This is a genomic window from Sagittula salina (genome assembly GCF_017813235.1).
In the GTDB taxonomy this organism is placed as follows: domain Bacteria; phylum Pseudomonadota; class Alphaproteobacteria; order Rhodobacterales; family Rhodobacteraceae; genus Sagittula; species Sagittula salina.
Genome location: NZ_JAGISH010000006.1, coordinates 112851 through 169984 on the forward strand (window position 1 = coordinate 112851; position 57134 = coordinate 169984).

Here is a 57134-nt window from a genome sequence, read left to right on the forward strand (position 1 = left end):
TATCAGGCCCGCAGTGTTTCGGTCGATGAGAAGAACATCGCCTGGCTGACGGCAGAGCGTACCTGCTCCTCTGTGTAGGGCTTCGCGATGAGGAACGCAGGCTCCGGGCTTTCGCCGGTCAGCAGGCGTTCGGGGAAGGCGGTGATGAAGATCACCGGGATGTCCGCGCTCTCGCCGAGGATCTTGTTCACCGCGTCAATGCCCGATGACAGATCTGCCAACTGGATATCCGACAGAATAAGATCCGGGGTTTCCGTCTTGTAGAGCGAGAGTGCCTCACCCTCGGTCTTGGCGATGCCGGTGACCTGGTGGCCCATCTCGCCGACAATGCTTTCGAGGTCCATGGCGATGATCGCCTCGTCCTCGATGATCATGACCTTGCCGGAAACCGACTTGGCCATTTCGGCGTAAGCGATGTCGACCAGCGCCCGGGCCTCGTCTTCGGTGGTGTCGAGCACGGCCCCCACTTCCGCGAAAGACATCTCCTCGATCGTGTGCAGCAGCAGTGCCTCGCGCGTGTCCCGGGTTAGCCGGGCGAGGTGCTTCTGCGCCTTCGCCGCAAGCCCGTCGCCGTCTCCGGCAAGCGCGCCGCCGGTGGAACTCCAGATCATCTGGAATACCTTGAACAGCGCGACTTTGGGCGAAAGGGACCGATCGAAGCTACTGATATCGCTCAGAATCGCCTCCAGCGTGGCGGCGGCGTAATTATCCCCCTTGTCCTGTGACCCGGTCAATGCGCGGGCATAGCGACGCAGGAAGGGCAGATTGCTGCCGATCAGGCTGGTAAGGTCGGTTGACTCAGATGTGCTCATCGTCCGTGTTCCATCATTTTTTTTGCATTCCCTGGGAACCAAACACGGGAGGCGGCGTTATGTTCCCGCCATCGACAGAAAAAAAGCGTACGCTCCAACATGAACTCAGATCGGAAGACATCAAGGGTGCAACAGGAAATCGACGAAAACCTGAAGCGCGCCTACGGGGACGTCACACAGCAGGATGTGCCGGATCGGTTCACCCAACTGCTGGCGCAACTCAAGGCAGCAGAAGGCGGCAAGCCCGCCAAGGATAGCGATAATGCCTGAAATCGACACGCGCGAGCCCCGTGACCAGCTTGTGGATCATCTGGGCGCGATGCGCGCCTTTGCCATGTCGCTGACTGGCAACTCCGCCCTGGCCGACGACATGGTGCAGGATGCACTGGTGAAGGCCTGGACGAAAATCGGGACATTCGAAAAGGGAACCAATCTGCGGGCGTGGTTGTTCACCATTCTCAGGAACACGTACTACTCGCACCACAGAAAAGCGCGGCGCGAGGTGGGCGATCCTGACGGAACGTTCTCGTCCAACCTGGCGCAGAAGCCCGATCACGACGGCCGGCTTCAGATGCGAGACTTCAACGCAGCATTCGCGTTGCTGTCGGACGAGCAGCGCGAAGCGCTGGTTCTGGTTGGTGCGGAAGGGTTCTCCTACGAGGAGGCGGCAGAAACCTGCGGCGTCGCCGTGGGCACCGTAAAGAGCCGGGTCAACCGTGCACGGGCACGTCTGGCCGAACTCATGGGCCTTGGGGACGACGAGAATCTGGAACTGACGGACCGGGTAACGACAGGGATCGTATCGGCGCAGCGCCACGCCATGTGATTCATAACGATAGAAGAGCTTTGAACGTGTTCAGGGTCCTGAAGAAAAACCTCGGCGCGCGCATCGCGTTTCTGATGTCCTTGGCAATGCTGCCTCTGGGCCTGATCTCCGTGTACCAGACGCATGTCGTGGTGGACGAGGCGCAGGACCTGTCGAAGGCGGCATTGCTGTCGGAAACGGTGGCTGCGGCCAGCGGTGAGCGAGAGCTGATACAGCAGGCCCTGGGCGCGGCTCAGGGTCTGTCCTCTGCCGTCGCACGCGTACCGAATGCAGCCTGCAAGAACATCCTTGCGAATTTCATCGGTGACCAGCAGTTGTTCATCTTTGCCGGCTTTATCGCGGCGGACGGACGAATGGACTGTTCGTCGAACGGGCAGGTGCGCAACTTTGCCGGATCGCAGCTGCTGCGCGACTCGCTCGAACGGGCCGGCCCGGCGGTCAGGATGCACCCAAGCGGTCCCGTTACCCAACAATCTGTCATTACAGCCTCTCATCCCGTGCGCAGCGGAGCTGAGATTTTGGGGGTGGTGTCTATTTCCATCCCGCACTCCGTGGCGAACGCCCTTATGGAGAATCCTCTGCCCTCGACTCAACTGAAGCTCGCTTCGGTGAACATCGACGGCGACGTGGTGGCGTCCACCAGCGGCCTTGAGGGCGCGCCGGGTTTCCTGCCGCGCGACATTCCCACGACCAAGCTGCTGACCCGCGTGGGCCAGACCTTTCGCGGCGTGGCCGGAAATGGCGAGGAGCGTTTCTTTGCCGTGGCACCGATGATCGACGATGTCATGGTACTGGTCGGCAGCTGGCCGGTCTCTGCCGCCGATGCCAGTGGCGAAGGTCCGCGCGCGCGACTGGCGGTGATATTCCCGGCGCTGATGTGGCTGGCGGGGATCGGCGTGGCCTTTCTGGGCCTGCAACGGCTGGTCGTGCGCCACGTCCGGGAGTTGCGTTCCGCCATGCGCCAATTCGCGCTGGGGGAGCGCAAGCATTCGCATCTCGCGCTCGACGATCCGCCGGAGGAACTGGAAGAGGCGCAGCGCGCCTTCAATCGCATGGCGCTGATCCTGACAGAGGCGGAGGCCCGCCAGGAAAAGGACTTGCGCGACAAGGAGGTGCTGCTGAAAGAAGTGCACCACCGTGTGAAAAACAACCTGCAACTGATCGCATCCATCATGAACATGCAGGCGCGGTCCGCCCGCTCGGCAGAGGCGCGGCACATGCTGGCCGGCCTTCAGCGCCGCGTCCGCGGGCTGGCGATGCTGCACCGCACGCTCTACACCACGCCGGATCTGACGACGGTCGACTCCGGCGATCTGATCCGCACCGTTGTCGAGGACGTCAGCACACTCTCGCAGGATGGGTCCGTTGTGCTGGATTCCGAAATCGCCAGCGTGGCGCTATTCCCGGATCAGGCGGTTCCGCTGTCGATGCTGGTGACGGAGGCGCTGACCAATGCCTATAAATACGTGGGTACGACCGAGGACGGCGTGCGACAGATCACGATCCGCTTGCTGGAAGTCGAAAACGGCGATGTCGAGCTGCAGGTGGAAAACTCGCTGGACATCGAAAACCACGTACCGGATTCGCAGCCAAATGCAGCACCCGATGCGGAACTGGAAGGTGGTGACGGGCTTGGGAACCGTCTGATGACGGCCTTCATACGGCAGTTGGACGGTCGTGTGACGCATACCAAGGACGAACGGCTGTATGCGCTGCACATCACCTTCCCCCGCCGCGACTTTTCCCCGCAGCGGCGGATCGACAATGCCGCGTGATACCACCCAACCTGTCCCCGACTTCGACGTGCTGATCACGGCGGAGGAAGCATGGCCCGCGTTCGAGCGCGCGGTTCTGGCCGCCCGGGAGGAAATCGTCGCGGGCTTCCGGATCTTCGATCTTTCGACCCGGCTGCGCTCTGTGGAGGGGCTGGCGGTGGGCGAGGACTGGTTTGACCTGCTGGCGGATGCCCTGCGGCGCGGAGTGAAGGTGACGCTGGTTGTCTCCGACTTCGACCCTGTGATCGCTACGCCCCTGCATGAAATGTCCTGGCGGACCGTCCGGCAAGGCGCCGCACTGGCCGAAGTCACCGGCGCCGGGCCAGAGCAACTGCAGGTGCGCGCCACGCTGCACCCGGCTCAGCCCGGCACCTTGCCCTACCTCGCCTTCCTGCCCGCGATGATCCACAAGAAGCTGCGTCGCATGAAAGAAGTGCGCGGCATCCGCCGCCGGCGTCAGGCCGTCGGGCTGGACGAAGCGAGCGTACCGGAAATCCACACCGTCACCCACCACCAGAAACTGGCCGTGATCGACGGAGAGGTGCTGTATGTCGGCGGTCTGGACCTGAACGAACGGCGCTACGACACTCGCCGTCACGAACTGCCCGCGGAACAGAGCTGGTCCGACGTGCAGGTGATCCTGCGCGGACCGGAAGCAAAGGACGCCCGCGCGCATCTGTTGTGCTTCGAAAATCTGTGCGGCGGCAATGCGGTGCCCGGCGCACTGCCCGGGATCAGACGTACACTGTCCTGCCCGCGCCGGTTTCAGATGCCATTCCTGTCGCCGCGCACCCTTCTGCACGAAATCGAGGAGGCCCATCTGAACGCCTTCCGTAGCGCGCGCCACCTGATCTATGCGGAAACGCAGTTCCTGCGCTCCGGCGTGATCGCCGACACACTGGCCGAAGCGGGAGTGAAGAACCAGAACCTGACCGCGTTTTTCGTACTGCCCGCCCTGCCTGAGGACGTGGCCTTCGAGGACAACGACGGGCTGGATGCCGGATACGGACTGGCGCTCCAACGTGAGGCGGTCGACACGCTGACGGAGGCCTTTGGCGATCGCGTCAGTTTTTCCGCCCCGGTGCGCCCGGTTCTTGCGGCGCGCGACACCACCGCTGTGCTGGCCGGATCGCCGATCGTCTACGTTCACAACAAGGTTCTTGTAAAGGACGACGACTTCGGGCTCGTGGGGTCCGCGAACCTGAACGGCCGCTCGCTGCGCTGGGATACGGAGGTGGCGGTAGAACTGAAAACGCGCGACCGCGTCGCCCGCCTTCGCGAAAAGCTGTTTGCCCACTGGTGGTTTGATCCCCTGCCTGAGGAGGCGCGTGCCCCTCAGACGTTGCAAGGCTGGTGGGACGCGGAAATCCGGCGCAACGGCGTGCGGCTTCCGGAGAATCGCAGCGGCTTTCTTGTGCCCTATGACAGCGAAATGGCCACAGGTTTCGAGCAACCGCTGCCCGGTGTGACGGAGGACGTGGTCTGACCGGTGGTACCGCGCGCGTCTGGCGCTATGATCCAGGCCAGCGATCCCCACACCGGAGCCCGACATGAGCCGAGGCCGCACCGCCCGCACCCCGACCAAAATCCCGCGCAAAGGATGGCTCGACGTGGCTGCCCGGGTCTATCGAACGGTTGTGGAGGACAACCTGAGCCTGCTGGCGGCGGGCATCGCCTTCTATGGGTTGTTGTCGCTGTTTCCGGCGATCACCGCCGCGGTCGCGCTGGCCGGGATGGTGACGGACCCGTCCTATTTGATCGACACCTCGGTGGCTGTGTCTCAGGTTCTGCCCTCGGCGGCAGCGGAAATCCTCATGGGTCAGCTGAATGGCGTGGTCTCCGCCTCCAACAATTCGCTGGGCTGGGCGGCCGTCTTTGCCATCGGTCTGGCGCTGTGGTCGGCATCAAAGGCGGTGGAGAACCTCATCGTCGGGCTCAATGTCATCAATGGAGAAAGGGAGCGGCGTAGCCTGATCGTGCTGAAGCTGATGAACCTCGCGATGACCCTATGCCTGATCATCGGCATTCTGGTCACGGTCGGCGTGGTGGCGGCCATGCCCGCGATTGCCGCCTATGTTTCCAGGAACCCTCAGTTTACAGAGCTTGTGCTCTTCATACGCTGGCCCGTTCTGTTCCTTGTCGGCGTTTTCGGCATTGCCATGCTCTACCGATTTGGCCCGTCACGCAGGCGGGCGAAATGGCGCTGGCTGACACCCGGCGCGGGTTTGGCATGTGCGCTCTGGGTCACCGGCAGCATAGCCTTTTCGAAATACGTGCAGTCCTTCGGCAGCTATAACGAAACCTTCGGCACTCTGGGCGGTGTCATCATCCTGCTCTACTGGCTGTGGCTGTCGGCCTTTATCCTCCTGTTTGGCGCCACGGTCGATGCAGAGATGGAGGCGCAGACCCGTCACGAAACCACCGTGGGCCCCGACCGCCCCATGGGCCGACGCGGCGCGGTGAAGGCCGACACGCTCGGCGCCCTTCGCGGAGAACCGCACAACTGACCTACATATCGCGGGAACCGAATCCGAAATCGCGGCGTTGAGCGCGCGAACGGTGTGCCTGAACCGCATGCCCGACAAACATGAAACCGACCCGTCCCGCAGTGCCACCGAAGCCAGATCACAAAAATCTGAAAACCGTGGGAACCAAACCGGGTTGGCAAAGTTAACCCCTTGAAATCAGGAGGGAATAAAAATGAAAATTGGTGCAGTCATTGCCGCAATTATCGCCGTTATCGCCATCGGTTTCGGTATCTACATGATCGACGTCGATCAGACCCAAGAGGCGCGTATGCCCGAAGTCAATGTCGAAGGCGGGCAGATGCCCGAGTTCGATGCTGACGTTGGCGACGTGGATGTCGTCGAAGAAGAGGTGACCGTGGAAGTTCCCAAAGTGGAAGTCACGCCGCCGGAAAAGACAGCTCAGAACGACTGAGCCAGGGTCTAACGAACAGGGGTCGCCGGTTTCTTTACCTCGGGCCGGCAACCTCGGTGACAACGCCGATCGCTACGCGCGGTCGGCGTTTTTATGTGTCCCGCGCCATAGTCGGCGGACTGGAACGGACAGATCATCGAGATGCTGGATCAGGCCCGGACGGCCTATCCAAGCAGAGCGGCCGCCGGACCGTGACCACCGACGCCAAGGGAAGACCGCGCACTGGAAGGAGGCTGGCGAGCTTTGACCCGAAACCGGCGCTGTGCTCGACGAGCACCTTCTTGGTGGTCGGCCGCGGCGGCATGCACAGCGACGTTTCGAAGAACTCCGGGGCTGCAACTGGCTGTCGCTCTCAAATACACTTTATGCGAGCCGGTGGCCCAGAGAATGGTCAAGAATGCCATTGAGGTGCGACTGCACGATCTCCGGACACTCGCCGCCGACTGTTTCCGGAAAACCTTGAAAGACAAGGGGATACGCGCCTGCATCCCGGGCCGGAAGCAGCGGAAGACGCCGGTGAAGTATGACAAGCGCCGCTAAAAACAGCGCAACCGCCCCTTTCGTGACATGGCTTGGCAATGCACTGCCGGGCAGTGATCGAGATCATGTTCGGCAGTCTCTGGGACTGGCGGTGGGTGGCCACGCGATACGACCGGTGCCCGACGGTCTTCCTCTCGGCTATCGCTCTCGCCGCCACGGTCATCTCCCGGCTATGAGTCCTGACCTTACGCCGCGGACGGTCTCGAAAAAATCCGCACCCAGCTTTTCGCGGAGCTTGTGAACATGCACCTCGACGGTATTGCCTTCGACGCCGTCCTGCCAGCCGTAGAGCCGCTCTCCGAGCCGGTCCTTGGGAACGATGACCCCGGGGCGTTCCAATAGCACCTGCAGGATCGCAAACTCCCTGCGGGAAAACCGCACCTCTCCGTCGCGGATGCGACCGGTCATGCGTGCGGGATCGAACTCCAACCCGTTCCAACAGGTCGTGCCGCTCGCTGCACCTTTTGCCCGTGGGGTGATGGCCCGCAACCGCGCCCCGAGTTCGCCAAGGTCGAAAGGCTTCGCAAGATAGTCGTCGGCCCCGGCGTCTAACCCGGGCGATCCGGTCGCCCATCTGATCGAGAGCCGTCAACAGCAGCACGGGAGTCCGAATGCCTCTGGTGCGCATGGACCGGAGGATCTCTATGCCGGTGCCATCTGGCAGCATGATGTCGAGTACCACTGCGGAAAAGTCGTTCTGCTCCCACGCCTCCTGCGCATCCGCACAGGTTCCCACCAGTTCAGGGACGAACCGTGCAACTGGAGGCCGGTGCATAACCCGTCAGCCAATGATGCATCGTCTTCCACAATCAATATCCGCATTCCCGGCGCCTTCTGACTGCGGGCGGTTTCGGCCGTCAACATTAAGCCAGCGTTAAGGTTCGAGGCCGAGGAGCGCCGCATGACAACACTTCGCTCCGAATCTCTCCGCCCCTTCGCGTTCCTTTGCACCGCGCTCCGGACCTTCTTGATCGTCGCAGGCCTCACCGGGCCGGTGGCCGCACAGGACGGTCTGTTTTCCTCAGGCGCTCCGCTTGATCCGCGCGAGGCATTCGCCCTTTCAGTAACCCCCCAACCCGACGGCAGCCGCCTGCTGCGTTGGGAGATCGCCGACGGCTATTACCTATACCGCGATTACCTCGCCGTCGAGACGGACACGAGGGCGCCCGTCCCGCTCGAAAGCGACCCCGGCACTCAAAAGGAGGACCCGACCTTTGGCGCGGTAGAGGTGTATTACGACCAGGCAGAGGCGCGCATCGGCCCCGTATCCGATCCGCTGAGCGTCACCTACCAAGGCTGTCAGGAGGACGGCATCTGCTACCCGCCAATCACCGACAGCCTGCCTGCGCTGCCGGTGGCTGCACCTGATGGCCCCAAGGAGACAGGATCGCCGGCTTTCACGCCGGGGGGCGGTATCACGCTGGCTGAGGACGCCGGTCTGGTCGAGGGTTTGGTGCAGCGCGGCGGTTTGCGCCTTTTGTTGCTGGGCTTCTTCGGATTCGGACTGCTGCTGGCCTTTACCCCCTGTGTTCTGCCAATGATCCCGATCCTCGGCGGGCTTCTTGCGGGTCAGGGGGAGAGCCTTACCGCCCGACGCGGGCTCGCGCTCAGCGCGACCTACGTGCTTGCCATGTCCTCGGCGCTCGCGCTTCTGGGGGTGGCGGCTGCATGGTCGGGGCAAAATCTCCAGATCGTCCTACAATCGCCTTTGGCCGTCGGGGGGGTGGCCCTGCTCTTTGCCGCATTGGCGTTGTCGATGTTCGGTCTGTTCGAGTTGCGCTTCCCGCAAGCCTGGAACGACCGTATGGCGACTGCGGGCAGCGGGCGCCGGGGCACATTTGCCGGGGCTGCCGGGCTTGGCTTCACCTCGGCCCTGATCATGGGGCCCTGTGTGACCGCACCGCTGGCCGGGGCGCTGCTCTATATCGCCCAGACCGGCGATACCGCGCTCGGGGCTGCTGCCTTGTTTTCTCTCGGTCTCGGCCAAGGCGTGCCGCTTCTGCTGCTCGGCGCCTTCGGCAGCCGTGCCCTGCCGCGCGCCGGACGTTGGATGCAGGTGGTGAATCGCCTCTTTGGTTTCGTGTTTCTTGTCATGGCTGCATGGCTGGCGGGACGGGTGGTGCCCCCCGCCGCCGGATTGGCGATCTGGGCCGGGGTGCTGGTGCTGACCGGCGTGTTCCTTGGCGCGCTTGACCGGCCGGAAGCCGGGGCCGCGCCAGTCCAGCGGCTGCGTCAGGCCGCTGGAATCGCAGCCCTTCTCGCCGGCGCCCTCATGGGCGTCGGGGCCGCCAGCGGAGGAGACGATCCGCTGCGGCCGCTCGCGGGACTGCGCGGCGAGATGCAGACCGCAGTCAGCGAAAAAGCTATCGACTTCACCACGATCCGCTCGGTGCCGGAGCTTGAGGCTGCACTGGCGCAATCGGATCGGCCGGCGCTGATCTATTTCACCGCAGATTGGTGCGTCAGCTGTCGCGCCATCGAACGCCACGTCTGGCCGGATGCCGGGGTGCAGGCAGCGCTTTCGGAGATGCAGGTGATTGCCGCCGACCTCACCAAGTTCGACTCGGAGAGCCAAGGCCTGCTTGACCACCTGCGCTCGGTCGGCCCGCCGACGATGGTCTTCCTCGATGCCGAGGGGCGTGAGCGGGAAGACACGCGGCTTATCGGCGAACCCGGCCCTGCCGACGTCATGGCTTCGGCGAGGGCGGTGCAATGAACGCGACTTCCATCGGTCCACTGGTATTTGCGAACGACCGTCTGCACGCGGTGATCGCGCTTGCTGCCGTCCTGATCGTGCTGGAACTGGGTGGCCGGCGCAGACCTGCGCTGGCCGGCGCCCTGCACCGCTGGGGGTGGCTGCTGCTGGTGTCATGGATCGTCGCGGCGCGCCTCGGCTCAGTCTTGGTCAACCGCGCGGTTTTCGCCGTCGACCCGCTGTCGGCACTGGCGGTTTGGCAGGGCGGCTTCGAGCCGATTGCCGGGTTTGTGGGCGTGGGGCTCGTGGGACTTGCCGCGCTTCTAAAACGCCCCGAGATGCTGCGTCCGCTGGCCCTTGCGGTGGTCATGGCCTTTTCAGCCCACACGGCCGCGGGATGGATCTTCCCGACAGAAGCGCAGGGCAGCCTGCCCCAGGTCGCCCTCACGGACCTCGGCGGTGCCCCGGTCAGGTTGGCCGAGACCGGGGAACGTCCGGTGGTCGTGAACCTCTGGGCAAGCTGGTGCCCGCCCTGCCGGCGCGAGATGCCGATGATGATGGAACTGGCCGAAGCGCAGGACGATGTGGTGCTGCGCTTTGCCAATCAGGGTGAAACGGCCGCCGCCGTGGGCCGCTACCTCGATCAGGAGGCGTTGAGTGGCGAGCATGTGGTGCTGGATCAAACGCAACTTCTGATGGAGCACTTCGGTCTGCTCGGCCTCCCCAGCACGCTGTTTTTCGACGCCGAAGGAAATCTCGCCGCCGCGCATACCGGCGAAATTTCACGCGCCGAGCTTATCAATCGCATGCAAGCACTTCAGGAACCAGAATGACTTTGAAACCGATGGCAATCGGGGCGCTTGCGGGGGTCGCACTCCTGGCGGCCTGCGCGACGCCGCCCGTCGATGCTGTGCAAAAGACCGCCGCACCGGTGGCTCCCGCACCCGCAGGGACGGACCCGCTTTACGGTGCCGTGCAGGACGCGGGCCGCACCATTGCCGCGATCCCCGAGGCGGCGTTGAGCGAACGCAACCGCCGACAGGTGGTCGACTATTGGACCGATGAACCACCCGGCACCATCATCGTCGACCCCTATGCGCGTTTCCTCTACCTCGTGCTCGAGAACGACCGCGCCCTGCGTTATGGCGTCGCCGTGGGCGAACAGGGGCGCGGCTTCTCCGGGGAGGGGGTGATCCCCTTCAAGCGGGAATGGCCCCGCTGGACGCCGACGCAGAACATGCTGCGCCGCGACCCCGAACTTTACGGCCCGGTGCGCAACGGAATGGAGGGCGGGCTCGACAACCCCCTGGGGGCCCGCGCGCTTTATCTCTTCAAGGGCGGGCGGGACAGGCTCTACCGCATCCACGGCACCAACAACCCATTCTCGATCGGCAAGGCCGTCTCATCCGGCTGCATCCGCCTATTCAATCAGGACATCCTCGACCTGCACGAACGCGTCAAGGACGGCGCCCGGGTGGTCGTGCTGAGCGAGAGCGAAAGCGGCAAGGGCACGACGCCTGCGGGCCGCACCACCACGAGCAACCAAACGCAATAGGAGATACCCATGCCCATGATAAAACGCAGAACCTTTCTGACCGGCAGCGCAATGGCCACCGTTGGCGGCGCCAGCCTCTTCTCGCTGGTCCGCACGCCGGCGCTCGCCAAGGAACTGACCGTCGACGACGTGCTTTTCGATCCGGACAACCCGGTGCTCGGCAATCCGGATGGCGATGTGACCATCGTCGAATTCTTCGACTACCAATGCCCCTACTGCAAAGCGAACCACCCGCCGCTGACCGAAGTGGTCGAGGCAGACGGCAACATTCGTCTGGTCATGAAGGACTGGCCGATCTTCGGCGCGCCCTCCGTCCGGGCCGCCCAACTCGCCCTTGGAGCAGCATCACTCGGCCATTACGAAAAGGCGAACACCTCCCTGATGGAGACCGAGGGCAAGCTTAGCGATCAACTCATCGAGGAGACGCTGGAAATGGGCGGATTCGATGTCGCAGATCTCGACAAGGCCTATCGCGGCGACCGGGCTAAATGGGACGGGCTGATGCGCCGCAATAGCGAACAGGCGAGCCTGATCGGCTTACAGGGCACACCTGCTTTCATCATCGGAACGACACTCTATCCGGGAGGGATGGATGCGGATGCTTTGAAAGAGGCGGTCGGCCTGGCGCGGGCATAATTCGGCTCCGTGTGAACTAACCAATTCGACTGAAAGGAGAAAGCAGATGACCAACAAACTTTCCCGTCGCGCGACGATCTTGACCGGACTGGCCGGCCTCGCCGTCCCAGGACTGGCGCACGCCGCAGAGCCGACCCGCCGCAATTCCTCGAGCTTTATGGTCCAGCGTTGGCAGGACCATTTCGATGATCTGGGCGTCGGCACGATTGTCGCCGATACAGCGTCGCGCGCCTTGCATTACTGGAACGCGGACGGGTCCGATTATCGCATCTACCCGACCTCTGTGCCGATTTCCGAGGAGCTCACCAAACGTGGCTACACCCGGATCGTGCGCAAGAAAGTCGGTCCGGACTGGACCCCCACGCCCAGCCAGGTCGAACGCTTTGGCTGGACCTACATGCCGCCGGGCCCCGACAACCCACTTGGGACCCACGCCATGTATCTGTCCTGGCCCGCCTATCTGATCCATGGCACCCACGATACGCGCAAGATCGGGCGTCCCTCATCGGATGGTTGCATCGGTCTTTACAACGAGAAGATCGCGGAACTGTTCGAAATCACGCCGGTCGGCACGCAGGTCAGGATCATCTAAACAAAGCTGGACCCCAAGCGCGGGCTGGTCAGTCGACTGGCGTTCCGAGCCCGCGCTCTTAGCATTTCTTAACCCCTTTTCAGAGGGTCAACCGGGCCATTTCTGATGAAGCTCGTCAATTCCCGGAACGTGGGCATGAGCATGCCCACCGCCATGTTCGGCAAAATGGGGTGATCAGTTGCCGAGGCCCGCGAAAAGCTGGAAGATTGGCGTAGACACTACAACGAAGATCGACCCCGCAGCGCGATCGGATACCACGTCTTGATTGCCGAGCATTATCCCGATGGCGCCACCAGCCCGCCATCGTGAAACAGCTCGGAAAATCCAGCTTCCGGCGGTCCGACGTAGGGGAGCAGTGCAGCTGAGCCGCGCGGCTTCATGCGGTCCACTTCTCAGGGGACAGAGCACAAGCTTTTGGGGGTATGGAGCACAAACTATTGGACGCAGGCTCCTTGAGTTTATTCAAAGAAAAATCATGGGGCCGCGCGCAGTCACGCGGCATCCTATAATTGACTGATGCTGGTCGTCCCGAAAACTTGGCCGATGACAAGCGGGACGCACTTCAGGACATACGTTTCCGGTGCGATCAGGACACGCTTCCGCTGGTTTACCGGGATGCCTGACGCACGACTGCCCGCAGCCGGGATCCAGCTCGTTCAATCGGTCACTCAATCGTCACACACGATAAACGGAGTTACCGGGGCGAGCCCCAGAAACCGGCCCCAGAAACCGGCCCAAAAAACAAAAGGCGCCCGAGGGCGCCTTGTTTTATTGGTCGGAGCGAGAGGATTCGAACCTCCGGCCCCTGCCTCCCGAAGACAGTGCTCTACCAGGCTGAGCTACGCTCCGACCGTGAGGGGCGATCTAACCGAGGCGCCACCCCTTTGCAAGCTCATTGTGCAGGATTCTTATCCTTCAGAAAGGGAGAAATCCGAAAACCCGCCCCGTAACCACGGGTGCGCGTTCGCAGCACGGGGGTCTTCGAACTGCCCTTCGCGCTTTCCCGCAGGACGATGTAGATACCGGAGCCAATGATGATGCCGGAGCCGATGACGGTGTAAGTATCCACCGTCTCGTCGAACAGAAGATAGCCGTAGATGGACGCCCATAGGATCTGGCTGTACTGCATCGGCGCAACGATGGCCGCCTCGCCCGATTTGTAGGCCACGATCAGGCACAGACCCGCGATGAAGCCAAGCAGGGAAATCGCCGCGGTGCCGCCGAAATCGAGAATCGGCATGGGTTTGTAGACGGTGATCATCAGCGCCCCCACGACGAGGAAGTTCGCCGCCATGGGGTAGAGCAACAGCACCACGGAGCGCTCTTCCCGGCCGACCTTGCGCACGATGATGGCGGCCATCGCACCAAAGATCGACGATCCCAGCGCGGCGAGGTGGCCCAGCGAAAACGGCGCCGCGCCCGGACGCAGCACCACCATCACGCCGATGAGCCCCACCCCCACCGCAAGCCCGCGCCGCCAGCCGACGCTTTCGCCCAGCATGGGGATCGACAACACCGTGATCAGCAGCGGCGCGGCAAAGAGAATCGCATAGGTCTGCGCCAGGGGCAGCACGGAAAAGGCATAGAAGGCGCACATCCCGTTCAGCATCGCGCAGGTGGTGCGGATCGCCGTCCACCACGGGTGCACGGGGCGCAGGTTGCCATGCGTCTGGTCGTTCATCAGCATGAAGCTGACCAGCGGAAACGACATCAGCGTCGAAAAGAAGATCACCTGAAAAGGCGAATAGGCCGCTCCGAGATACTTGATGACCACGTCGTGGGTCGCAAAGATGCCGAAGGCGGTCAGCGCGAAAAGCGCGCCTTTTGCGTTTGGGGACATGACGGGAGCCTGTGTTCTGTTTGCCCGACGCTATTCACAGCCTCCGCGACAGCGCAAGGGGACCGGCACAATTCCTCTCAGTTCCTTGCACGCGGAGGATGTATTGATTGCCTGGCGTGCACGATAGCCTGCATTCAACAGATCCACCGCCCCGGTTCAGAAATGCGAAAGGCCCGGCGAGGGGCCGGGCCTTCCAGCATTGCGGGCGGTGCGGATCAAACCGAGGCGCCCAGCGCTTTCACGATGGCGTCGCCCATCTCGGAGGTCGAAACGGGGGTCACACCCTCTTCGCCCAGCAGGTCGGCGGTGCGGACGCCATCCGCCAGCACCTTTTCAACGGCCTTCTCCACGCGGGTGGCCTCGTCGCCCTGGTCGAAGGAGTAGCGCAGCGCCATGGCGAACGACAGGATGCAGGCAATCGGGTTCGCCTTTCCCTGGCCCGCGATGTCCGGGGCAGAGCCGTGCACCGGCTCGTACAGCGCCTTCGGCCGGCCGTTCGCCATCGGCGCACCCAGCGACGCCGACGGCAGCATCCCCAGCGAGCCGGTCAGCATCGCTGCGGCGTCGGACAGCAGGTCGCCAAAGAGGTTGTCGGTCACGATAACGTCGAACTGTTTCGGCCAGCGGCAAAGCTGCATGGCGCCCGCGTCGGCGTACATGTGCGACAGCGCGACCTCGGGGTAATCCTTGCCCACCTCGGTCACGACCTCGCGCCAGAGCACGCCGGATTCCATGACGTTGGCCTTCTCCATGGAGCAAAGCTTCTTGTTGCGGCGCATGGCGAGTTCGAAGGCGGAGCGCGCGACGCGGTCGATTTCCGACTCGGTGTAACGCTGGGTGTTGATACCGACGCGTTCGTTGCCTTCCTCGATGATGCCGCGCGGCTCGCCGAAGTAGATCCCGGAGGTCAGTTCGCGCACGATCATGATGTCGAGACCGGCGACCACGTCCTTTTTCAGCGAGGAGAAATCCGCCAGCGCATCGAAACACTGCGCCGGGCGCAGGTTGGCATAAAGGTCCATCTCCTTGCGCAGACGCAGCAAGCCGCGCTCGGGCTTCACGGAGAAGTCGAGCACGTCATACTTCGGCCCGCCGACGGCACCCAGCAGCACCGCGTCGACCTCCTGCGCCTTCGCCATTGTGGCGTCGGTCAGCGGCGTGCCATGCGCGTCGTAGGCCGCGCCGCCAACGAGATCCTCGGAGACGTCGAAGGTCAGGCCACGGGTGCCGAACCAGTCGATGACCTTGCGGACTTCGGCCATGACTTCGGGGCCGATGCCGTCACCGGGCAGGATGAGAAGCGAGGGATTGCTCATGGGGTGCTGTCCTTTGTGTCGTGATCGCATTTCGCGTAGCGGTTGGTTACGCAGTCGTCAAGAAACGCGGGCGCGATGGAGGGTTAGCCCCCACGGGAACGGACAGACAGGGAGGATGGGGGGTCGTGTCGATCACGGTGTCGGCAGGGCAAGGTCTGCCCAGACTAGACCATGCGGGCCAGTCTCCGCCTCCGGCGCAGGCGGCATGACCCCGGCGCCGAGGACCGTCAGGGCACGGTCCGGCAGCAGGTAGCTGACGCGCATCGGACCGGTACTGGCCCAGGTCACCGTATCTACGCCGGGCAGCGGATCAGTAATGCGCGGATGCGCCAGAAGCGCCCGCGCGGCACCATGCAGGCCCTCTCCCCGCTCTGGGTCGAGGTTCAGATTGCCGAGGATCACGACAGGCGGCGGACCAGCGGCCAGGTCATCGGCGAAGTGAGCGAGAGACCCGAGCGCCGGCTCGGGGGGCAGCCGCAACGCGCCGTCGAGATACTGCGCCCAGAGACGCACCTCGTCGTGGTTGCGCCGCCCATTGCGGTCCTCCGGCCCATCAAAGACCGGCGGCGTGGCGCAGAGTGTCAGCAGCAGCAGCGGTCCAGCGGGCGTATCCACCCGCAGCGCCCAATGCGCCGAAGACGACAGCCGCTGCACATCCGGCGCGGGGTCGTCGGGCGTCATCCGGCTGTCGGGCACCTCCGACCATAGCAGGCGCGAAAGATCCGCCTCCAGCGTCACGGGATAGCGCGAGAGCAGCGCCATGCCCCCCTGCCCTGCAAAGCGGCCGTAGCCCTGCGCGTCCCGTGGTCCGCCGGTCCTCCCGTCGCCGTCGAGGTCGAGCCCGGTTTGCCAACCGGCATTGGGCCGCGCGGAAAACAAGTGGTCGAGTGCGAGCCCCTTTGCCTTGAGCTGGGTCCGCAGGGCGTCAAGAGCCGCAAGCCCCGCGTCATAGTCGAAATCGGTCAGGAGCAGCAGGTCGGGCCCGGTATCGAGGATCGGCGCCAGATCCACCTTCCCAGCCTTCAGATCGCGCAGCAGCAGTCCCGGCCCGTTCCGGCTGAACTCCGCATGCCAGGTCGCCACCCGCAGGTCGTCGGCCCGCGCGGCATAGGCCACAAGCACATAGCTGAGAAACAGGATCAGGCCGGTTGCAAGTCGGCCTGCGCGTAGGCGCGGCGCCGCTTTTCCTCGATCAGGGCAGCAATGCGCATCAGCGCAACGCCGCGCATGATCAGACTGGCCGGGAGGAAAGACCATGCAATCATCGTCCAGATCAGCGGTTGAAATTCGATCAGGTTGGGGGTCGCCCCCCATGACGAGGCCATCTTCAGCCCTGCCGGGGCCAAGAATGGCAGCAGGAACCCTAAGGCCACGTTAAAATGACTGTCTCTTTTCAGCCGGTAGAGGATATCCCCGCCTGTGGTCGGATCAAAGAGCGGCAAGTTGACCCAGAAATTGAAGGCCCGTTTCTGGATGGGCCAGTCCAGCAGACGCACCACCACGACGAAGATCAGCATCGTGGTCAGCGAAATCAGGTAGGCCAGCCCGGCCATGGTGCGGATCAGCGCCAGGGCCTCCGGGCTGGCGTCGCGTGGCGCAACGAGCACCATCAGCCGCACGGGTGAAAACGGGAAATCCATCGCCAGCCCGATCGCGTAACCGAGTCCGCTCAGCGCTTCTGTCAACGCGGTCGGCTGGGTCGTCCCGCGTGCGATCAGCGTCAGGATGAGCACGGTCGCCAGCAGCGCAACGTAGCGCATCCGGTTGAAGGGCGGCGCATTGCGGAATTCGACCAGGGACGGATATTCGGCGATGTACTCGACAAAGGTCAACAGGGCGGCGAGCAGCGCCAGAAGCGCCACGATCTGGGTGGAATCACTGGGCACGTCAGGCAGCATCATCGCAGGCAGCGCGATGAGAATAGCCACGAGAAAAGCGCGCGCAGCCGCCGCCACCATGCGTGAGATCACAACTCTGCCCTTCCGATCCGGACGGTCGCGATGCGAAGCCGCAACCTTGTTCCTTTTCGATCCCGCCTATTGTGACGGGCTGCCTCATTCTTGCCCAAATTCTGCCTCTTTTACCGGGGGACGACAACAGCAAGCTAACAAGTGGCACGATTTTCCGGCGGTTTCGCGGTGAGGGTGGTGCCGGATTGCATCAAGGCGGTGTCATTCCGGTGACGGCCTTGTGGTGGACCACTACATGTTGTTGATCGCCCCCATAACACACATATCTTTCTGACCCTGCGTTGCCCTTTTTTCCTCAGATTCCTGAAGCTTACCAGAGCACCTAGGTAAGTCATGCCCGCCAATGAGCAGACCAGAACCGCGGCATCGGGACTCCGTTTCACCGGCCCCAAAGGCCCCTCCCGACCGCGATTTTCACAAAATTCTCATATGAAAAAGGCCCGCGCAGGCGGGCCTTTTCGTGTGGCGTAGAGCAGGATCAGACCCAGGGACGCGCCTGCGCCATCTTCTGCTCATAGCTGTCTATGGCCGGGGCCTTCTCCAGTGAAAGGCCGATGTCGTCGAGCCCTTCCAGCAGGCAATGCTTCTTGAAAGGATCGACCTCAAAGGAAAACGTCTCTCCCTCGGAGGAGGAAACGGTCTGGTGCTCGAGGTCCACGATCATGCGCGCGTTCGAGCCCTTCTCGGCGTCCTTCATCAGCACATCGACGGCCTCCTGCGGCAGCACGATCGGCAGGATGCCGTTCTTAAAGCAGTTGTTGTAGAAGATGTCGGCGAAGGAAGTCGAGATGACCGACTTGATGCCGAAATCCTTCAGCGCCCAGGGTGCGTGTTCACGCGACGATCCGCAGCCGAAGTTGTCGCCCGCGACGAGGATTTCCGCCTCGCGGTACTGCGGCTGATTCAGAACGAAATCGGGGATCTCGTTGCCCTGCCGATCATAGCGCATCTCGTCGAAGAGGTTCACGCCCAGGCCCGACCGCTTGATCGTCTTCAGGAAGACCTTGGGGATGATCATGTCGGTATCGATGTTGACCAGCGGCATGGGCGCCGCGATCCCGGTGAGTTTTTCGAACTTGTCCATCTCGGGCGTCCTTATGCGTCTTCGGTCATCAGCTCGCGCACGTCGGTCAGGTGACCGGTGAGCGCGGCGGCGGCGGCCATCGCGGGCGACACGAGGTGCGTGCGGCCCTTGTAGCCTTGGCGACCCTCGAAGTTGCGGTTCGAAGTGGAGGCGCAGCGCTCGCCTTCGGACAGCTGGTCGGGGTTCATGGCAAGGCACATGGAGCAGCCCGCGAGGCGCCACTCGAAACCGGCATCGCGGAAGATGTCCGCCAGGCCCTCTTCCTCTGCCTGGGCGCGCACGAGGCCGGAGCCCGGCACCACCATGGCGCGCTTTACCTTGATCTTCTTGCCTTTCACTATGTCGGCCGCGGCGCGCAGATCCTCGATGCGGCCATTGGTACAGGAGCCGATGAAAACCGTGTCGATGGCAATATCCGTGAGCTTCTGGCCGGGAGTCAGGTCCATGTAGGCGAGCGCGCGTTTGGCTGCCTCGACCTTGCCGCCCCTGAAATCCTCCGGCGCGGGGACCAGGGCGGAGATCGGCAGCACGTCCTCGGGCGAGGTGCCCCATGTCACGACGGGCTCGATTTCTTCGCCCTTCAGCGTCACGACCTTGTCGAAATGCGCGCCTTCGTCAGTGAAGAGCGTCTTCCACCAGCTGAGCGCAGCCTCGAACTGGGCGCCCTTCGGGGCATGCGGGCGGCCCGTCACATATTCAAAGGTCTTTTCGTCCGGCGCGATGAGGCCCGCGCGGGCGCCGCCTTCGATCGCCATGTTGCAGACGGTCATGCGGCCTTCCATCGACAGGTCGCGGATCGCCTCGCCGCAGTATTCGATGACGTAGCCGGTGCCGCCCGCGGTGCCAGTGGCGCCGATCACCGCAAGGGTGATGTCCTTGGCGGTCACACCGGCGCGAAGCTTGCCGGTGATCTCGACCTTCATGTTCTTGGATTTCTTCTGGATCAACGTCTGGGTGGCCAGAACGTGCTCGACCTCCGACGTACCGATACCATGCGCCAGCGCGCCGAATGCACCGTGCGTGGCGGTATGGCTGTCACCGCAGACCACGGTCATTCCCGGCAGGGTCCAGCCCTGTTCGGGACCGACAATATGCACGATGCCCTGACGGATATCGCTCACCGGGTAGTAGTTGATGCCGAAGTCCCTTGCGTTCTTGTCGAGCGCGGCCACCTGGATGGCGGAATCCTCGGTCATGTTCTTGGGGTCTTCGCGCCCCGCCGTGGTCGGCACGTTGTGATCCGGCACGGCGATGGTCTTCTCCGGCGCGCGGACCGTGCGACCCGCCATGCGCAGCCCCTCGAAGGCCTGCGGCGAGGTCACTTCGTGCACGAGGTGGCGGTCGATATAGAGGAGGCAGGTGCCGTCCTCGTCCTGGCTGACGACATGGGCGTCCCAGATCTTGTCATAAAGCGTCTTGGGGGACATGGGTCCTCTCCCGTTTTTACGATGGGTGGCATGGATAGATGCGCGCGAGCGCAGGCTGCGTGGTGCGATCCACGCGAAGGCTCAAGCCTATAGGCAGGCGCGCACCGTGAGGGTGGCCCCGAAGAAGCGTTCGCGCAGGCGGGCGCGGTCGCCGAGATCGAGCATCTGTTCCATGACGGGGGGGATACAGATTGCCGGTGAGTCTATCAAGGGCGCTGCGCTTCGGTCCCCCGGATAATCCACCCGGTATCCCGGCGCAGGTCAGCGTAGGTGGCCGTCACGCCCAGCCAGGCAATCGCCGCGTCGGCGTCATGGTTGCTGTGCACTTCGATGCCATCGAAATTCGATGCAAAACCTTCATACATCCGGGCAATCCCCAGACCGTAGCTTCCGGCGGGGGCGTAGACCGCCTGACGCGAGATTTCGTCTTCGGGCCGACGATTGGCCATTTGATATAGCCCACTGCCCAGAAAGTCCGGCGCGGTCAGGTCGGTCTCCTCCAACTGGGAGAGGTCCAGGAAAAGGTGCCGGATCCCGCTGGCAAGCGCATTGCTCATCATCGACTGCCGGTTGATCCGGGATCTCGTTCTCAGGTAACGCCCTTCGATCCGCACGGCGATGGTATTCGCAGTCAGCAATAGCGTGGAGTAGACCCCTACTTCCTTGATCATTGACCGTTCCTCTAGCGTCAACCGACGTTTCCCGGTTGCGCACCTCTTGTCAAGTCAACCGGCGCCTGATGCGGCGACGGTTACGCTTCGGGCCACCGGCCCCGGCCCTGGGAAAGCGCTGGTATCCGCGGACGAGGTTCGCTTAGGGTTGCGGAATCCAAAGGAAAGGTATCGATGGAGCCGGATACGCTACCGCTTGACCCGGACATGCTGCGGCAGGTCATCCAGTTCCTGCTGGCCGAGGGCAGCAGCTTCTGGCGCGAGTTGACGCGCAAGTGGACGCTGTACCAACTGGGGATCGCGTTGGCGGTCTATGCCTGCGCCTGGATGCTGGCATGGGGGCTCGGGCCGCGCTACAACGACTGGCTCAGAACGCGCGATGGCTGGGCAAAGTGGCGGCTGCGCATTGGCCTGCTGGTGCAACGCCGGATGCGGATGATCCTCTTCGTGCTGCTGATCTGGGTGGTCTACCTCGTGATGAAGGAAGTCACCTGGGGATCGCGCTCTGTCCTGCTGCGCATCATCGCGAACCTTGCGGCGGCGTGGCTGTTCATCGCCTTTGCAACGCGGGTCTTCCTGAGCCCGGCCATGGCATTCGTGGTGCGCTACGGCGCGTGGACCTGGGCGACGCTGTCGATCCTTGGCCTGCATGACAAGACCCGCGTCCTGCTGGATAGTCTGGCAATCACGCTGGGAGACACACGCCTGTCGCTCTGGCTGCTGCTGAAGGCAGTGGTGGTCATGGCCACGCTCATGGCGCTGGCACGGCTGGCGGCGGGGGCTTCCGCGGCGTCGATCCAGCGTAACCGCGACATCAGCCCGTCGATGCAGGTGCTGGCGGTGAAGGTGCTGCAGGTGATGCTCTTCGGCGCGGCCTTCTTCCTCGGGCTGAAGGCGGCGGGGGTCGATCTGACCGGCCTCGCGGTTCTCTCGGGCGCGATTGGCGTGGGCCTCGGCTTCGGCCTGCAGAAGGTCGTGTCGAACCTCGTCTCCGGCATCATCATCCTGCTCGACAAATCGATCAAGCCCGGCGACGTCATCAGCCTCGGCGACACTTTCGGCTGGATCGAGAGCCTCGGCGCGCGCTATGTCTCGGTGGTGACCCGGGACGGCAAGGAATACCTGATCCCGAACGAGGACCTGATCACGGGCCAGGTGGTGAACTGGTCGCATTCCAACGACTTCGTGCGGCTCGACATTCACTTTGGCTGTTCCTACCACGACGACCCGCACGCGGTGCGCAGCATCGCCATCGAGGCTGCCAAAAGCGTGGACCGGGTGCTGACGACAAAGCCGCCAGTCTGCCACATCGTGGGCTTTGGCGATTCGTCCGTGGATTACATCTTGCGGTTCTGGATCACCGACCCGACCGGCGGGCTGACCAACATTCGCGGAAACGTCTTTCTGGCGCTGTGGGACGCGTTCCGGGAGAACGACATTTCCATCCCCTTCCCACAACGCGAAGTCCGCCTTCTGGGCGATGCGCCGGTCCCGGCCGCGAAGGGAGACGGCGGGCCACAGCGCGGCTGATCCGAAGCCATGGGTGCGCCCCCCTGACGGAACGTTGCGGCTGACAATGCCGGACCCGGCGCGCATAGTCCGCGTGACCGTCCGGCGCATGGCGCCGGCGCAAGGATCAGGGAGAGAGAAATGAGCCAGTTGACCGAAGAAATCGTCATCCTCGGCGGTGCCCGCACCGCCATCGGCACCTTTGGCGGGTCGCTGTCGGGCGTGGCGCCCGTGGACACCGCCGCCACCGTGGCCAAGGCCGCGATGGAGCGCGCAGGCGTGGAGCCGGGGCAGATCGGGACGGTCGTTTTCGGGCAGGTCATCAACACCGAGCCGCAGGACATGTACCTGGGCCGCGTCGCCGCCATCCGCGCGGGCGTGCCGGACACGGTCCCGGCGATGAACGTCAACCGCCTCTGCGGGTCGGGCGCGCAGGCCATCGTGTCGGGCGCGCAGGCGCTGGCTCTGGGGGACGCCGATTTCGCGCTGGTCGGCGGGGCGGAAGCCATGTCGCGCTCGCCCTACATCGTCCCGGCACAGCGCTGGGGTGCAAAGATGGGCGACGTGAAAGCGCTGGACATGATGCTCGGAACGCTGAACTGCCCCTTCGGATCGGGCCACATGGGCATCACCGCCGAGAATGTCTCGGCCGAGAACGCGATCACCCGTGCGCAACAGGACGCCTTTGCACTGGAAAGCCAGCGGCGCGCGGCACAAGCCATCGCGGAGAGTCGCTTTGACAGCCAGATTGTGCCGGTCGAAGTACGGGTGAAGCGGGACACGGTGGAATTCCGGGTCGACGAGCACCCGAAGGCCACCACGGCGGAGGCGCTGGCGGGGCTGCGCCCGGCTTTCCGGAAGGATGGCACGGTGACGGCGGGCAATGCGTCGGGCATCAACGACGGCGCGGCGGCGCTGGTGCTGGCGCGGGCCGATGCGGCGCGGCGCGCCGGTCTGACGCCGCGCGCGCGGGTGCTGGGATACGCCCACGCGGGGGTGCGGCCGGAGGTGATGGGTATCGGTCCAGTCCCGGCGGTGGAGGCGCTGCTGAAGCGCACCGGCCTGTCGGTGGGCGACTTCGACGTGATCGAGAGCAACGAAGCCTTTGCCGCGCAGGCGCTGGCGGTGAACAAGGCGCTGGGCCTCGACCCGGCAAAGGTGAACCCGAACGGCGGAGCCATCGCACTGGGTCACCCGGTAGGCGCGACCGGCGCGATCATCACGGTAAAGGCCCTGTACGAACTGGAGCGAACCGGCGGGCGGCGTGCGCTGATCACCATGTGCATTGGTGGCGGTCAGGGCATCGCCGTGGCAATCGAGCGCATCTGAAACCATCCAGAACCTGAGGTAGGTCGGGGACAACCCCGACCTGCGACATGGAGTGCCCCTGATGCGACCCGTTCTTGGACATGCCCGTTACCTTGTGATGATCGCGGTGATCGGAGCGCTGGTCGCCGCCGTTTGTCTGCTGCTCTATGGCTTTCTCGAAGGCGGAAAGCTGGTCTGGTACCTGCTCGAAAAGGGCGAGATCAGCCGCAAGGGTGCCAAGGAGATGGCGCTGGAATTCATCGAGATCATCGACCTCTTCCTGATGGGCACGGTGTTCTACATCGTTTCCGTGGGGCTGTATTCGCTGTTCATCGACGCGGGCGTGCCGACGCCGGACTGGCTGAAGATCCGCACACTGGACGACCTCAAGAACAAGCTGGTGGCTGTGGTCATCGTTGTACTGGCGGTTGTCTTCCTCGGGCAGGCGGTGACGTGGGACGGCGTGCGCGACCTGATGGGGCTGGGCGTCGGCATTGCGGCGGTGATCGCGGCGCTCACGTGGTTCCTGAGCGTGAAGTCCTCGAAGACGGACAAATGAAGGGCGAGGGGCGCTGCCCCTCGCGCTCCCCGCGGTATTTGAGGAACCAAAGAAGGGGGGAAGGGCGCGATTTTCGACGTCAGTGCAGTTCGACGGTGGCGCGCCCGGATTGGCCGGTCGAATCGATCACCGAAAGGGTGGTGAAGCCCGGGCCGGCAACCGGCGCCAAAAACTGCGGGCGCATGAGCCCGGTGGCGAGAACCGCTCCGTCCGCCATCAGTGTGTAGGGGGGTATGCCCCCGCGCAGCTTGACCGGCACGCCTTGGGACGCGACCTGCAGCGTGACGCCATCGGGCGGGAAGGTCAGCTGCAGCGCGGGGGTTTCCGCGCGCGGGCCGAAGCGCTGCAAATGGGCGGGGAGTCTGGCATTGGTCGTGATGAGCGTTTCGGGCGGCGGCGGGCGCAGCGGTTCGGCGCGGGGGCTGGCGCGGCCGAGCGCCTCGAAGAGGACGGGAGCGGCGAGCGCGGCCCCGAAGGCCCCCGGCACAGGCGTGCCGTCCGGGCGCCCGATCCAGACCCCCGCGACGAAGCGCCCGTCCCAGCCCAGTGCCAATGCGTCGCGGTGGCCATAGGAGGTGCCGGTCTTCCAGGCAATGCGCCCTGCCGATCCGGCGGCGGGGGGCGGGGTAATGTCGGCGAGGATGCTCTGGATCTGCCAGGCAGCGGCGCCGGAGAGCAGCCGTTGTTGCGCAGGGAGGGCGGTGCCCCTGAGCCAGTGCAGAGGGCGGGCGGTGCCAGCGTTGGCGAGGGCGGCGTAGAGCTGGGTCATCTCCTCCAGTGTCAGGCCGACGCCGCCAAGAGAGAGGGCAAGGCCGGGGGAGCCGCCTTGCAGTGCCGGCTTCAGCCCCGCGGCGCGCAGGGCCGCCATGACATGGGCGGGGCCGAGCGTCTCTGTAAGGCGCACGACGGGGATATTCAGCGACAGTTGCAGCGCGCGCCGCGCCGAGAGTTCGCCGCGGTATTCGCCGTCGAAGTTCTGCGGCGCGTAGGTGCCGAAGTGCACTGGCGTATCGAGGATAAGGGTTTCGGGGTGCGCCAGCCCGCGGTCAAAGGCCAGCCCGTAGACCAGCGGTTTCAGCGTCGAGCCCGGCGAGCGCTGCGCCGTGGTCATGTCGACGAAGCCCTGGTTTTCGGTCCCCGCGTAGTCCGGCGCTCCCACGGAGGCCAGGATTTCCCCGGTCTGGTGGTCGGCCAGCACGATGGCCAGCGACAGGCGCGGGTCGAGGCGCCTGGCATGGGTGCGGGCGAGGTTTTCAAGGCTCTGCTGCAAGGTCGCGTCGACGGTCAGGTCATGCCGTCCGGGGCCAAGCGCCAGCGCGCGGTCCGACAGGTGCGGCGCGAGCAGTGGCATTGGGTGCCGCCCCTCCGGTGAGGGATCGAGCGCGTCGGAGCGCGCCGCTGCAAGCGGGATCACGCCCTCCCCTGCCATGCGCAGCATGACGCGGTTGCGGGCGGCGCGGGCGGTCTTTGGGTGGCGATCAGGGCGCCGGCTTTCGGGTGCCTGGGGCAGCGCCACCAGCAGCGCGGCCTCTGCCGGAGTCAGGCGGCGGGGCTCCTTGCCGAGCCAGATCAGCGAGGCGGCGCGGACGCCTTCGACGTTACCGCCGTAGGGGGCGAGCAGGGAATAAAGCGAGAGGATCTGGTCCTTGGACAGGTTCCGTTCCAGCGCCAGCGCGACACGCATCTGGCGCAGTTTGCCCTGCCACTGACCGGTTGTGCCGTGCTCCAGCAGGCGGGCGGTCTGCATGGTCAGCGTCGAGGCGCCGGAGACCAGCCGCCCGTGCCACAGCCGTTGCGCGACAGCGCGCGTGACGGCGAGGATATCGACGCCGGGGTGGTCCCAGAACCGTTTGTCCTCGTAGGCGACAAGCATCCGGTAGAACAGTGGATCGACCTGGTCCGGCGTCACCGCCATGCGCCAGATGCCGTCCTCGATGGTGTAGGCGCGCAGCAGCGTGCCTTTGCGGTCGCGCACCTCCGGGGAGGTGGCGTGGACCAGCAGCGGCAGGTCTGTCGCGTTGATCCACGCGGTCAGCCGGTCGTTACCGAGCGCGACGGCCCAGAGCGCCACGACCAAAGCCAGAAGGCTACGCATCGGCCCGTTCCCAAAGGCCGGGATAAAGCTGGACAAAGCCATGGTCGTCCACCTTCAGGTGGGTCTCGTACCCAGACTCCTCAGCGGTGTAGCGCACGAAGTGATCGCGGGCGCGGGTATAGGACTGCGTCAGGACCGACAGCGTCGGCCCCGGCAGCCGCACCCAAACAGAGCGCGTGTCGATCCTGCCCACTTGCGGCAGCCGCCGGAGCGGCATGAGGTTCGTCGCCGGGGTGAAGGCGAGGTCGATATCCTCCGCTCCCGCGAGGTCAGGCACGGGAGTGTCGTTGAAGGTCCAGTCGTTGCCCTTGCGGGTGAACTTCCATGCGATCTCGATGCCCGCGTGTTCACCGGTCACGTCGGCAGACATCGTCCGCCAGTCGGGGCCAATGCGCACCACGTAGTCGAGCGCCGCCCAGCCCGCCCCGTCGCGAAAGCGCGCGTGTCCGACGAGAAGATGGCCCTGCCCGGCGCGGGCAAGCCGACACTTGTCCTCGCCCTCGCGGTCCAGCGCCCGCCAGTGTGCGATAGCAATCGTTTCCGTCATTCGCCGAGCACCGTCACCGTGCCGGAAGCCGTCGTGGCGCGGTAGTCGGGGCGGTACATGTCCTCGACCAGCGCGGCAGGGTGGTGGAACACCCCCGGCGACACAGCGCGCAGCATGTAAGCGAGGCGGAAGGGTTCCTCGTCGCGCTGATTCACGGCGGCGAGGAAGCGGTCGGTGCGAAATTCCGAAAACTCCGCATCCGTGGTTTCCAGCCATGCCAGCGAGGACACGTCACCGGAACGGATCAGCGACGGATTGTCGATCTCCAGCCCCGCAGGCAGCGGGTCGTCGATCATCAGCCGGGCACGGGTGTCGTCAGAGGGTTTCACCGTGAGGACCGCCACCATGCGGTCGCCGGTGCGGATCTCTGTCACCGGCGCACCGGCGAGCGTGTAATAGGCGCGTTCGAGACGGTAGCCGTAGCCCGAAGCCTCTGTCGGGCCGTCGGGCACACCAAGGGTGGTCAGCGTGATGTCGGTGGCGATGTCGCCGGTGTTCCTGAGCGTTGTCGGTTGCAGGGTCTGTGCGTCCAGCCTGCGGACGAAGGGCCCGGCCAGCGGCGCCCCGTTCAGCGCAAGGCCGGAGGCAGTGGGGTCCTGCACCATGGCGTGGGCCGCAAGCAGCGCCCAGGCCTGTTCCTGCGTCGACAGTGGCCGGTCGGCGGCAGAGACGCGCGTCACCAGCATGGCGCGATCGGCAACGTCGGAGCGCGCTTCCACGGCCAGCGACAGTACGCCCGCCGCGTCGCGCAGGGCGGTGCCGTAATCGGCACGGTAGATCCGTTCGGCGTTGACGGGCGTCCGCGCGATGCGGGCAGCGGCTTTGGCGAACAGGGCATCGGCGCGCGGCTGATCGCCGTAGCTGGCCAGCGCCGCACCCAGTTGCGCCTGTGCCAGTGCCGTGCCCAGCGCGTCGGCGCGTTCGTCGGCGTAGTAGCGCAGATCGCCCATGGCGGCGGCGCCTTCGCGGGCGAGCACCATGAGGGCATAGGCGATCTCCTCCCCGCCCTCGTCGAAGTCCGCGGCATATGCCACGGTGTTCTTGAGGTTGTCGAGCGCGCTCTGGAAGGCGTGGTCGGGTACGGTGTAGCCCGCCGCCCGGGCGCGGGAGAGGAAATCGGTCACATAGGCATCGAGCCACGCGTCGCCGCTGTAGGCGCCCCAGAGGCCGAAGGCGCCGTTGGCATCCTGCCGCGTCAGGATGCGGGTGATGGACTGGTCGATGCGCAGGTCGATGCGGTCCTTGTTGCCAAGTCCCAGCGGTTCGGCAATCGCGGACATGTAAAGCAGCGGCAGCGCCTGAGACGTCACCTGCTCGGTGCAGCCGTAGGGGTACCGGTCGAGCGAGGCCAGCAGTCCCGGCGCGTCGAAACGCGCCAGCGGCCCGGCGGAGACGAGCGCGGAGGCGGTTTCAGGCCGCAGGTCGGCGAAAATCTCCGCATCGGCGGTAAAGGTCTGACCGGCGGCAAGCTGGAAGCGACGCGTCCGTCCCACAGCGGGATCATTGGCGCGCACGCCGAGGGTCAACTTTTTGGTCAGGCGCTGACCGTCAGGCGTGGTGAGCGCAACCGAGATGTGGTGATCTCCCACCATGAGGGCGGAAACGGCGGTTTCCATCCGCGCCTTGCCGCCTTCGGCCAGCGTGATCGGGTCGACGATGGGCCCCATGAGCAGGCCTCCGTCGGTGGTGATTTCCAGCGCCATGTCCCCCGCTGGCCCCTTGGTGTGGGCGAATTCCAGCGCCAGCCGGGACTCGTCGCCGGGGGCGAGAAAGCGCGGCAGAGCGGCGGAAATCACCACCGGGTCGCGCACGATCACGTCCTTCTCGGCCGATCCGACGCCTTGCGAAGACCAGGCCACGGCCATCAGCCGCACGGTGCCGTTGAAATCGGGCAGGTCGAAGGCCACGGTGGCGTGCCCGTCCTTCACCGGCACGACGCCAGAGAAGAAGGCGACGAGTTCCTCCGTGGGCGGCGGGCCTTGAAGGTCCATGCCGGCGCCGCCATCGCCGCCGGAGTTGACGGTGCCCATGGCCCCGTCGAGCCCGTTGATGATGCGCCCGTAGATGTCGCGGATTTCAACGCCCAGCCTGCGCTGGCCAAAGTAGTAGCCAGCCGGATCGGGACTCTGGAACCCTGTGAGGTTCAGAATACCCACATCGACTGCGGCAACGGTGACATAGGCGTTTTCGCCGTCCGCCACATTGGCGACCTCCACTGTCGCGGCGAGGGGCGCACGCGGAGTGCTTTCGTCCGGGGCATCGAGGCTCACCGCCAGCCGGGCATCGCCGGGATCGACGGCGGCATGGGTCAGGCCCAGCGCGCGGGCCGGATTCTGACCGGCGACCACATCCATCGGGCGGATCACCTGCGCGGTAACATAGACGCCCGCGCCCCAGTCGGCGGTGACCGGCAGGGCGAGGGTGTTCTCGCCCTCGCGCACCTCGACCGCCTGCATGGAGATCACTCGGTCGGCCAGCACCGTCACCAGCGCCTTGCCCGCGTAGCGTGGCACCATCCGCAGGGTCGCTGTCTCACCCTCGGTATAGGCGGGTTTGTCGAGCGACAGTTCCAGCATGTCGGGGGTCTCGCTCTCCGTCACCGGAGCGTACCAGCCGGCGGAAAATTCAGCGGAGGAGGCGAGGTAGGCGCCGTTCTCGCGCTCCACCACCATCTCGTAGCGGCCCCAGTCCAGCGGCGCCTGCACCGTCACCGGGTCGGTGCCCAGAGCGGCCTTGCCACGGGCGACGGTTTCACGGGTTGTCACCGGCTCCCAGTACCAGGAGCCGTAGTTCTGATACCACTGGTAGCGCGTGGTGACGCGGTTCACTGTCCATGCCACGTCCATCGGCGCGGGCTTCAGGTCCGGGCCAACGGCAATCAACCGGAAGGAGGCCGTCGAGTCCTCGGCAAAGACCTCCGCACCCGGCCTGATCCCGATCATCGGCGTTGGCGGAGCGACGTCGCGGGTGATGCGGCGTTCCACCGGGCGGCCGGACATCTCTGCCATGCGGATGGTGACGCGGGCCTGCATCGGACGGCCAAGCGCGTCCGTGTCGGGCATCGGCAATGCCAATTCGGCCCGGCCCCCGGCATTGGTCACAAGATCGGCGGGGAAGCTTTCGGTGCGGGTGTCGGATTCGTCGTCGTAACGGCCAAATCGATAGCCGGGGAAGGCGTCAAGCGTGGTTCGGGTGGCAACGCGCAACTCACCCTCGATCGACAGGTCCGCGCCCGGCGCGCCAAAGAGATAGCGCGCATCGATCTTCAGGTCGGGCGGGGAAAGCGGGTTGATCGGTCCTTCGGGGAGATCCAGGGCAAAGTCGATGCGCTCCGGCACGAAGTCCTCTACCAGCACCGTCTCGGATGCAAGCGCGTCCTCCTTCGGGTCGGCGAAGACAGCAATTCGCCATGTGCCGCGCGGCACCGAAGGCGCCAGCGGCAGATCGAAGACATGCCCGCCCTCCATGCCACCGTCGGAGACGTGGCGCGTATACTCCACCCCGTCTGGTCGGGTCAGCACAGCGATCAGCGGCACGTCCTGCACCGCCAGCGCCTGCGGATCCCGCAGGAGCGCGGTCAGGTGGATTTCCTCTCCGGCGCGATAGGCCCCCCGATCGGTAGCGAGGAAGGCATCGAGCGGTCCGGCGGGGGCGCGCCCTTCCACTCCGCGGTCGGACAGGTCAAAGGCCGGATCGGTGAGCGACAGGAAGGCAAGGTCGGCCTCTCCCTGCTTTGCCATCACCACGGCGGGCGCGGTGCCGCCAGTGCCGCGCATCAGGCCGGGGGCGAACCGGGCAACGCCATCGTCATCGGTGATCGCCACCTGCAGCGGTCGGTTCGCGCGGGCCAGCAGCGTGACCTCCAGCCCGGCGAGGGGCGCAGCGGTGGCAAGATCGCGGGCAAAGACGGTCAGCCCATCGGTCCCCTGCATGGTGGTCAGGCCGATGTCGGACAGCAGGAACCACTGCGTTGCGCGCGCCTCCCCGTCGGTGTCGTTCGCGGCCTGCGCGGTCAGCGCATAGATCCCGGCGGGCAATTCACCCACGATGCCGCCCATGGGCAGGCGGGTGGTCATCTGGCGGTTGATCTCGTTCTGCACATCCCCCGTGCCACGCCAGATCTCCTCAGCGATCTCTTCGGCGAAATACTCCTCTGCGTATTGCCCGATGGGCCGCCCGAAGTAGTCGTTCTGGATCGACCGGATCAGGTTCGCATCCGAGACGCGGCGCAGCACGAGGTCGACCTTCGAGGTATTCACCGTCTCGATGGGCAGGCCCGCGTCGGCTGCCCGGGGCAGAACGTAGGCGCGCCCGGCAAATGCCACCTGCGGCGCGCGATCGCGCACATAGGCAGTGATGGGGATATCCTTCGCCAGTGTCTGCCCGTCGGCGGCGGGCAGGCCCGCGCGGAAGGTGAGGGTATGGCGTGAACCGTGCTCGACTCCGGTGACGCAGATGCGCCAGTCATCTTGGGTCACGGCGAGTTTCGGATCGGGCAGGCGCACATAGGGCGTGTAATCCACGCCCACGCGTTTCAGTTGCTCGTTGAATTCGACGCAGATGCGCGGGTCAGGCCCGTCCGCCTCCACCACGTGATCGGTGATGCGGAAGCCGTATTTCCCTATTGCCCGGTCCAGCATCTCCGCCACGTCGCCTCGCGTACCAAGGGCATCGGCCAGCGTCAGCGCCGGGATCATGTCGCGGCCCCGGCCCTGCGCCTCCAGCGCCTGCGCCAGCGTCACCAGCGCATCGGAGCGCTGCCCGTCGCCATCGCTGCGCAGATAGCCGTTCAGCGCGGCAAGCCACGCGCGGTTCGCGTACTTGCGGCTGTCCGAACCGGTGATCTGCCGGGCATATTCCGCCGACCAGTCCGCGTATTGCAGCCAGAGGCCCGCGTCATCGGATTGGGCAAGCGCGGCGCCCGTCCAGTGGATCGCGTCGCCGGCATTGCCCTTCACGCGCTCCTCCGCGGCGGCCTTCAACAGCGCGTCGACCGTCCACTGTCCGCCGCCGTGCCGCTGGCCCAGTGCCTCCGCCTCATTGCGGGCCTGGGCGAAGTCGGCGGGCTGCAGGAAGGACAGGTCGCCGAAACGCGCCCGTGCGCGCGCGATCACCGCCGGGTCTGCCGTTACCAAAACTGCCGACAGGGCGCCATCGTAGGGCGATTTTGCGGTGACGGTACTCTTTGGGAAACAGGAGTTGTTGCGCGTGTTGAAGGTGAAAGCGCGGCATTGCGGATCGTTGAGGCAGCTGCGCTGACAGGCCTCCTGCGTGGTGTCAAAGAGCGATTGCAGGTCCGTCCCGGCGAAATCCATGTCACGCGTGTAGACAAAGCGTTTTTCCGGCACGGCCTCCTGGGCCATGGCGGCGGGCGCGGCTGCGGACACGGAAAGCAGGCCCGTAACGAGGGCAACGACAAGACGGCGCATGAAAAGCTCCTTACGAACCAATGCGGTCACAGTGCCACGCGACCCCGCACCGGGCAAGGATTCTGCGCGTCTGGTTGCCCGCACCCGCAAACGGCCATCCAAAGCGCGTTTAAGCGGATTTTCACCTTGGATGGGCAAGAGTGCCGCCCGGGCACCAGGAGGGACCTGCATGGAACTGGCCGACCGTCTGGCCGAGGAACGGCGCGCGCGACTGGCCGCCGAACGTCTGCTGGAACTGAAGCAGAAGGAGCTGTTCGAGGCGAACAAGCGGCTAGGCGACCATGCGCTGAAGCTGTCGCACGAGATCCGCGAGACCCGGCACGAGGTGGCGCAGGTCCGCACCCAGCACCAGCAGGTCGTGCGGGAACTGGGACAGGCCACGGAAAAGATCGAGGTCGTCACGGAACAGCTCTGGTCGGCAATGGCGACGATCCGCGACGGCTTTGCCATGTTCGACGAAAGCGGCCGACTGGAACTGGCGAACCCTGCCTATCTGTCGGTCTTTGAAGGCATGGACTGTATCGCGCCGGGCATCGGCTACGCGGATGTTCTGGCCACCCTCGCGGAGGAAGGTATCGTCGACCTGCACGGCGAGGACCCGCAAGGCTGGCAGTTGCGGATGCTGGCGCGCTGGGAACAGGACCCCATTCCGAACGTGACGCTGCGCCTGTGGGACGGACGGTTTCTCAAGGTGCGCGATCGCCACCTGCCGGATGGCGGCGTGGTTTCGCTGTGTGTGGACATCACCGACCTCATGCGCATGTGGTCGGCGGTGGAGGAATTGCCGGACGGCTTCGTGATCTACGACGCCGAGGACAGGCTGCTGATGTGCAATCAGCCCTACAAGGATTATTACAAGCTCTCCGCTCCGGCGATGAAACGCGGCGTCACCTTCGAGGAGATCCTGCGCTACGGACTGGAGCAAGGCCAGTACGCCGATGCTGCCGGGCGCGAGGAGGAATGGCTGGAGGAACGCCTGATGCGGCACCGCTCCAACGAGGTGGAGCACGAGCAGCACCTTGAGGACGGCCGCTGGCTGCGGATCTACGAGCGGGAAACATCGGACGGCGGGCGCGTCGGCCTGCGGGTGGACATCACCCAGATCAAGGAAGACCAGCAGCGGCTGAAGGACGCCATGACCCGCGCGGAGGCGGCGAACCGGGCGAAGTCGGCCTTCCTCGCCAACATGAGCCACGAAATCCGCACACCGATGAACGGCGTCATTGGCATGGCCGACCTGTTGCTGGACACCGGCCTGCCGGAGGAGCAGGCGCTTTATGCGGAAACGATCCGATCCTCCGGAGAGGCGTTGTTGGTCATCATCAACGACATCCTGGATTATTCGAAGATCGAGGCCGACAAGCTGGAGCTGCACCCCGAGCCCTTCGACCTTGAACGGTCTGTGCACGAGGTGGTCATGCTGTTGCAGCCCACCGCGCGGGACAGGGACATCGTCCTGCTGGTGGATTACGACATGTTCCTGCCCACCAGCTTTGTCGGCGATCCGGGACGGATCCGGCAGATCCTGACGAACCTGCTGGGCAACGCGGTGAAGTTCACTGTGCAGGGGCACGTCCTGATCCGCGTCGTCGGCGTCCCGGAGGACGATGGCCGCACCGCTATCCACATCACGGTGGAGGATACCGGTATCGGCATCCCCGCCGACAAGATCGAACACGTCTTTGGCGAATTCAACCAGGTGGAGGACGAGCGCAATCGCAAGTTCGAGGGAACCGGCCTTGGGCTGACCATCACCCGCCGGCTGGTGGAGCTGATGGGCGGCGAGGTCTGGGTGGAATCCGAACTGGGCAAGGGCAGTTGCTTTGGTATGCGGCTGATGCTCGACCCCGGAGAGGCGCAGGTCTTCGAGACGGCGCAGCTGCCCGCGCATCTCAAGCGGGTACTGGTGGTGGACGACCACGGGCCGAACCGCGCCATCCTGTCAAAGCAACTGGCGCTGCTGGGGCTGGACATCACTTACTGCACCACCGGCTCGGAAGCGATCGACCACGTGATGACGGGGGTCGACCTTTTGATGATGGAGTATGAACTGCCCGACATGACCGGGCTGGAACTGGCCGATCAGTTGCGCCAAGCGCGCATTTCCGTGCCGGTCATCCTCTTTGCCGACAACCCCGCCGAGATCCCCGAACACGCCACCGAAGGCATCCTCGCCGTGCTGCAACGCCCCGTGCCGCGCCGTGTGCTGTTTCAGGCGCTGGAACGAATGCACGAGTGCGCCCCCACGCCTGCGCCGCCGGAAGCGGAGCAGTTGAAGGACACCGAGGCCTCGGCCGACCAGCTCGACGTGCTGGTGGCCGAGGACAACAAGACCAACCAGCTGGTTCTGTCGAAGATGGCGCGCGGCCTGCCGGTCGCGCTGCGCTTTGCCAACAACGGGATCGAGGCGGTGGATGCCTTTCGGGTGCGGCGACCGGACCTGATCCTGATGGATATCTCCATGCCACGCATGGACGGAAAGCAGGCCACAAAGGAAATTCGCAAGCTGGAAGGCGACGCAGAGCCGGTCCCGATCATTGCCGTTACGGCCCACGCCATGGCGGGCGACCGCGAAAGCATTCTGGAGGCTGGGCTGAACGACTACCTGACAAAGCCGCTGCGCAAGGCGCAACTGGCCGCCAAGATCAATCAATACGCCACGGACATCGCCGCCCGGAAACGCCCGGCGAAGTGAGCGCCCAGTGACGTCCGGTCTGTTCAGGTCTCGTGTTCAGGTCTCGGCGGGGCGCAGAAAGACGGGCTTGTCCGGCTCCGACATATCCGGTTGGTAGACATAGCCACCGAGGTCGAAATCGACGATCCCCTCCGGGTCGGTCAGGCGGCGCTGGATGATAAAACGCGCCATGGAACCTCGTGCGCGCTTGGCGAAGAAGGAGACAATCTTTGGCCCGCCCGGCTTGTCCTCCATGAACTGCGGCGTGATGATCCTCAGGCCCAGCGCCTTTGGCGGTACCGCGCCAAAGTATTCCTGGCTGGCGCAGTTCACCAGCGTGTCGGTGCCCAGCGCCTCCGCCTGGTCGCGCAGGGCCTTTGCGATCTGGTCGCGCCAGTAATCGTATAGGTTTCCGCCGCGTCGCGTTTTCAGCCGTGACCCCATTTCCAGCCGGTAGGCCTGAATCGCGTCAAGCGGACGCAGCACGCCATAAAGGCCCGACAGGATGCGTAGGTGCTCTTGCGCAAAGCGCATCTCCTCCGGGTCGAGCGTCCCGGCCTCCAGCCCGATGTAGGTGTCCCCGGCAAAGGCATGCACGGCAGGGCGGACGTCCTCGGTGCCGGGTTCGTCGGTAAAGGCCTTGAACCGGTCGCGGTTCAGTTTCGCGAGGTCATCCGAAAGGTCCATCAGCCCCTTCAGATCCTTCAGCGTCAGATTGCGCGCGGTCTTTGCCAGCCGCTGCGCATCCGCCTCGAAGACCGGCTGCGTCATGTCTGCGGGCTTCTCGTCCCAGTCCAGCCGCTTGGCCGGGGAAATCACCACGAGCATCTCTATCCCCCTTTGCGTTCCGCTGACGGACCTAGCCCGCCGCGCGCAGGACGTCCAGAAAGGCATCCCCGAAACGCTCCGCCCGGCGGTCACCGATCAGCCGTTGCAGCTGCGACATATCGCGCGGCTTCGCCTCCGCGACCTTTGCCAGCGCGGAGGCTGTGCAGGACAGGGGCTTCTCCGTGCCGTCGGGACCGCGCATCAGCTCTGTCTGGACTTCCAGCAGCGCATCATAGAGCGTCCCGGATCCGCGAGCCGCCAGCTTGCGCCGCACGGGGTGGACCTCCTGCGCCGTGCCATTGATCACCTCGAGGAAGGCGCGCCCGTAGCCCTCCAGCTTCTTCGCGCCGACGCCGTTGACCCGCGCCATGTCATCCAGCGTTGCGGGACGCTGCTCCGCCATCTCGATCAGGGTCTTGTCGTTGAAGATCATGTAGGGAGGCAACTGCGCCTCCTTGGCCAGCGCGGTACGCAACGCCTTCAGCGCCGAGAACATGGGCGCGTGTTCTTCGCTCACCAGCGCCTTTACCGCCGGGCGCCGCTCGGCCGCCTTGGTGATGATGTCCCGCCGCAGGCTGATCGTCTCCTCCCCGCGCAAGATGGGGCGAGCGCGTTCGGTCATGACCAGCGCGCCGTGCCGTTCCGCGTCGGGGCGCATCAGGTCATGCCCCATCATCTGGCGGAACAGCGCCTGCCACTGGCCCTTCGACAGGTCCTTGCCCACCCCGAATGTGGGCAGGGTGGCATGGCCGCGATCGCGCACCTTGTCGGTCTCCGTGCCGCGCAGGATGTCGATCAGGTGCCCCGCACCAAAGCTCTCGCCCGTACGCAGCGCCGCCGAAAGCGCTTTCCGCACGGCCTCCGTCGCGTCGAACAGTTCTGGCGGCACGTCGCAAAGATCGCAATTGCCACAAGGCTCCGCCGTTTCGCCGAAATAGGCCAGCAGCGCCTGCCGCCGACAGCCAAGTGCCTCCGCCAGCCCGAGAAGCGCGTTCAGCCGCCCATGGTCCGCCTGTCGCCGCTCCGGCGGGGCCATGCCTTCGTCGATCTGCGCGCGACGCAGACGAATGTCCTCCGGTCCATAAAGGGTCATTGTCTCCGCAGGACCGCCATCACGTCCGGCGCGACCGATTTCCTGATAATACCCCTCGATGCTCTTCGGCAGGTCGGCGTGGGCCACCCAGCGAATGTCGGGCTTGTCCACGCCCATGCCAAAAGCCACGGTGGCGCAGACGATCAATCCGTCCTCGGTGGCAAAGCGCTCCTCGACCGCGCGACGGTCGCCGGCCTCCATGCCGCCGTGGTAGTGGCAGGCCGAATGCCGGTCCTCGCGCAGCGCGCGGCCCAGCGCCTCCGTCTTTGCCCGGGTGCCGCAGTAGACGATCCCCGACTGCCCCCGCCGCGCGGCCGCAAAGCCGAGGATCTGCTGGCGTGGCCCGTCCTTCGGGCTGAAGGCAAGGTGGATGTTCGGCCGGTCAAAGCCGCGCAGGAAGGTCGTCGGCGGCACCCCGTCAAAGAGCCGTCCCACCATCTCGACCCGGGTTTCCTCGTCGGCGGTGGCGGTGAAGGCCGCCAGCGGCACATCCAGCGCGCGGCGCAACTCTCCGATGCGCAGGTAATCGGGGCGGAAATCGTGACCCCACTGGCTGACGCAATGCGCCTCGTCGACGGCGATCAGCGACACGCCCGCCTGCGACAGCATCCGCTGCGTACCACCAGAGGCGAGCCGTTCGGGTGCTAGATACAGAAGCTTCAATTCGCCCGCGTGCAGCATGTCCCAGACGGCATCGGTTTCCTCCTGCGTGTTGCCGGAGGTCAGCGCGCCCGCCGCCACGCCCGCCTCGCGCAGGCCCCGCACCTGATCGCGCATCAGCGCGATGAGCGGAGAGATCACCACCGTCACGCCGGGTCGCATTAGCGCAGGCAACTGGAAACACAGGGATTTGCCCCCGCCCGTTGGCATGATGGCCAGCACGTTTTCGCCGCGCGTCACGGCATCGACGATCTCGCCCTGCCCGGGCCGAAAGGCATCGTAGCCAAAGATATCCTTCAGAAGCGCCTCGGCAGAGGCGGTATCACGGGGCATGGGCCGCACCTGTCGTGTCATGACTGCTCTGGTGTGAATGTCTCACATCAAGATTCGGTGAATCAACCCCCACCGACCACAAGATGAGCGGCCTGCAGCTTCTCCTTGGTCCAAATACTCCCGGGGGAGGCTCCCGCAGGGGGACGGGGGCGGAGCCCCCTGGCGTCAATAGAAGGCCGCCACGTTGTTGCGCAGCACGATCTCGATCGCCAGCACGGCGAGAAAAGCCAGAAGCGGGGCGAGATCCAGCCCACCCATGGGCGGCAGCACGGATCGGATCTTGGAATAGACCGGCTCCAGCAGGCGATTCAGCCCGTCCCAGATGGAGGAGACCAGCGGTTGCCGCAGGTTCAGGATATTGAAGTTGATCAGCCAGCTCATGATGACATGAGCGATGATGATGAACTTCACGATGCCGATGATCAGCAGCAAAATCTGGAAAAGCGATACCATCGGGGGCCTCCTGGTGTTCGGGTCGCATGACACCTATGCGCACCGCGCCAGTAGAACAAGAGTGCCGCCGCGTCTTGGTTGACGCCACGGCCGGGGCGACGCAGGACGCGGGCAACAAGGAGACCCGCGCATGTATCCCTTCTTCCGACTCTTCAAGGACATGGCCCGCGCCCGCAAGGCGCCCCGCATGGGCATCCTCGACACCCACGTGTCGCAGCATCGCTGCATGCCCTGGGACCTCGACATGTGGAACGAGCTGAACAATGGCCGGGCGCTGACACTCTATGACCTCGGGCGCATCCCAATGGCGGCCCGCATCGGCCTGGTCGGCGTGCTGAAGCGCGAGCGCTGGGGGCTGGCCATCGCTGGCTCTGTGGTGCGCTACCGGCGTCGTGTGCACGGCTTCAACCGGATCGAGGTGCAAAGCCGGGTGATCGGCTGGGACCGGCGCTTTGTCTATATCGAGCAGAGCATGTGGAAGACCGACGGCGAATGCGCCAGCCACATCGTCCTGCGCAGCGCGGTGACCGACGGGAACGGCATCGTTACCACCGACAGGCTTTCGGCCGCACTGGGGATCGACATGGTGGAGTCGCCCGCTCTGCCCGAGTGGGTGGCGAAATGGGTGGAGGCCGAGGACCTGCGTCCCTGGCCACCGCACCGCGAAACCTGAGGGCGGTTCAGCCCCCACCGCCAGCCCCCACCGCCAGCCCCCTTGCCTCGCCCCGCGCCCCGCGCTCTAACCGGCGCAGGGACAGGGAGGCTTGAATGTCTGACGTTGCATGCAAAAGGCGTATCTGGGGCTGGGCCTTCTATGACTGGGCACAGCAGCCCTATGCCACGCTCGGGCTGACCTTCATCTTTGCCCCCTACTTCGCCGCCGTTGCGGCGCAATGGTTCCTCGCTCATGGCCAGGCCGATCAGGCGGCGCGGGCCAGCGCGCAAAGCCTGTGGTCTTCTGCACAGACCATCGCGGGGCTCGCCATCGCCTTCACCGCCCCCTTCCTTGGCGCGTGGGCGGATTCAACGGGACGCAAGATGCCGTGGATCCGGGGCTTTACCGCCATCGCCATTGTCTGCGCCGCGGGGCTCTGGGTCTTGCAACCGGACGGGACCGGCATGGTGATCGCCCTGCTTGCCTTCTGGACTGGCTACGTTTTTGCCGAATCCGCGTTCAACCTGAACAACGCGCTGCTTCCCTCGATGGGCGGCCGCGAGGAGATCGGCCGCATCTCCGGCATGTCCACCGCCTTCGGCTATTGGGGCGGGGTGCTGTCACTCTTCATCATGCTGCTGTTCTTTGCCGAAAACGAGACGGGCAGGACGCTGATCGGCCTCGCGCCGCTCTTTGGCCTCGACCCCGAGGCGAGAGAAGGCACACGGTTCGTCGGGCCGTTCATCGCGCTGTGGTATGCGCTGTTCACCATCCCCTACTTCTTGCGCGTACGCGAGGACAGCCAGGCCCGCACCGCCACCCTGCGCGGCACCTTCGGCGATCTGAAATCCACGCTCCGCGCCATTTCGAAACGGCGATCCTGTCTGAATTTCCTCGTCGCGAGCATGTTCTACCGCGACGCGCTGACCGCGCTTTACAGCTACGGGGGCATCTACGCCACGCTGGTGTTGGACTGGACGATCATCCAGATCGGCGTCTTCGGCATCATCGCCGCGATCGCCGCCGCGCTGCTGTCCTGGCTGGGCGGGATCGCAGACCAAAGACTGGGACCGAAGCCTGTCATCCTGACGGCCATCTGGTCGCTCATCATCGTCTGCACCATCATTGTCGGCATGTCGCGCGAGCACATGTTCTGGATCGCCCTGCCCGAAGGCTCCCTGATCCCCGATATCACATTCTTCATATGCGGCGCGATCATCGGCGGCGCCGGCGGCGCGCTCTACTCAGCCTCGCGCAGCCTGATGGTGCGCCACACCCATCCCGACCGACCGGCGGAGGCCTTCGGACTGTTTGCCCTGACCGGCAAGGCCACTGCCTTCCTCGCGCCGGCGCTGATCACGATCTGCACTCTCTGGACGCAATCGAACCAGTTGGGATTCCTTCCGGTGATTGCCCTCTTCCTTCTCGGGTTGGGACTGCTAAAGTGGGTGCAGCCGGAAGGGGATATGACCGCATGATCCGCAAGACGTTCCTCCTTGCCCTATTGGCCCTTGCCGCCTGTTCGCCTGCGCCGCGCGACATTTCGGGCGCCCGGATACAGGCCGCTGCACCCATCGACCCGGTGCTGTCGTCAAAGCAGGCAAAACAGCTTTTCGGGGCACAACCCACCGCTTCAAGACAGTCTTCGCAGCCGTTCGGCGGATATTCGCGCGGTTGCCTCGCCGGTGGCGCGCAGCTGCCCGAAACCGGCCCGACCTGGCAGGCGATGCGCCTGTCTCGCAACCGGAACTGGGGCGCGCCGCAACTGGTCGACTTCATCCAGGACCTCAGCCGCAAGGCCGCGCGGCAGCCGGGCTGGAACGGGCTTTACATCGGCGACATGAGCCAGCCACGCGGCGGCCCGATGCTGACCGGCCACGCCAGCCACCAGATCGGGCTCGACGCCGATATCTGGATGCTGCCGGCCACGGATCTGACGCTGTCGAGCAAGGCACGGGAGTCCGTCTCCTCGATCTCGCTGCGGCGGTCGTCGGGGGCCTATACCAATGACAAATGGACCCGCCAGCACCACGAGATCATCAAGGCCGCCGCCTCTGACCCGCGTGTGGCGCGGATCTTCGTCTTTCCCGGCGCCAAGGTGCAGATGTGCAAGGACGAAAAAGGCGACCGCGCATGGCTGCGCAAGGTCCGCCCGTGGTGGGGACACCACTACCACTTTCACGTGCGCCTGAGTTGCCCGAAGGGCGCCGCAGGCTGCCAGGACCAGGCCGCCCCGCCCCCCGGCGACGGCTGCGCCGACGCCGAACAGTGGGTGAAGAACATCCTCAACCCGCCGCCGCCGGACCCAAATGCGAAACCCGCCCCGCCAAAACGCGAGCTGACCATGGGCGACCTGCCCGGCCAGTGCGCCGCCGTGCTCTCCGCGAACTGATCCTGCATGACACACCCGTTCCGGAGCGGCCTGGCGCTGTTCTGCCTTGTCTGCCTCGGGGCGACCGGCTGCACGCAGGCCTCCCCCGGGGCCGACCCCCTGGGCTCCCTCGTGTGGGCCCCAAGCGAGGTCACCGCCATGGGGCGGGCCCTTGGCGGATTCTCCGGACTGGAGGTGGCGGACGACGGAAGGGCCTTCACCGCGATCAGTGACCGCGGAGTTATCGTGACAGGCACGCTGGAACGCGACGCGACTGAGGCCCTGACCGGCGTTACGGTCAGCACCCGACAGGATCTGCGCGGCCCCGATGGCGCGCTCCTTGACAAGACAAACGTCGACTCCGAGGGACTGGCCATCGGCCTGGATGGACGCACATACGTATCGTTTGAAGGGCGCAATCGCGTCTGGACCTACGGGCCGGACGTGATCCCGCGAGCCCTCCCTGCCCCGCCTGCCTTCGACGAGATGAGCGATAACGCCGGTCCGGAGGCGCTGGCCATCGACGCGCGCGGCAGGCTCTGGACACTGCCGGAACGCTCCGGGCAACTGACACACGGCTTCCCGGCCTGGCGGTTGGACGGTTCCGCATGGACGCAGCCCTTCGTCATCCCGAGAAGCGGCGGGTTCCTGCCCGTGGGCGCCGATTTCGGCCCGGACGGCCGCCTTTACCTTCTGGAACGCGGCTTCAACGGTTTTGCCTTCCGGTCTCGCGTCCGGGCCTTTTCCCTGACCGAAACCGCTATCACGCAAGAACAAACCCTCTTCGAGACGCCATCCTTCCGGCACGGCAACCTCGAAGGTATCTCCGTCTGGCGCGACACCGGCGGGGCGATCCGGATGACGATGATCTCGGACGACAACTTCCATCCGCTGCAAAGCACGCAAATCGTGGAATACCGCCTGCGCCCCTGAGCAGGGGCCGGGACCCTTGCCTGATGGCGGGCGAATCGCTATAGGCCGTCCGTCCGGCATCCGGCCGGGCCAAGTCCCCGCTACCTTGTGCAAAACGGGTCCACAAAATGAATCGCGCTTATATTCCCGGCATTCTTGCCATGGCCGCCGTCGTGCTGGCTTCCAACGTGCTCGTCCAGTTCCTGCTGGGCGACTGGCTGACATGGGGGGCCTTCACCTACCCTGTGGCCTTCCTCGTCACCGACCTTATGAACCGCATCTACGGCGCCGCTGCCGCCCGCAAGGTCGTCCTCGCGGGCTTTGTCACCGGCGTGATCTGCTCGCTGATCGGTACGCAGATCATGCTTCAGGGCGACGGATACACCTACCCGGCGGTGACACTGCGCATCGCGCTGGGGTCCGGGGTGGCCTTCCTGACGGCGCAGCTGATGGATGTGGCGATCTTCGACCGCCTGCGAACGGGGGCTTGGTGGCGCGCGCCGCTGACCTCGACCCTCGTCGGCTCCTCGCTAGACACCGCGATCTTCTTCACCGTGGCCTTCTCCGGCGCACTCACCGGGCTTGAGCCGGGCAACGATGTGTCCTGGGCAAACGAGGCCCTGCCGATGCTGGGCATGGGGCCGGTGGCGCCGCTCTGGGTTTCGCTGGCGGTGGCCGACTGGATGGTAAAGCTCGCACTGGCGATGGTTGCGCTGATCCCGTTCCGGGTCATCGTTGCAAAGGTTCTGGGTCCGGCGCAGGCGGTCTGACCGCCGCGCCATCCTGGCTGCATCTACAGGCAGATTAACCCAAATTTCGGTGTGAACGCAAAAAAGACTTTGTGGTTTGGGTAACCCGTGCCACCATCATCTTGCGTGTGTACCGAGCCAGTGGGCCAAAACCCGCACACGCTAAGCTTTGCGTTGAAAACAGCTGAAAGGAGGTGATCCAGTGTCTAGAGAAGCATTGGAGAGAGGTGTCGGAACAGTTCGAGGAGAAACGACCTAGGGCAACCCCTGGGACGGTCTGATCCCCGGATTGGCAGAGTCTAACCGACCCCGCCTCCGTAATTCTCGAAGGGTCGCTTGACGCAAGCGGCCCTTTTAGTTTGTTCTTTACCTTTCCGCCGCCGCCCCCACATTTGCAGCCATGCGCATCACTGACAGCATCACCATCGAGGACTGGGAACTGACCGAACAGTTCGTCCGCGCCTCCGGCCCTGGCGGGCAGAACGTCAACAAGGTCTCCACCGCGGTGGAGCTGCGTTTCGAGGCAGAGCGTTCGCCCAACCTGCCCGGGCCGGTAAAGGCGCGGCTGAAACGGCTGGCCGGGCGCCGTTGGACCTCGGACGGGGCGATCGTACTTCAGGTACAGGACACCCGCAGCCAGGCGCGGAACCGTGAAATCGCCCGCGAACGGCTCGCCGAACTGATCCTGAAGGCGACGCTGAAGCCCAAGCGGCGTATCCCGACGAAACCCACGCTCGGGTCCAAACGCCGCCGCCTGCAGTCCAAGAAGGAACGCGGCGAGGTCAAAGCCATGCGCGGCAAGGTTGATCCAGGCACCTGAGCACACGCCAAATTCGCGAACCCGATCCCGTTACTTCCCGGAAAAATACGCCCACCAAGAATACGCCCGCCAGAGCCATCCACGAGCCAACGACCGCAGGGAGGCGGCGAGACCGACAGCGCGCCAAAGGCGCTCGGACAGGAAACCGCCCACCCGAGACCAGCTACCGGGGGCGGGGCGCGAACTGCGCCGGTCCTGTCGGGGAGCGGCGCTCGGACGCCGTCAACAGGTTGCGCCGACGCAGTAACGAAGCGGTCTCTGTCCTTTCCCGCAGAAACGTCAGGCCGCCGCGGCGCGCGGCTGGCTCAGAATCGTTCCAGCAACCGATCAAGGTAGTCGCGTTCAACCTCCGGACGGTCCGTCTCTCCCGAACGCTTGCGCAGCTCACCCAGCAACTCTTCGGCGCGACGGTAGACATCTTCGCCCTGCAGCATCCCCTCGTCGGTGCCGGTGCGGCCCGATGTCCCGGAGTTGCGGCCCAACGGGTCGCGTTGTTCCTGCGGGTCCCCACCTTCTGCAAAGCCCTGCTGGCCGGAGCGTTGCTGCCCCTGCTGCTGATCCGCCAGCGCCTCTCCGAGGCTGCGCATCCCTTCGCGCAGCGCCTCCAGCGCCTGGCTCTGCTGGTCGATCGCCTCGCCCAGCCGCCCGTCACGCAGGGCGCGTTCGGAGCCGTCCATCGCGTCCTCGGCACGGCCCAGAGCTTCGCCCGCGCGTTCACCCGCTTCCGAACCCTGACCCGGGAGGTTCTGTCGTTGGCGGTTCAGCTCGTCGCGCAGGGCGCGCTGCCGTTCGGCAAGGCTGTCGGACAGTGACTGCGTGCCCTGCTGTCCCTGACCCTGCTGTTCCTGACCCTGCTGTTCCCCGCTCTGACCCGGTTGCTGGCCCTGCCCCTGCTGGCCTTGCTGGCCCAAATCGCCAAAGGGGCCATGCTGGCCCTCCTGCTGACCCTGTTGGCCCTGCTGACCTTCGTTCAATTCGCGGAAGGCCTCGTCCGACAGTTGCTGCTGGTCGCGCAACGTCTCCGACAAGCCCTCCATGGCCTGTTCTCCGGGTGACTGGCCTTGCCCCTGGCCCTCGGTCATCTGCATGTTGTCCAGCATCTCCTGCAGCTGACGCATGGCCTCCTGAGCTTCCGCCATGCGGCCCTGCTCCATAAGCTCCTGAATGCGGTCCATCATGCGCTGGATGTCGTCCTGCGACATCTCCATCATGTCCTGCGGATCGGCCTGCTGGCCCTGCTGCTCGCCGCGCTTTGCCTGTTCCTGGGCAAGCTGGCGCATGTAGTCACGCGTGGCTTCCCGCAGTTCGTGCATCAGCTCGGCGATCTCCTGGTCGGAGGCGCCGTTCTTCATCGCCTCTTCCAGCCGCTCCTGTGCCCGCTGCATCCGCTGGCGGGCGTCCTCCAGGTCGCCTTCCTCCAGCTCCAGCGCAAGATCCCAAAGCGCTTGCGTGATTTCCGCCTGCGCCTCATCGGTCATTCCGGCCTTCGCCTGCGCTTCGATCCGCTCCATCAGGCGGCGCAGAGTCAGCGCCTGCGTGTCCTTGCGAAACAGGTCTTCCGAACGGTTCAGGATCGCCCGCAGGATCATCGCCGTCTCGCCGGCGTAGTCGCGGTTCCACAGGAGTGCCTGCCGCTCCTCCACCAATGCCGCCGCCACAGGATCGAAAAAGCGCCGCCCCGGCAGGACGATCTCCTCCGGCTGGCTCAGCGCGCTTTGCCCGCGCGCGTCCTCGACTTCGAATTCGAACCGCACCGGCAGGTTCGCCCAGGGGTGCAGCGAGAAATTCGCCACCAGAGGTTCGACGAAATCGCTGCGATCACCCGCCACCGGCATCGGCAGCGGCACCTCGATCACCTCACGCGGTTCGGGGTCCAGCGTCCGGCCCCAGCTGCGGTCCACGGTGTCGAGGTTCAGCGAAATACGCGCCACACCCGCCACGACGCCGTAATCGTCCATCGCGTGAAAGGGGATTTTCGTCTCCCCTTCATAAGAGGTCTCGATTTCCCCCTCACGCGTGACCGAAGGCCCCGAGTCCTGCAGCATCGTCACCTGCCACGCGCGCCCGCCGGGGCCGTCGATGGCCAGCCGACCAGAGCGCAGGACCTCGAAATCCTGTGCCGTGGCCGTGGCGTCGATGGGCTCTTCGCGGCCGGAAACCGTCTCCTCTACCGTCAGCGAACCGACCTGCCCGTACATCCTGAGGGTCATCTTCGCCCCCTCGGGCACGGTCAGCTCCTCTGCGGTGATGTCGTTCAGATAGACCGAAGGCAGGCGCGTGTAGGCCGGTGGCTGCATCCAGCCTTCCCACGCCGGTCCCTGCGCGAGGTCCCCGGCGCCGAGTCCCATGTTGGTTACAGATTGTACCCGCCCGAATGACCCGAAGAGCAACGCAACCGACAGCACCAGAACCGCAACGTAGCGGAGCGCGAAGGGATCCGCCCGGTTCTGCCGCAAGTCCGGGCGCACCGGCCTCGCCTCCCGCAGGCGCTGAATCATGCGGGCGCGGTGGGCCTGCCAGACTGCGGTCGATGCCGCGTCATCGGCGCCGATCACCTGGCGGTCCATCACCGCCTGAAACGGGCGCCCTGCCATCGTCTGATCAACCCGCTGCATGGCCTGCGGTCGGGAAGGCCAACGGAACCTGCGCACGCCCCAAACCAGCGCGCCCAGCGCCAGAAGCCCCGCCAGCGCGGCGGTGGCCCAGACGACCTCTACGGGCACAATGTCCTGCAACCCGAGGATCAGCGCCCCGGCGGCCAACGCCGCCACGGTCCACAATGGCCAGAAGGCCCGCGCAAGCTGTTCGGCGACCATTCCCGCGTGGGTGAGGGAAAGGACGACGTTCAGCCTGTCACGAAGCTCGGGGGTGAGTTGCGGTTCCTTGCGAGCCATAACGCGCCTCCTGCTGTCAGGTCGCGCGCAGGATAGCTCACAACCATTCAGGAATCGTATCTCTTTTTATCATTTCGTCAAAGCTGGGCCGCGCCCGGATGACGGCGAATTGATCCCCGGAGGCCAGCACTTCGGGCACCAGCGGGCGCGAGTTGTACTCCGATGCCATCACCGCGCCGTAGGCCCCGGCGCTGCGGAAGGCCACCAGGTCGCCCGCAACGAGCGGCGGCATCAGACGGCCCTTGGCAAAGGTATCGCCGCTTTCACAGACCGGGCCGACGATGTCGTAGGGCTTCAGCTCGGCGGCCACGCCCGCCTCGATGACCGGCACGATCTCGTGGTGGGCCTCGTACATGGCGGGGCGGATAAGGTCGTTCATCGCCGCGTCCAGGATCAGGAAATCGCGCCCCTCGCCTTCCTTCAGGTAGATGACCCTCGTGACGAGTATGCCGGCGTTGCCGACCACCAGCCGCCCTGGCTCGATCTCGATCTCGCAGCCCAGATGCCCCACGGTCCGCTCGATCAGCGCACCGTAATCCGCGGGCAGCGGCGGCGCCTCGTTCGACCGCGCGTAAGGAATGCCCAGCCCCCCGCCAAGGTCGAGCCGCGTGATCCCGTGCCCGTCGGCGCGCAGGACCTCCGTCAACTCGGCCACCTTTTTGTAAGCCTGTTCAAACGGTTCCAGCTGCGTCAGCTGCGAACCGATATGCACGTCGATACCGACAACCCTCAGGCCCGGTAGAGCCGCCGCCTCGGCGTAGACCTCGCGGGCCCGCGCGATCGGAATGCCAAACTTGTTCTCCGACTTGCCGGTGGCGATCTTCGCGTGGGTCTTTGCGTCCACGTCCGGGTTCACCCGGATGGCGATGGGCGCCTCGATCCCCAGTGACACAGCCACCTCTGAAATGGCCCGCATCTCCGGCTCGCTCTCGACGTTGAACTGCCGAATGCCGCCGGTAAGCGCGGCGCGGATTTCGTCCTGCGTCTTGCCCACGCCGGAAAACACGATCCGATCCCCCGGTACGCCCGCCGCCACAGCCCGCGCGTATTCCCCGCCCGATACCACGTCCATCCCCGCGCCTTCCTTTGCCAGCGCGGAGAGGATCGCCTGGTTCGACGCCGCCTTCATCGCGTAGCAAACGAGGTGCGGCCCCCAGTTCAACGCCTCGTCGAACAGGCGGAAATGCCGCAGGAAGGTGTTCAGCGAATAGAGGTAGAACGGCGTGCCGACCTCGGCCGCGATCTCGGCAACGGGCACGCCCTCGGCGAACAACTGGCCGTCCTTGTAAAGAAAATGATCCATGGCGCGTCCTCCTCGGGCAGGTTCCGGCGCGCTTTACCTCAGGGCGGGCAAGGGAGCCAGAGATTTCCGGCTCCCCGAGCCCTCGCGGGGCCGCTCGGAACCCCCTCATGTCTCAGCGGCGCCCGATCCAGGCCACGGCACCCGCCGCCAGCAGCGCCAGCAAGGCCAGCATCATCGCAGGCTCCGACCCATGCGGGTGCAGATGCGCCCCCGCCTCATGCGCAATTGCCGGTCCGGCGGCCAGCGCCGCGATAGCCACAAGATACTTCATCCTTCGATCTCCTTCTTTCGTTTGGCCAGGAAGTCCCTGACATCCAGAACGCTTTTCTCGTCCATGGAGACGTAGACCAGCGCCATGTTGGTACGCTCCCGGACCATCTGGCCGGGAAACGGCAGGTAGCTCAGTTCGCGCGATCCAAAGGAGGGCGAGGCCGTGCCCACCTGCCATTCGGTCTTCAACTCCACGTCCACCAGTTTCAGCGCGGTGGCGCCGCCCTTGCCCGGCCGCTCGAAAGGCACGCCAGCCAACTTCAGGTAAGACGTCTTGTCCCCCGCCTGGACGAAGCCTTCGATGAACTGCGTGGCCAGCACCTGCAGGTCCGCCGCGTCATCCTGATCGTGCATGTGAGAATGCAGATGGTCACCATCCGCGTGGTTGTGCCCGGGCCCATGGACGTGTTCGTGCCCATAGTCATGTCCGTGGCCATGGTCGTGCCCGTGGTGCCCGTGGTGGTGGTGGTGATCATGCGGCATCACGAACCCTCCCCGCCTCGACGTGGGCCGGGGCAGCACGCCCCGCCCCAGCTTCGCCCTGGTTTAAATACTCCCGGGGTCCGGGGCAGAGGCCCGACGCTCTCCTACCGTGCAAGTCCTCAGACACGGAACTTCTCCGCGTTCGACCAGCGCCGTCCCTCGAATTCGCCATGCGGAATGGAAACCGGCTTGTCGATATGCCGCCGATGCGCACCCAGTTTGCCATGCGACACCAGCGAGCCGAGCACATCCACGATCACCCGCGTCCCCATCAGCGCCGTGATGTCGGACGTATCGTAGGGCGGAGAGACCTCGACCAGTTCCAGCCCGCAGATGCCCTCCGCCGCGACGCCTGCCGCCAGCGCCAGCGCCTCGCGCGGGAGGAACCCGCCCGGCTCCGGCCAGCCCGTCCCCGGCACGAACCCGCAATCGATGCTGTCGATGTCGAAGGACATGTAGACCATGTCCACCCCGTCCCATGCCATCTCCAGCGCCATCTCGATGGTCCGGTCGATGCCCATCTTCTCCATGTCGCCCATGGTAATGATGTTGGTTTCCCGCTCGCGGGCGACCTTCACCGCCTCGCGTGGGACCTGCCAGCCACCGATACCGATCTGCACCAGGTTCTTTGCCGGCACGTTGGGCAGGTTGGTCGAATGGAACCACGGCGTGGTGTGCATCCGCTCGTCCAGATCCTTTTCCTGAATGTCGGCGTGGCGGTCGAAGTGCACGATGCCGATCTTCTTTGACGTGCATTCCGCGATGCCGCGCACGCAGGGAAAACCGATGGAATGGTCGCCGCCGATCATCACCGGCAGTGAACCGGAAGAGAAGACGTGGCTCACCGCCCGGCTGATCTGGTCAAAGCTCTTCTCGATGTTCGCCGGAATGGTGAACACGTCGCCCGCATCGCACATGGTCATCTGCTCGCGCAGATCGATGCCATGCTCGTAGTTGTAGGGCGTATAAAGTGCCGAAATCTTTCGCACCCCCTGCGGGCCAAAGCGCGTCCCGGGGCGGTAGGTGGTGCCGCCGTCAAACGGAATCCCCAGCACTGTCGCGTCATAGTAGCCGACCTCTGTGGCATCCTCGACGTAGGGCGCCTTCAGGAAGGTGTTGATGCCCGCGTAATGCGGCAGTTCGCCCCGCGCGAAGGTCGGGATCGACTTGTCGTCGATCGAATCCGCCCCGGTGAGCCCCATGCGCAAGGCCCAGGCGCGCTCCTCCGCCCAGCGGCCCTGTGGCAGGTCGGCCTCTTTCTGCATGGCCTTCCAGCCTGCCAGCTTTGTCAGGTCCGGATGGTGCATCCGACGCTCGCGGCCTGCGTGCCGCTCTGCCATGGCACGCGGGTCACGACCCCGCGCCTCGGCCTTCAAAATCCCGGAATACATCGCTGTCTCCCACTCTCACCCCTGCATCGGGGGCGTCACAGTCCGGGCCTTGGCTGTCCCACGCGCGGGGCCCGGCGGCGCGCATGGGTGTTCTTTCAGGCTTTCCCGACCGGCTCCGGTGCCAGTGACGGATAACGGTCGAGAATGTGCTGGAACGGCACTCCGCCGTCCCGCGCATCGAAATCATAGGTAATCGTGGCGCCGTGCAGGCCGGGGTCCATCGGGTCCCAGCGCACCTTGTCAAAGACAAGCACACGGTCGCCCAGCTTGAACCCCTCCGCGAGGTCGTGCGTCACCATGAAGACGGTCATGCCGGTTTCGGCGCGCAGTTCCGTCAGGAAATCGTGCATCTGCAACCGGGTGCCCGGGTCGAGCGCGCCGAAGGGCTCGTCCAGCAACAACACGCGCGGCTTTGCCGTCAACGCCTGCCCGATGGCCAGCCTTTGCTGCATGCCCCCCGACAGGCTCGCCGGGTACTGGTCCGCGACGTGGTTCAGCCCAATGCGCACCAGCATGGCGTCAGCGCGGTTCCGTGCGGCCTTTCTTGCAGAGCCGAACAGCCATCCCGAAGGCTTGGCGAACCCCTCCGCCGCAATGATGTTTTCGCGCACGGTCATATGTGGAAAGACCGAGTACCGCTGAAAGACAACGCCGCGCTCGCGTCCCGGCTCCACCGCCGGGGCACCACCGTCGATGGAGATCGCCCCGCGTACCGGCACTTCCTCTGCCAGCAGCATCCGCAGAAAGGTCGACTTGCCGCACCCCGACGCGCCGACGATGGAGATGAACTCGCCTTCCTCGACCTCGACGTTGACGCGTTCAAGGATCGAGCGCCCGTCGTAGGCCTGCCAGACATCGCGCACGGAGACAAAACTCATAGCCCCGCCTCCAGCCACGGGAAGGCCCGGCGCGATATGGTTTTCAGTGCCCAGTCGATGACGAAAGCCAGCGCCGTGATCCACAACACGTAGGTCAGGATCACATCCATCGCGAGGTAGCGCCGCACGAGGAAGATACGGTAGCCGAGGCCCACGTCGGAGGCCACCGCCTCTGCCGCGATCAGGAACAGCCAGGCCGACCCCAGCGACAGGCGGATATTGGCGATCAGACGTGGCAGCACCTGGGGCAGCGCCACCCGCGCGACGATCACCCACGACGAAGCGCCCAGCGTCTGCGCCTTCACGATCTGCTCCTTGGGAATGTCCAGCACCCGCTGCGCCAGGTCACGCGTCATGATGGGCGTGATGCCTATGACGATCAGCACGACCTTCGACACCTCGCCCAGCCCGAAGACGATAAAGAGGATCGGCAGCAACGCCAGCGGCGGCACCATCGACACCACCGCGACAAAGCCCGACATCAGCCGCCGGACATAAGGCACCAGCCCGATGGCCATGCCGAGTACCAGCGATACCGTCGCCGCGATGCCGACCCCGAACAGCAACCGCATCAGCGAGGCCCATGTGTCCTTCCACAACAGAATCTCACCCGTGCGCCGGTCGCCTTCGGTGAACAGCCGCAGAGCCGTTGCGCCAATCTGGGCGGGCGCGGGCAGCAGCTTGTCCGCCGGGTTTTCTGCCAGCCGGATCTCCGACCCGATGGCATAGGCCACCAGCACCGCGACAAAAGGCAAGGCCGCCAGCAGCACCGCCGTAGGGCGTGTGGGAATATGGTTGATGATGCGCATAATCGCCTCGCGGGGCCCCGGCCAGGATCAGACTTGCGCCAGACCTTGGCCGGGACCGTGCCTCTTACAGTGCGCCGTCCGCCGCCATCTGCATGTAGGTCGTGTCGAACCGGAACTTCACGTTGGCAGCGTCGCCTGTCACGGTGCCATCCGGGTACGCCACCCCGACGAAATCCGCCGAGGGCGCGCCCTCGCCCAGAATGCCCTTGTCAAAGAGGAACTCCGCGACCTCCGTCATGGTCGTCGGCAACTCTGCGGAGGACGCCTGCGCCACCGCGTCCGCAGGAGCGTAGAACATCTCCGTCGCCGCAAGCTGCGCCTTGTAACCCTTGAGGTCGGTGCCCGAGGCCTCCGCCATGGCGGTCAGCACCTCTTCATCGCCGTCCGCCATCAGGCCCATGACCTCGTACCAGGCGCCTGCAACCGCCTTGCCAAAGGCCGGATTGTCCGCCAGCGTCTGCGTGTTCACCACCATGAGGTCGAGGATCTCGCCGGGGATCTGTGAGGAATCGAAGACCGCCCGCGCGTCGTCGCTGGAATTGAGGATCTCCGACACCAGCGGGTTCCAGGTCACCACCGCTTGCACGTCATCGGTGGTATAGGCCGCGATCATATCCGCGTCGGAGGTGTTCACCACCCCGCCCAGGTCACGTTCCGACAGGCCGACGCTGTCCAGTCCGCGCGCCAGCAGGTAATGCGAGACCGACAGCTCTACCAGATTCACCGGCTTGCCCTTCAAGTCAGCCAGCCCGCCGTCGCCCTTCACGATGACCGCGTCGTTGCCGTTGGAATAATCCCCCACGATCAGTGCCGTGGTGTCGATGCCGCCACCCGCCGGGATTGACAGCGTATCCATGTTGGTGGCCGAAACCCCATCGAACTGACCCGCCGTGTATTGGTTGATCGATTCGACGTAGTCGTTGATCTGCACGATCTCTACGTCGATGCCGTATTTTTCCGCCCACTTGTCCATGATGCCGGAATCTTCGAGATAGCCCCATGGCATCCACCCGACGTAGATCGACCACGCCAGCTTGAACTCGGTCTTTTCCTCGGCCAGCACCGGCATCGCGGTTGTGGCCAGCAAGGATACGGCTGCGGCGGTCAGAATGGCTTTGGTCATGAAGTCTTCCCCGTGATGACGTCCGCCAGACATGTGCCTGTCGCCCCGCTGGCGGATCATGGAGAACGGGCGCGACTTTCATCGACGCAGTAGTCTCCCGGGATTTTGGCCCGCCGTGTGCCCGCAGGGAATTTGCCCCGTGGGTGGCGTTTCTCGGACCGAACCCGCCCGTTTGGCGGTGGAACCCTAAACACCCTGCACGGCCACCTCAGCGGAGGGCGGCGGAAAACGCCACGGGTTTCAGGCGAAGTCGGCGGAGGGGCCGAACTGTGCGTTTAATTTTTGTGCGAAGCGTGAAATGTGCCCAAAATCATATCAAAATAGGAATGACTGGGGGGCCTGCCTCATGCCACCGGACGGCTGCGGAACCAGAGGTACAACGGCAGCCCGCAGCTGACTCCGATACAGAAGGTCGCCGGGATCGCGAGCAGCGCCGACCAGTTGCGGCGCACGGCGACCTCCGCCAGCACCCAAAGCGTCAGTGTCACGGCGGCGATGGTCAGGTCCCATGTCAGCCCTGTGGTCGAGGCATTGACGTACCACGCATCGACCAGCGCCCCGAAATCCCAGCCGTTTCCTGCGAGGAAGGTCACAAAATACCACATTGGATGCACAGCACCCCAGACCGCCAGCGCCAGCCAGAGGTGCCGCAGCATCAGCCCGCGATCCCCATCTTCGCCGTGCCGTGCACGGCGAAACCGGAGGCGTCTTCCTTCGGCTCCGGCGGCGTCGGTTCGCCGTCCGCGCCGCAGCCGGCGACCAGTCCCGCCAGCACAAGTCCCAGAGCCAGACGCATCATCCGAGGATCTCCTTCCAGCGGGCCACCTGCGCGCGCACCTGCTCCGGCGCGGTGCCGCCATAGCTCATCCGCGACCGGACGGAGTTGTGCACGCCCAGCACATCGTACACCGAGGCGTCGATCCTGCCATGCACGGATTGCATGTCCTCAAGGCTCAGGTCCGGCAGATCGCAGCCCTTGCCCTCTGCCATCGCGACCAGCGATCCCGTGACGTGATGCGCATCGCGGAACGGCAGCCCGGTCTCGCGCACCAGCCAGTCGGCAAGGTCGGTGGCTGTGGAAAATCCCGAGGACGCCGCCCGTTCCAGCGAGGGAACATTGGCGTTCATGTCGCGCACCATGCCCTCCATCGCGGCCAGCGCCAGCATCCAGTTGTCGGCTGCGTCAAAGACCTGCTCCTTGTCCTCCTGCATGTCCTTGGAATAGGCCAGCGGCAGGCCTTTCATCACCATCATCAGCGCGACGTTGGCCCCGAAGATGCGGCCGATCTTGGCGCGGATCAGCTCTGCCGCGTCGGGGTTCTTCTTCTGCGGCATGATCGACGAACCGGTGGAGAAGCGGTCCGACAGCGCCACGAAGCGGAACTGCGCCGACGACCATATCACCAGCTCCTCCGCCATGCGGCTGAGGTGCATGGCGGAAATCGAAGCAACTGACAGGAACTCCAGCGCGAAATCCCGTGCCGACACGGCATCGAGCGAGTTTGCCATCGGGGCGTCGAAACCGAGCGCCTCCGCCGTCATGTGGCGGTCGATGGGAAAGCCCGTGCCCGCCAGCGCCGCGGCGCCCAGGGGCGATTCGTTCATCCGCTTGCGCGCATCGCGCACGCGGGACAGATCGCGCGAGAACATCTCCACGTAGGCCATCATGTGATGACCCCAGGTCACTGGCTGCGCGGTCTGCAGGTGGGTAAACCCCGGCATGACCCAATCGGCACCGGCCTCTGCCTGTCCCAGCAGCGCGCGCATGAGTGCCAGCAGGCCCTCCTCGGCGGCGTCCAGCTGATCACGCACCCAGAGCCGGAAGTCCGTCGCCACCTGATCGTTGCGCGACCGCGCTGTATGCAGCCGGCCCGCCGGCTCGCCGACGATCTCCTTCAGACGCGCCTCCACGTTCATGTGGATGTCCTCAAGCGCGGTGGAAAATTCGAACGATCCGCCCTCGATCTCTGACAGTACCGTGAGCAGGCCTTCCCGGATCACCTCCGCATCGCTAGAACTGATGATGCCCTGGCTCGCCAACATGGCGGCGTGGGCCCTCGACCCGGCGACATCCTGCGCCGCCAGCCGCTTGTCGAACCCGATCGAGGCATTGATCGCCTCCATGATCGCGTCCGGCCCTGCGGCAAAGCGGCCGCCCCACATCTGGTTCGAGGTCTTGTCCGACATGACGTGCCTTTCGGAGGTCTTATGAAACGTATCTTGCTTGCGGCTCTCTATACCGGCGCGGTGGCGCTGGCAAATCCGGTGCTGGCTGATGTGGCGGCGGCAAAGGCGGTCGCGGCGGGCGACATGAAGAAGATGGTCTTTCACAGCACGCCCAGGGCGGCGGGGATTTCCGACTTCATGACCTTTGACGAGGCGCCGCTGGCCCTCTCCAACTGGCAGGGCAAATGGGTGCTGGTGAACTTCTGGGCGACGTGGTGCGCGCCCTGCCGCCACGAGATGCCGATGCTGTCAGAACTGCAGGCGGCCTACGGCGGCGACGATTTCGAGGTCGTGACCATCGCAACCTCGCGCAACCCACCGGCAAAGATCGAGGACTTCTTTGCCGAGATCGGCGTCGACAACCTCCCCCTGCACCGCGATCCGCAATCCATTCTTGCCCGCGAAATGGGCGTATTGGGCCTGCCGGTGACGGTGGTCCTGAACCCGCAGGGCCAGGAGGTCGCGCGGCTGACTGGCGATGCCGACTGGTCCGGCCCGGAGGCGAGGGCGCTACTGACCGCGCTCATGGCCGATCCGGCGATCTGAACGGACGGGGCTGGGGCGGCTGTCCCGCCCCTACAGCCGCGCGCGCAAGCGCCATATCCGCCTGAAAACGCTGCGTTTCCTCATCCCGCAATCCGGGATCGGGCATTCGCAGGATGTAGCTCGGGTGGACAGTGATCAGCAGCGGAATGCCTTCGTGCGTCTCTTCGATCCGGCCCCGTCGTTTCAGCAGACCCTCACGGGAACCGGTCAGACTTTCGAGCGCCGTGCCGCCGAGGGCGACCATCAGCGCGGGCCGGACACGCTCCACCTCCAGATCGAGCCACCATTTGCAATGCTGGATTTCGGCGCGGGCCGGGTTCTGGTGCAGGCGGCGCTTGCCTCGCGGCGTGAACTTGAAGTGCTTCACCGCATTCGTGACGTAGACCTGCGCGCGGTCGATGCCCGCCCGCGCCAGCGCGGTTTCAAAGACCTGCCCCGCAGGCCCGGCGAAGGGGCGGCCGGTGAGGTCTTCGGTATCGCCGGGTTGCTCGCCGACGAACATCAACGCAGCGTCCAACGGCCCCTCGCCTGGCACCGGCTGGGTTGCGTTTTCCCACAACGGGCAGCGGCGGCACCCCTGAAGCGCTGTCAGGAACTGGTCCTGCGACTGCAGCTTTTCCGACTGCGCGGCGTGCAGGCGGTCGAGGATCGGCGCGGCTCGGGCTGGGGCGAGAGTCGGGGCCTTTGCCGCCATTTCCGCCGCGCGGGACCGGGCGGTGGCGATCATCTCGGGGATCAACGTCGCCTCCGGCATGTTCTTCCAGTATTTCTTGGGCATTTCCGCCTGCATCGCCTTCGGCTTCAGCCGCGCGGGGTTGAAGATGGAGCGGAAGTAGGTCCGCCAGAGGTCCTCTGTCGCGTCATCGGGCAGCGGCGGTTTTGCCTCGCCGTCGGAAAAGGTGAGCGTACCGTCGAAATGCGCCGTCAGGTGCGGCGTGGCGATGCTCCAGTCCATGTCACCGAACCGCTTGGCAAAGAACGGCGCGGTCGGTTCCGTGATGTAATGCGACGGTTCGAACCACGCTGCAAAGGCACGGCGGTTGGCGCCATCCGGCGTGATCTCGCGGAAGCGCACGAAGGCGGTCATCTTGTGCTTGTCGCGGCCCACCTCCTTCGCGAGCCGGTTCAGCCGGTCGACGCGCGGATCGGCGCGGTCCTCCAGAAGCCGCCGGTCCGACTGCAGCGCATGCAGTGCCGCGTATAGCCTCCCAAAGCGTTCCGGGTCGGAGTGCCATGCCACCAGATTCGCCAGCTGGAGGAAGGTCTTCGTCGCCGTGACCGGGCGGTCGCCCCTGGGCAATGCCGTCTCGGCGGCGAAGAGGTCGTCTCCCGCCTGCCCGTGCGACCACAGAACCTCCCCCGGCGCGACCCCGGCAGACAGCAGCGCGCGGGCGGCGTCGCGCCAGGCGGTGAAGGTGCCGACGGTCGGCAAGGTCACGCGATACATCGCGATGCCTCAGAACAACGACAGCTGTTCCGGCGGCGGCGCAAAGCGCGCGCGCAGGTCGTGGCTGTCGGTCAGCCTACGCGGCGTCCA

50 protein-coding genes, 1 tRNA gene, 3 pseudogenes and 1 riboswitch (1 of these 55 only partly in view) are annotated in these 57134 nt (G+C 65.1%); of the genes and pseudogenes, 24 read left to right on the forward strand and 30 right to left on the reverse strand.

Features of this window, described 5'->3' with window-relative positions; all coding sequences use genetic code 11:
- Positions 1–2: 2 nt before the first annotated feature.
- Positions 3–812 carry a response regulator gene (locus J5474_RS11850; RefSeq protein ID WP_209361131.1) on the reverse strand — a complete coding sequence of 270 codons (810 nt, stop codon included), beginning with the start codon at positions 810–812 and terminating at the stop codon, positions 3–5.
- Positions 813–938: 126 nt separating this feature from the next.
- On the opposite strand from J5474_RS11850, the gene J5474_RS11855 reads away from it, so the two are divergent.
- From J5474_RS11855 to J5474_RS11885, 7 genes and pseudogenes are all read left to right on the forward strand, one after another.
- Complete coding sequence (locus J5474_RS11855) at positions 939–1082, forward strand: NepR family anti-sigma factor (RefSeq protein WP_342454028.1); 144 nt, start codon at positions 939–941, stop codon at positions 1080–1082.
- Complete coding sequence (locus J5474_RS11860; RefSeq protein ID WP_209361133.1) at positions 1075–1638, forward strand: RNA polymerase sigma factor; 564 nt, start codon at positions 1075–1077, stop codon at positions 1636–1638. The genes J5474_RS11855 and J5474_RS11860 overlap by 8 nt, the downstream gene beginning before the upstream one ends.
- A gap of 26 nt (positions 1639–1664) precedes the next feature.
- Entirely contained in the window at positions 1665–3413 is a 1749-nt protein-coding gene (locus tag J5474_RS23130; protein ID WP_209361134.1) for a sensor histidine kinase, read from the forward strand.
- Complete coding sequence (locus tag J5474_RS11870) at positions 3403–4899, forward strand: phospholipase D family protein (RefSeq protein ID WP_209361135.1); 1497 nt, start codon at positions 3403–3405, stop codon at positions 4897–4899. The genes J5474_RS23130 and J5474_RS11870 overlap by 11 nt, the downstream gene beginning before the upstream one ends.
- A gap of 64 nt (positions 4900–4963) precedes the next feature.
- On the forward strand, positions 4964–5920 hold the full coding sequence (locus J5474_RS11875; protein ID WP_209361136.1) for a YihY/virulence factor BrkB family protein: 957 nt from the start codon (positions 4964–4966) through the stop codon (positions 5918–5920).
- Positions 5921–6113: 193 nt separating this feature from the next.
- Positions 6114–6353, forward strand: coding sequence for a hypothetical protein (locus J5474_RS11880; RefSeq protein ID WP_209361137.1), 240 nt, complete (start codon positions 6114–6116; stop codon positions 6351–6353).
- Between the two features lie 438 nt (positions 6354–6791).
- Positions 6792–7069: pseudogene (locus J5474_RS11885) on the forward strand (transposase); the annotation flags it as partial.
- On the opposite strand, the gene J5474_RS23135 reads toward J5474_RS11885, so the two are convergent.
- The gene (locus tag J5474_RS23135; RefSeq protein WP_342454029.1) at positions 7053–7301 is read right to left on the reverse strand and encodes a winged helix-turn-helix domain-containing protein; all 249 of its coding nucleotides are present in this window, start codon (positions 7299–7301) and stop codon (positions 7053–7055) included. The pseudogene J5474_RS11885 and the gene J5474_RS23135 overlap by 17 nt on opposite strands.
- A gap of 211 nt (positions 7302–7512) precedes the next feature.
- Positions 7513–7668: pseudogene (locus J5474_RS23140) on the reverse strand (response regulator); the annotation flags it as partial.
- A gap of 126 nt (positions 7669–7794) precedes the next feature.
- Between J5474_RS23140 and dsbD the strand changes: the two are divergent.
- The 6 genes and pseudogenes from dsbD to J5474_RS11920 all read left to right on the forward strand — a co-directional run.
- Positions 7795–9609: a protein-disulfide reductase DsbD gene (gene dsbD, locus J5474_RS11895; RefSeq protein WP_209361138.1), complete on the forward strand. Its 1815-nt coding sequence runs from the start codon at positions 7795–7797 to the stop codon at positions 9607–9609.
- A complete protein-coding gene (locus J5474_RS11900; protein ID WP_209361139.1) occupies positions 9606–10421 on the forward strand; it encodes a TlpA disulfide reductase family protein in 816 nt (271 codons plus the stop codon). The genes dsbD and J5474_RS11900 overlap by 4 nt, the downstream gene beginning before the upstream one ends.
- Positions 10418–11143, forward strand: a complete 726-nt coding sequence (locus J5474_RS11905) for a L,D-transpeptidase (protein WP_209361140.1) — start codon at positions 10418–10420, stop codon at positions 11141–11143. The genes J5474_RS11900 and J5474_RS11905 overlap by 4 nt, the downstream gene beginning before the upstream one ends.
- 9 nt (positions 11144–11152) lie before the next feature.
- A complete protein-coding gene (locus tag J5474_RS11910) occupies positions 11153–11779 on the forward strand; it encodes a DsbA family protein (RefSeq protein ID WP_209361141.1) in 627 nt (208 codons plus the stop codon).
- Between the two features lie 46 nt (positions 11780–11825).
- Positions 11826–12371, forward strand: a complete 546-nt coding sequence (locus tag J5474_RS11915) for a L,D-transpeptidase (RefSeq protein WP_209361142.1) — start codon at positions 11826–11828, stop codon at positions 12369–12371.
- Positions 12372–12545: 174 nt separating this feature from the next.
- Positions 12546–12680, forward strand: a pseudogene (locus J5474_RS11920) (integrase core domain-containing protein); the annotation flags it as partial.
- A gap of 463 nt (positions 12681–13143) precedes the next feature.
- Here J5474_RS11920 and J5474_RS11925 read toward each other — a convergent pair.
- The 8 genes from J5474_RS11925 to J5474_RS11960 form a co-directional block, all read right to left on the reverse strand.
- A tRNA-Pro gene (locus J5474_RS11925) sits at positions 13144–13220 on the reverse strand.
- Between the two features lie 43 nt (positions 13221–13263).
- Positions 13264–14211: a DMT family transporter gene (locus tag J5474_RS11930; RefSeq protein ID WP_209361143.1), complete on the reverse strand. Its 948-nt coding sequence runs from the start codon at positions 14209–14211 to the stop codon at positions 13264–13266.
- 215 nt (positions 14212–14426) lie between these two features.
- Positions 14427–15527 (reverse strand): 3-isopropylmalate dehydrogenase, encoded by a 1101-nt coding sequence (gene leuB, locus J5474_RS11935; RefSeq protein ID WP_209361144.1) that lies wholly within the window; start codon positions 15525–15527, stop codon positions 14427–14429.
- A 132-nt stretch (positions 15528–15659) separates the two neighbouring features.
- Positions 15660–16610: an endonuclease/exonuclease/phosphatase family protein gene (locus J5474_RS11940; protein WP_342454030.1), complete on the reverse strand. Its 951-nt coding sequence runs from the start codon at positions 16608–16610 to the stop codon at positions 15660–15662.
- 56 nt (positions 16611–16666) lie between these two features.
- Entirely contained in the window at positions 16667–17497 is an 831-nt protein-coding gene (locus J5474_RS11945; RefSeq protein ID WP_342454031.1) for a hypothetical protein, read from the reverse strand.
- 478 nt (positions 17498–17975) lie between these two features.
- Entirely contained in the window at positions 17976–18581 is a 606-nt protein-coding gene (gene leuD, locus J5474_RS11950; RefSeq protein WP_209361146.1) for a 3-isopropylmalate dehydratase small subunit, read from the reverse strand.
- Between the two features lie 11 nt (positions 18582–18592).
- On the reverse strand, positions 18593–20008 hold the full coding sequence (leuC, locus tag J5474_RS11955) for a 3-isopropylmalate dehydratase large subunit (protein ID WP_209361147.1): 1416 nt from the start codon (positions 20006–20008) through the stop codon (positions 18593–18595).
- 206 nt (positions 20009–20214) lie between these two features.
- Complete coding sequence (locus J5474_RS11960; protein ID WP_209361148.1) at positions 20215–20679, reverse strand: hypothetical protein; 465 nt, start codon at positions 20677–20679, stop codon at positions 20215–20217.
- A 174-nt stretch (positions 20680–20853) separates the two neighbouring features.
- Between J5474_RS11960 and J5474_RS11965 the strand changes: the two genes are divergently transcribed.
- From J5474_RS11965 to J5474_RS11975, 3 genes are all read left to right on the forward strand, one after another.
- A complete protein-coding gene (locus J5474_RS11965; protein WP_209361149.1) occupies positions 20854–22209 on the forward strand; it encodes a mechanosensitive ion channel family protein in 1356 nt (451 codons plus the stop codon).
- Positions 22210–22329: 120 nt separating this feature from the next.
- Complete coding sequence (locus J5474_RS11970; protein WP_209361150.1) at positions 22330–23517, forward strand: acetyl-CoA C-acyltransferase family protein; 1188 nt, start codon at positions 22330–22332, stop codon at positions 23515–23517.
- 61 nt (positions 23518–23578) lie between these two features.
- Positions 23579–24055: a YqhA family protein gene (locus J5474_RS11975; protein WP_209361151.1), complete on the forward strand. Its 477-nt coding sequence runs from the start codon at positions 23579–23581 to the stop codon at positions 24053–24055.
- Positions 24056–24134: 79 nt separating this feature from the next.
- Here the strand turns inward: J5474_RS11975 and pbpC are convergent, their stop codons facing one another.
- The 3 genes from pbpC to J5474_RS11990 are packed head-to-tail and all read right to left on the reverse strand — an operon-like array spanning position 24135 to position 32126.
- A complete protein-coding gene (gene pbpC, locus J5474_RS11980; protein ID WP_245216409.1) occupies positions 24135–26192 on the reverse strand; it encodes a penicillin-binding protein 1C in 2058 nt (685 codons plus the stop codon).
- Positions 26143–26697, reverse strand: a complete 555-nt coding sequence (locus J5474_RS11985; RefSeq protein WP_209361152.1) for a putative glycolipid-binding domain-containing protein — start codon at positions 26695–26697, stop codon at positions 26143–26145. The genes pbpC and J5474_RS11985 overlap by 50 nt, the downstream gene beginning before the upstream one ends.
- Positions 26694–32126, reverse strand: coding sequence for an alpha-2-macroglobulin family protein (locus J5474_RS11990; RefSeq protein WP_209361153.1), 5433 nt, complete (start codon positions 32124–32126; stop codon positions 26694–26696). Before J5474_RS11990 ends, J5474_RS11985 begins: the two co-directional genes overlap by 4 nt.
- 169 nt (positions 32127–32295) lie before the next feature.
- Here J5474_RS11990 and J5474_RS11995 point away from each other — a divergent pair, with 169 nt between their 5' ends.
- The gene (locus tag J5474_RS11995; protein WP_209361154.1) at positions 32296–34821 is read left to right on the forward strand and encodes a hybrid sensor histidine kinase/response regulator; all 2526 of its coding nucleotides are present in this window, start codon (positions 32296–32298) and stop codon (positions 34819–34821) included.
- Between the two features lie 36 nt (positions 34822–34857).
- Here the strand turns inward: J5474_RS11995 and yaaA are convergent, their stop codons facing one another.
- From yaaA to J5474_RS12010, 3 genes are all read right to left on the reverse strand, one after another.
- Positions 34858–35628 (reverse strand): peroxide stress protein YaaA, encoded by a 771-nt coding sequence (gene yaaA, locus J5474_RS12000; RefSeq protein WP_209361155.1) that lies wholly within the window; start codon positions 35626–35628, stop codon positions 34858–34860.
- 31 nt (positions 35629–35659) lie between these two features.
- Positions 35660–37714 carry a DNA helicase RecQ gene (recQ, locus tag J5474_RS12005; protein ID WP_209361156.1) on the reverse strand — a complete coding sequence of 685 codons (2055 nt, stop codon included), beginning with the start codon at positions 37712–37714 and terminating at the stop codon, positions 35660–35662.
- Between the two features lie 165 nt (positions 37715–37879).
- A complete protein-coding gene (locus J5474_RS12010; protein WP_209361157.1) occupies positions 37880–38167 on the reverse strand; it encodes a YggT family protein in 288 nt (95 codons plus the stop codon).
- Between the two features lie 130 nt (positions 38168–38297).
- On the opposite strand from J5474_RS12010, the gene J5474_RS12015 reads away from it, so the two are divergent.
- The 6 genes from J5474_RS12015 (at position 38298) to arfB (ending at position 43674) form a co-directional block, all read left to right on the forward strand.
- Entirely contained in the window at positions 38298–38840 is a 543-nt protein-coding gene (locus J5474_RS12015) for an acyl-CoA thioesterase (RefSeq protein ID WP_209361158.1), read from the forward strand.
- Positions 38841–38935: 95 nt separating this feature from the next.
- Complete coding sequence (locus J5474_RS12020) at positions 38936–40300, forward strand: MFS transporter (protein ID WP_209361159.1); 1365 nt, start codon at positions 38936–38938, stop codon at positions 40298–40300.
- Entirely contained in the window at positions 40297–41214 is a 918-nt protein-coding gene (gene mepA / locus J5474_RS12025) for a penicillin-insensitive murein endopeptidase (protein WP_209361160.1), read from the forward strand. Before J5474_RS12020 ends, mepA begins: the two co-directional genes overlap by 4 nt.
- A 6-nt stretch (positions 41215–41220) precedes the next feature.
- Positions 41221–42126 carry an esterase-like activity of phytase family protein gene (locus J5474_RS12030; protein ID WP_209361161.1) on the forward strand — a complete coding sequence of 302 codons (906 nt, stop codon included), beginning with the start codon at positions 41221–41223 and terminating at the stop codon, positions 42124–42126.
- Between the two features lie 107 nt (positions 42127–42233).
- Positions 42234–42875, forward strand: coding sequence for a queuosine precursor transporter (locus J5474_RS12035; protein WP_209361162.1), 642 nt, complete (start codon positions 42234–42236; stop codon positions 42873–42875).
- A gap of 379 nt (positions 42876–43254) precedes the next feature.
- Entirely contained in the window at positions 43255–43674 is a 420-nt protein-coding gene (gene arfB, locus J5474_RS12040; protein ID WP_209361163.1) for an alternative ribosome rescue aminoacyl-tRNA hydrolase ArfB, read from the forward strand.
- A 305-nt stretch (positions 43675–43979) separates the two neighbouring features.
- Here the strand turns inward: arfB and J5474_RS12045 are convergent, their stop codons facing one another.
- The 11 genes from J5474_RS12045 to argH form a co-directional block, all read right to left on the reverse strand.
- Complete coding sequence (locus tag J5474_RS12045) at positions 43980–46568, reverse strand: TIGR02302 family protein (RefSeq protein WP_245216410.1); 2589 nt, start codon at positions 46566–46568, stop codon at positions 43980–43982.
- Positions 46569–46605: 37 nt separating this feature from the next.
- Positions 46606–47871, reverse strand: a complete 1266-nt coding sequence (gene lysA / locus J5474_RS12050) for a diaminopimelate decarboxylase (protein WP_209361164.1) — start codon at positions 47869–47871, stop codon at positions 46606–46608.
- Positions 47872–47983: 112 nt separating this feature from the next.
- Positions 47984–48142 carry a peptidase M23 gene (locus J5474_RS12055; RefSeq protein ID WP_209361165.1) on the reverse strand — a complete coding sequence of 53 codons (159 nt, stop codon included), beginning with the start codon at positions 48140–48142 and terminating at the stop codon, positions 47984–47986.
- Positions 48139–48624: a hypothetical protein gene (locus tag J5474_RS12060; protein ID WP_209361166.1), complete on the reverse strand. Its 486-nt coding sequence runs from the start codon at positions 48622–48624 to the stop codon at positions 48139–48141. Before J5474_RS12060 ends, J5474_RS12055 begins: the two co-directional genes overlap by 4 nt.
- 119 nt (positions 48625–48743) lie before the next feature.
- Positions 48744–50015, reverse strand: a complete 1272-nt coding sequence (locus tag J5474_RS12065) for an agmatinase family protein (RefSeq protein ID WP_245216411.1) — start codon at positions 50013–50015, stop codon at positions 48744–48746.
- A 95-nt stretch (positions 50016–50110) separates the two neighbouring features.
- Positions 50111–50893: an ATP-binding cassette domain-containing protein gene (locus tag J5474_RS12070; RefSeq protein WP_209361167.1), complete on the reverse strand. Its 783-nt coding sequence runs from the start codon at positions 50891–50893 to the stop codon at positions 50111–50113.
- Positions 50890–51702, reverse strand: a complete 813-nt coding sequence (locus J5474_RS12075; protein WP_209361168.1) for an ABC transporter permease — start codon at positions 51700–51702, stop codon at positions 50890–50892. Before J5474_RS12075 ends, J5474_RS12070 begins: the two co-directional genes overlap by 4 nt.
- A 64-nt stretch (positions 51703–51766) precedes the next feature.
- On the reverse strand, positions 51767–52825 hold the full coding sequence (locus J5474_RS12080; RefSeq protein WP_209361169.1) for a putative urea ABC transporter substrate-binding protein: 1059 nt from the start codon (positions 52823–52825) through the stop codon (positions 51767–51769).
- Positions 52826–52917: 92 nt separating this feature from the next.
- Positions 52918–53026: riboswitch (guanidine-I (ykkC/yxkD leader) on the reverse strand.
- 143 nt (positions 53027–53169) lie between these two features.
- Positions 53170–53481, reverse strand: a complete 312-nt coding sequence (locus J5474_RS12085) for a DUF2834 domain-containing protein (RefSeq protein WP_209361170.1) — start codon at positions 53479–53481, stop codon at positions 53170–53172.
- The gene (locus J5474_RS12090; protein ID WP_245216412.1) at positions 53481–53624 is read right to left on the reverse strand and encodes an argininosuccinate lyase; all 144 of its coding nucleotides are present in this window, start codon (positions 53622–53624) and stop codon (positions 53481–53483) included. The genes J5474_RS12085 and J5474_RS12090 overlap by 1 nt, the downstream gene beginning before the upstream one ends.
- Positions 53621–55012, reverse strand: a complete 1392-nt coding sequence (argH, locus tag J5474_RS12095; RefSeq protein WP_209361171.1) for an argininosuccinate lyase — start codon at positions 55010–55012, stop codon at positions 53621–53623. The genes J5474_RS12090 and argH overlap by 4 nt, the downstream gene beginning before the upstream one ends.
- A gap of 21 nt (positions 55013–55033) precedes the next feature.
- Here argH and J5474_RS12100 point away from each other — a divergent pair, with 21 nt between their 5' ends.
- Complete coding sequence (locus J5474_RS12100; RefSeq protein WP_209361172.1) at positions 55034–55597, forward strand: TlpA disulfide reductase family protein; 564 nt, start codon at positions 55034–55036, stop codon at positions 55595–55597.
- Here J5474_RS12100 and J5474_RS12105 read toward each other — a convergent pair.
- Positions 55575–57044, reverse strand: a complete 1470-nt coding sequence (locus tag J5474_RS12105) for a UdgX family uracil-DNA binding protein (protein WP_209361173.1) — start codon at positions 57042–57044, stop codon at positions 55575–55577. The genes J5474_RS12100 and J5474_RS12105 overlap by 23 nt on opposite strands.
- 9 nt (positions 57045–57053) lie before the next feature.
- On the reverse strand, positions 57054–57134 hold the 3' end of the coding sequence (locus tag J5474_RS12110) for a putative DNA modification/repair radical SAM protein (RefSeq protein WP_209361174.1). 1155 nt of this gene lie beyond the right edge of the window; only the last 81 of its 1236 coding nucleotides appear in the window; its start codon lies beyond the right edge, outside the window; its stop codon occupies positions 57054–57056.

Bases quoted from the DNA above. Each gene is read 5' to 3' on its own strand.
- J5474_RS12070 (WP_209361167.1), bottom strand. From the start codon at position 50,893: ATGAGTTTTGTCTCCGTGCGCGATGTCTGGCAGGCCTACGACGGGCGC.
- J5474_RS11960 (WP_209361148.1), bottom strand. From the start codon at position 20,679: ATGATCAAGGAAGTAGGGGTCTACTCCACGCTATTGCTGACTGCGAAT.
- J5474_RS12065 (WP_245216411.1), bottom strand. From the start codon at position 50,015: ATGTATTCCGGGATTTTGAAGGCCGAGGCGCGGGGTCGTGACCCGCGT.
- J5474_RS12020 (WP_209361159.1), top strand. From the start codon at position 38,936: ATGTCTGACGTTGCATGCAAAAGGCGTATCTGGGGCTGGGCCTTCTAT.
- J5474_RS12090 (WP_245216412.1), bottom strand. From the start codon at position 53,624: ATGATGCGTCTGGCTCTGGGACTTGTGCTGGCGGGACTGGTCGCCGGC.
- J5474_RS12015 (WP_209361158.1), top strand. From the start codon at position 38,298: ATGTATCCCTTCTTCCGACTCTTCAAGGACATGGCCCGCGCCCGCAAG.
- J5474_RS12060 (WP_209361166.1), bottom strand. From the start codon at position 48,624: ATGCCGCATGATCACCACCACCACCACGGGCACCACGGGCACGACCAT.
- J5474_RS12100 (WP_209361172.1), top strand. From the start codon at position 55,034: ATGAAACGTATCTTGCTTGCGGCTCTCTATACCGGCGCGGTGGCGCTG.
- arfB (WP_209361163.1), top strand. From the start codon at position 43,255: ATGCGCATCACTGACAGCATCACCATCGAGGACTGGGAACTGACCGAA.
- leuC (WP_209361147.1), bottom strand. From the start codon at position 20,008: ATGTCCCCCAAGACGCTTTATGACAAGATCTGGGACGCCCATGTCGTC.
- mepA (WP_209361160.1), top strand. From the start codon at position 40,297: ATGATCCGCAAGACGTTCCTCCTTGCCCTATTGGCCCTTGCCGCCTGT.
- J5474_RS11870 (WP_209361135.1), top strand. From the start codon at position 3,403: ATGCCGCGTGATACCACCCAACCTGTCCCCGACTTCGACGTGCTGATC.
- J5474_RS11900 (WP_209361139.1), top strand. From the start codon at position 9,606: ATGAACGCGACTTCCATCGGTCCACTGGTATTTGCGAACGACCGTCTG.
- J5474_RS11995 (WP_209361154.1), top strand. From the start codon at position 32,296: ATGGAACTGGCCGACCGTCTGGCCGAGGAACGGCGCGCGCGACTGGCC.
- lysA (WP_209361164.1), bottom strand. From the start codon at position 47,871: ATGGATCATTTTCTTTACAAGGACGGCCAGTTGTTCGCCGAGGGCGTG.
- J5474_RS11985 (WP_209361152.1), bottom strand. From the start codon at position 26,697: ATGACGGAAACGATTGCTATCGCACACTGGCGGGCGCTGGACCGCGAG.
- J5474_RS11915 (WP_209361142.1), top strand. From the start codon at position 11,826: ATGACCAACAAACTTTCCCGTCGCGCGACGATCTTGACCGGACTGGCC.
- J5474_RS11910 (WP_209361141.1), top strand. From the start codon at position 11,153: ATGCCCATGATAAAACGCAGAACCTTTCTGACCGGCAGCGCAATGGCC.
- recQ (WP_209361156.1), bottom strand. From the start codon at position 37,714: ATGCCCCGTGATACCGCCTCTGCCGAGGCGCTTCTGAAGGATATCTTT.
- J5474_RS11880 (WP_209361137.1), top strand. From the start codon at position 6,114: ATGAAAATTGGTGCAGTCATTGCCGCAATTATCGCCGTTATCGCCATC.
- J5474_RS12035 (WP_209361162.1), top strand. From the start codon at position 42,234: ATGAATCGCGCTTATATTCCCGGCATTCTTGCCATGGCCGCCGTCGTG.
- leuD (WP_209361146.1), bottom strand. From the start codon at position 18,581: ATGGACAAGTTCGAAAAACTCACCGGGATCGCGGCGCCCATGCCGCTG.
- J5474_RS11860 (WP_209361133.1), top strand. From the start codon at position 1,075: ATGCCTGAAATCGACACGCGCGAGCCCCGTGACCAGCTTGTGGATCAT.
- J5474_RS12010 (WP_209361157.1), bottom strand. From the start codon at position 38,167: ATGGTATCGCTTTTCCAGATTTTGCTGCTGATCATCGGCATCGTGAAG.
- J5474_RS11850 (WP_209361131.1), bottom strand. From the start codon at position 812: ATGAGCACATCTGAGTCAACCGACCTTACCAGCCTGATCGGCAGCAAT.
- J5474_RS11930 (WP_209361143.1), bottom strand. From the start codon at position 14,211: ATGTCCCCAAACGCAAAAGGCGCGCTTTTCGCGCTGACCGCCTTCGGC.
- J5474_RS11875 (WP_209361136.1), top strand. From the start codon at position 4,964: ATGAGCCGAGGCCGCACCGCCCGCACCCCGACCAAAATCCCGCGCAAA.
- J5474_RS12045 (WP_245216410.1), bottom strand. From the start codon at position 46,568: ATGGCTCGCAAGGAACCGCAACTCACCCCCGAGCTTCGTGACAGGCTG.
- argH (WP_209361171.1), bottom strand. From the start codon at position 55,012: ATGTCGGACAAGACCTCGAACCAGATGTGGGGCGGCCGCTTTGCCGCA.
- J5474_RS12105 (WP_209361173.1), bottom strand. From the start codon at position 57,044: ATGTATCGCGTGACCTTGCCGACCGTCGGCACCTTCACCGCCTGGCGC.
- leuB (WP_209361144.1), bottom strand. From the start codon at position 15,527: ATGAGCAATCCCTCGCTTCTCATCCTGCCCGGTGACGGCATCGGCCCC.
- J5474_RS23135 (WP_342454029.1), bottom strand. From the start codon at position 7,301: ATGACCGGTCGCATCCGCGACGGAGAGGTGCGGTTTTCCCGCAGGGAG.
- J5474_RS12030 (WP_209361161.1), top strand. From the start codon at position 41,221: ATGACACACCCGTTCCGGAGCGGCCTGGCGCTGTTCTGCCTTGTCTGC.
- J5474_RS12080 (WP_209361169.1), bottom strand. From the start codon at position 52,825: ATGACCAAAGCCATTCTGACCGCCGCAGCCGTATCCTTGCTGGCCACA.
- dsbD (WP_209361138.1), top strand. From the start codon at position 7,795: ATGACAACACTTCGCTCCGAATCTCTCCGCCCCTTCGCGTTCCTTTGC.
- J5474_RS11970 (WP_209361150.1), top strand. From the start codon at position 22,330: ATGAGCCAGTTGACCGAAGAAATCGTCATCCTCGGCGGTGCCCGCACC.
- J5474_RS12055 (WP_209361165.1), bottom strand. From the start codon at position 48,142: ATGAAGTATCTTGTGGCTATCGCGGCGCTGGCCGCCGGACCGGCAATT.
- J5474_RS11975 (WP_209361151.1), top strand. From the start codon at position 23,579: ATGCGACCCGTTCTTGGACATGCCCGTTACCTTGTGATGATCGCGGTG.
- J5474_RS11990 (WP_209361153.1), bottom strand. From the start codon at position 32,126: ATGCGCCGTCTTGTCGTTGCCCTCGTTACGGGCCTGCTTTCCGTGTCC.
- J5474_RS12075 (WP_209361168.1), bottom strand. From the start codon at position 51,702: ATGCGCATCATCAACCATATTCCCACACGCCCTACGGCGGTGCTGCTG.
- yaaA (WP_209361155.1), bottom strand. From the start codon at position 35,628: ATGCTCGTGGTGATTTCCCCGGCCAAGCGGCTGGACTGGGACGAGAAG.
- J5474_RS11965 (WP_209361149.1), top strand. From the start codon at position 20,854: ATGGAGCCGGATACGCTACCGCTTGACCCGGACATGCTGCGGCAGGTC.
- J5474_RS12085 (WP_209361170.1), bottom strand. From the start codon at position 53,481: ATGCTGCGGCACCTCTGGCTGGCGCTGGCGGTCTGGGGTGCTGTGCAT.
- pbpC (WP_245216409.1), bottom strand. From the start codon at position 26,192: ATGGCTTTGTCCAGCTTTATCCCGGCCTTTGGGAACGGGCCGATGCGT.
- J5474_RS11905 (WP_209361140.1), top strand. From the start codon at position 10,418: ATGACTTTGAAACCGATGGCAATCGGGGCGCTTGCGGGGGTCGCACTC.